We start from the raw sequence: 57671 nt of genomic DNA on the forward strand, positions 1-57671 counted from the left end.
CGAATGGTACCGCTCCCTGGAGGATGACGCGGCCAAGTGCCGAACTGTCGCCCTGCAGCTGCAGGAGAAGCTGCGAATGATGCAGAAGCGGATCGACCAGTTAACGGCCACGACGCCGGCGGAAAAGCTTCGCCTTTTCCAGCTATGGTTCCAAGACTACATCTCGCCGTTCTCGCTGACGGAAGTGCTGACCCAGGACGAGATCGGGCAATTCATCGGCCTGCGTCGGGAGACGGTTAACCGGCTGCTGCGGGCGCAAGCCTCGGAGACATGACCGGCCGCAACAAGGAAAACGACTGCGCCGCCCTGGATCCGTCCACTCCATCGCGCAGTAATCCAAGCACTGCAGGGGCCATGCCGTGAATTGGCCTTCCGATTTTCGCTGGTTTTCTCGCTATTTCCACACCCGCGCGCGTCCTTCCTTTATGCCGACACCCCCTCTACGAGTCGAAACCGCTCAGTGAACGGGAAAATCTCCCTTTCATGATGCAAATATACGCTTCCTGCCCGGAACGAACGGGAAATGCTCCGCTTATTCGGGCCAAGAACTGCGATTTTGCGAATCGGGGACCGATTATAGGGAGCTTTTCCCGTCCAATCCCGAAATGTACACCTTCATGAACCAATAAAAGGAGAAAATCCCGTTCGCCGGGCAATTGGAGGGGATGGAAGCGGTTGACGGTATAGGCGAGGAGTTCGCGAGAGTATCTTGAACACCATCCGACTGCAAATATGGTGCCCCCTGGACAATCAGACATCAATCCTAAAGTCAACACGTATCATACTTTGGTTGTCGTCAAGAATGACGACAACTGGCGGATACGACTTTTCCAGAATACACCTGCCCAGTTCCACAGACGACCCGATCTGAAGTTAAATCCGATTCCTTTTGGGGGAGCCCCCGATAAGAATCCCCCAAAAGTGAAGTAATGCTCTGAAGTTAAATCCGATTCCTTTTGGGGGAGCCCCCGGTTATTCACAGGAAATTTAATCGCATCGTTTCCTACACAACAAAAAACGGCCCCCGGGGATCGCCCGGAGACCGTTCTTTTCCGTTTTGAGGCTTGTTATCGCAACGCGGTAACAGGATCTACCGCAGCTTCCAAATCGCCGGCAGGTCCGAAAAATTCAAAGCGCCGATCGCCCGCCGGAACGCCCAGCTCCTTGAGCATCGCGTTGACGGCCTTCATGAACGGAACGGGGCCGCAGAAGTAATAAACGGCGTTCTGCGGATTCGGAAGCAGCTCTCGCAGCCAGGGCAGATCGACATAGCCCAGCTTGTGCGGCGCCCCCATCCCTTCGACCTCGTCGTCCTCCGCATGCTCGCTGTAGCACCAGTAAGCTTTGACGTTCGGATGCCGAGCGGCCAACTCCTCGACCTGTTTGCGGAAGGCATGATGTCTGCCGCTCCGGGCCGCGTGAACGAACGTAATCGGCCGGCTGCCGTCCTGCCCGGCCAGAGCGCCAAGCATGCTGATCATCGGCGTCAGCCCGACTCCGGCGCTGAGCAGCACGACCGGCCGTTCGTCCGCCGTATCCAGCACGAATTCTCCCGCGGGAGCCGACAGCATCAGGGCGTCGCCTTCGCGTACTTGTTCATGGAGGTAGTTCGATACCTTGCCGTCCGGCCGGCTGTCGCCCCCGTCTTCGCGCTTGACGGAGATTCGGTAATACGGCTTGCCGGGCGCGTCGGACAAGCTGTATTGGCGGATGTGAATATGCGGGTCGCCGGGAATGCCCGTCTTCACGCTGATGTACTGGCCGGGCCGGAAGTCCGCCAATTCTCCGCCGTCCTGCGGAACCAGGTAGAACGACGTGATGACCTCGCTCTCCCGAACTTTCCGGTCCACCCGGAACGGACGGAAGTCCGCCCAGCCGCCCGGCTGCTTTTCCGCTTGCTCGTACATGTCCTTCTCCACGCCGATGAACGCATCCGCTATGACGCCGTAAGCTTCCGCCCAAGCCTGAAGAATCTCGTCCGTCGCCGCGTCTCCGAGAACGTCCTTGATCGCGGCCAGCAGGTTCTCCCCTACGATCGGATACTGCTCCGGCTTCACGCCCAGACTCCGATGCTTCTGGGCGATCTGCTTCACGGCCGGCAGAATGGCCTCCAGCCGGTCGATATGAGCGGCGGCCGCATAGACGGCGTTCGCCAGCGCGGCCTGCTGCCTGCCCTGCTTCTGATTGGCGTGGTTGAACAGGTTGAGAAGTTCCGGATGCGACGTGAATAACCGTTCATAAAACCGCTTCGTGATGGCCGTTCCATGGACCTCCAAAACCGGCACCGTCGACTTGATGACCTCAATCGTTTTCTGGCTAAGCATCTCCGTCTCCCCGCTTCCTTTTTGTTTGACATGACTCCAGTATAGGCAACGAAGAGTCCGCGCTATGTGACTGCGCTCACATGAAATCGGAAGGATTTGTGACGGCCGGGCCGCTACTCGAAGGTGGAGAAGTCCCCTTCCAACGGTCGTACCTTAATGCTCCGCAGAACGCTTATCGGCCGGACCGGCGTTCAGTCCGGCGACGATCATCTTCGTCGCGGCCGCCTGCACGCCGATGCCGGCCAATTCCCGCAATCCGCGCTCATAGACGCCCGACACCGCATCCGCGGCCAGAACGACCCGGAAATCCCGTTCGCTCGCTTCATAGATCGACGTTCTCGGGCAATTGGGGAAGTTGCAGCCGCAGAACGTCAGCGTCGAGATTCCCCGTTCCCGTAAGAACAACTCCAGATCCGTCCGATAAAACGCGCCCCAACGCGGCTTGTACACGATCCATTCGTTGGGCCCGATCCTCTGAAAATGGCCGCTGAGCAGCTCGTCCGCATCGAGCCGGACGGACGGTTCCGGCTTGATGACGTCAACCAATTCCGCGCCGTCGGAGCCCGGCGCCACGATCCGGGCCCCCCGTTCGATCGCTTCCCGGCGGCAAAGGTCGACGTTGGACCCGTCCTCCTTATAGAGCCGGATGACGTGCACGATCGGAAGCCGCGCGGTCCGATAGGCTTCCAGAAGCCGCCGCAAGGCCGGCAGAATCTCGTGCGTGCCTTGAACTTCCGCCGGCGCTCCCGGCAGCGAGAAATCGTTCTGAACGTCGATCGTTACCAAGGCGGAATGCCGCCATTCGGGCGCCAAAAGACCGCCTGCGTTCGCGCTCTCCGCATTGTCTTCCGCACCTGCCATTCCCTTCTCTCCTTTCAGTCTCCGTATCGGGGGCGAAAGCCTTCGGCATTCGGCGGACTCGGCATTTCCTTACGGCTGTGCGCCTCCGGGACGTGCTGCTTCAATGAAGCATAGAGCTTCGTCAGCGCCAACCGGCTTTCGTCGTCGCAGGGGAACTTCCGCTGAATGAGAAGATGAACCCGGATCGCCGCCTGCTTCATGCCGCCGTTCTCGTACAACCGGCCCAAGCTCCGCGCCCGATCCAGCCAGAGCAGCCGCAGACGCTCGCGCTCCCGATCGGCCCAGAGATAGCCTTCCTCTTCGAAGTAATCCCCTTCGTATGATTCCAGAATATGCCCGATGGCCTCCGCATTGTCAAGGCCTGAATCGCCGAGCTCTCGCAGCCGGGACTCCCAAATCTCCGTATCGACCCGGGCATCTCCTATCGTTAATTTATAACCGGGCTCCGGCCCGTCGACGCTATGGATCGAGATCATGCCCAATCCGGCGCCGCGCAGCGTCTGGCGAGTCTGATCGATCGCCGCTTCCAGCCGCTTCGATGCCGGCCGGCCGAGACCCGGCCACAACAGTCCGACCAGCGCATCCAGACCGACGGTCCGATCCCGATGGTGCAGCAGATACGCGAACAGCTCGCAAGATGTATCCGACCGCCACGGGATGCTTCGGGGCATCCGGTCGGGAAACCGGACGCGGAGGGCCCGGAAGCAGCAGACAAGCGGAGATCCGGGCTCTCCTCGAGGGGCTTCGACCGCCGACCTTCTTTGGCGCAGCCGCCGGACGGCCCGCTCCAGCCGCTCCGCCTGGACCGGCTTCGTCAAATAATCCAGCGCCTGCAAGCCGAACGCGTCGATCGCGTATTGGGTATCGGCCGTCACGAAGATCAGCTCGATATCGGGTACTTCCTTCTTTAGCCGGCGGGCCAGGTCCAGGCCGTCGATCTCGGGCATGAGGACGTCCAGGAATACGGCGTCCGGGCGAAGCCTGGCGGCTTGCTCAACCAGCGACGACGGATCCGAATAGGTCCCGACGACCTGGATGTCGGGAGCTTCTTTTTTCAGCATATACATCAGGTATCTTAAAGACAGCCATTCATCGTCGACCAATATCACTTTCACCCTGCGATCCCTCCGCCAGACGTCTGCATCGTTCAAGATGGACTATATCAACCGCATCTGAACAATAAATGATCGGAACGACGCTGCCTCGAGCAACGGAAAAACGCCCCGCTCCGCGTGTGTGCGGAGCGAGGCGCTTAGCTTTGGAAATCTTATTGAATGGCGTCTTCCAGCTTCTGAACGAACGTCTCGCTGCCGTCGCCGTTGCGCGTCGCCTCATGCGAGACCGTCGCTTCCTGGACGTCTCCGAAGCTCCAGTTGTCTTCCGGAACGTCCGGGAATACCGGAGCCAGACCTTGCAGAGGACCGCGATACAGCATGCGGTTGATCAACGTCACCGCTTCGTCGCGGCGAATCTTCTGGTTGGGCTTGAACGTACCGTCCGTGTATCCGCTCAGGTAGTGGCCCAGATACAGCGCTTCGACCGCGTTCTCGGCCCAGTTGCCCTTCGTATCCGTGAAATGGTTCGTAACAGGCTTGCCGGTGCTCAGCCCGAGGAATCGAGCCATGACGGCGGCCAGTTCGCCTCTCGTGATCTGCTGGTCCGGACGGAACGTGCCGTCGGCGAAGCCGCTGAAGTATCCGTGCTTGACCGCGATCTTGATGTAATTCGTCGCCCAGTGGCCGCTGCGCACGTCGGAGAACGGCAGCGGGTCCGCAACCGTATCGTTCTCGGTCAGGCGGGCGACGATCGCCGCCAGCTCGGCGCGCGTGAGCGAGTGATCCCGCTTGAACGTGCCGTCCGGATAGCCGAGAATGTAGCGCTGGTGCTTCAGGTCGTCGAACCGGTTCGAGAACACGTTGATCTTGGCCGAGGCCTTGGCGGTTGCGGAAGCGGCGCTGCTGCCGTCCGCCGCGAATTGGCCGGCGATCTCGAATTCCTGCTCGGCCTTCGTCAGCTGCGGCCACTGAAGGATGATTTTGAAGCTGCCGCTTTGGCCGGCCGGAAGCGAGGCCGTCGTCCACGTAATCGTGTTGCCGGCAACCGTTCCTCCCGCAGCGTCGACGACTTTGACGCCTTCCGGCAGCGTGACGGTTACTTTTCCGGAGTTGATCGCAAGACTTCCGTCATTCTTGTAATTGACTGTAACGGTCGATTGTTCCCCTTCTTGCACGAGGTTCTTGTCGGCGGATACCGACACCGTTACCTTCGGATCCTGCACAACCGGAGCCGATCCCGATACGATGTACGGGCTGAGCGCCGCGTCGTACTTGATAATATCCGTCTTCACGTTAAGCGTCGTACTTGTCAGCGTCTGGTACCCGTTCTTCGAGACGATCAGATAGTAGTCCGTGTTCGGATAGACCATATAAGCATAGAAGCCGCTGGCATCCGTCAATTGTTCCGGGCTGTCGTTGTCGTTCGGCGCGAAGCCGGCGATGGCAGGCAGCGTCACCTTCGTGTTTGGCGTGATGCCATTATCTCGATTGTTCTTGGTATCCGCGTAATACAGCGTTACGGTCGCACCTTCGATAACGTTGCCTGTTACCGCGTCCGTGATCGTTCCGTACGGGTCGATCAGCTGCGTGGTAATGTTCAGCTCGCCGTCTTCTTGTACGCTGACCGGGCCGCTCGCGACCGTCAGCTCCTGGCCGGACTCGACCTCATAGCGGACTTCCATCGTGTATTCTCCGACGGCCAGCCCCGCCGCGTTGAAAATACCCTGCGCGTTGAGCGGGAACGCCTTCGGCACGCCGCCCTCGGTTACATAGTTGCCGTCCTTGTCCTTCAGGTACACCTTCGATTTGCTTAGCAGCTCGGAGCCGAGCAAGCTCGTCTTGCCGTCCGGCTTCTGGAAGAGAACGAGTCCGGTCGCGGTCTTGACCGATTCGAACGATTCATCGCCGGTCCCGGTCACTTCGCCGACCGAAGCGTTCTGGCTGTACGTAATGGAAGTCGGAACGCCGCCGACATCGACCGTGCGCGTGACTTCAAGGGTATACTCCTCATTGCCTTTCGGCACCGCCAGCGAATAAGCCCCCGTCTCGTCGGTCGTCACCGTCTCGTCGAAATCGACCCCGGCTTCAATCTTGCCGTCGCCGTTCAAGTCCAGCGTCACCCGAACCGTCGCTCCCGGCACCGGCGTATTCGACTTGCCGTCCGTGATGACCCCGCGGATCCTGGCCGGGAGGAAGGTGATCTGGATCTCTTTTTGCGCATTCAGCCCTTTTTCCGGATTGTTGACCGTTGCCGTCACCGCGATGACCTTCGATTCCGTGCCTGTAATCGCAGCGGACTGATACGTCACCTTCGCTACGCCGTTCTCGTCCGTCGTCGCATGACTCGGGCCTACGAACGTTCCCTCCGGAGCCGTAAACACGACATCGACGCCCGAAATCGGCTGATTGTTCTCATCCGTCACCACGGCGGTCAACGTCGTCTGGGACTTGCCGTCCCCGACGATTTGGCTTGGGTTGGCGGTGAGTTGGATGGAGGACTCGCGTTGCGCGACCGGTCCTGCGCTTGCGCTCGTGGCCGGCGTCCCTTCCTTGACTCCGGATGTCGCTTTCGGCGTTACTTCGAAGAACAGGTATTTCTCTACATCGTCAGGCGTGATCTTGTACGTTTGTTCCGTAGCGTTTTCGATCGCTTGCTTGTCGCTGCCGTCTGCATTGCTTCCCCTATACCATTTATACGTCGAGCCTTCTTCTTCATCCTGATTCACATCGTTATACGTATACTTACCGGTTAAGGTTTGGCCGACTAGTACAGTTCCTTCGATGGCTACATCCGTTGCCGTCGGCGCAGTATTTTTCAATATAATGGTAATCTTGCCGACGTTTGAAACTTCTGTACCATCATTAGCCGTATACGAGAAACTGTCTACTCCCGTAATAAAATTCGAATTCGGTACGTATGTATACGTGCCATCCGAATTAAATGTAACTGTGCCCTTTAGGGGCTCTTCCTCCAACTGATACGTCAAGGAATCGCCGTCTGCATCCGTTACAGGAAACGCTTGGTTTTCAAGTTTACCGCCTTGCTCCACCTCTACTTCTTTATCACCTGCAACGGGTTTCGCATTTATTTTAATAGTAATCGTGTACGGTTGAGATGTATACGTGCCGTCGCTAACAGTGTAGGTGAACGTGTCTGACGCTCCAACAACTCCAACATTCGGTACATAGGTAAACAAGCCAGTATTGGGGTCAAAGGAATGAAGCGTTCCTTTTTCTGGATTCGCCACTATGTCAAAAGTAAAAGAATCGTTATCCGGGTCCTCATCCTGACCTGTTAATTGCCCAGTTACGGGTTGTCCTTCCGTCGTTGTAAAGGAGTCATCTTTCCCCGATGGGGTGTGATTGATCTGAGATTCGTCCACCGCCGGCTCGGATGGGCTTCCCTTTTCATTAACAACGCTTGCCGTAACAGTAAAGGGACCATCCGACAGCGATGACAGATCGACATCGAAGAGTTTATATTTTCCTTCGGAATCAACAGTCGCTTTAAATACCAGACTCTTGATTTGGCCGGATATTTCTTGGGTCACGGTGATCGTGACCGTTTGCCCTGCCTCAGTTATTTCCGTTGTACCTCGAATCTCCGCCTTAGACAGATCATCGTCCTGTCGCGACAAAAGGTGGTCTTCGCCATCCACCAAGTCTACTGTTATGTTCTGAGGCGAATCCGGATTATTCGTGGTGTTAGGATGGGGATATAGCGCACCTGCATCCGGCGCTGGGTTCGAGAAATCCTTCGCTCCAAAATTTAGCGAAAACAGTCTTCCGTTCCCATTCCCGCTAAAACCAATAATCACTTTGGCGGAGCTAACAGGCGCACGGAAGTTAGCAAAAAAAGACGCCGTATTTTCAAAATATACATCTTGCAAAGATTTTTGTATTCCCATAAATTGTGTCCAGCCGGTTGAAGGAGTAGCATCTGTAATTTGGAGCTTGTTTTGGCCATCAACGGTATAGCTCGAATAACCGGAGACTCCGATATATTCTTTACCACCTCCACCGTCTCCGTCTATATCCACAGCGGTCATATAAAAGTTTTGAAGAAGTACAGGCGTTTCCGATGAACCCGTCACAAAATCAAATTGAAATTGGATCGATCCGTCACCATTTGGTGTGCTAAGCTGCGGGTTGAATCTATTTTTAGGTGTGCTTGAGCTATCGTCGATATCAATCAGGTTGCTATTAAGTTTCGCCCCGTTCACAATTTCTTTAATTGTGACGATCGCATCGACTTGAACATTTGAACCATTTATGTTCTTTGAAAGAACATTTGTATATTTGTATCGCGAATCCACTGCACCTGCTGTTCCAAAGATCAGTACGGGATTTTGAAATCTCATGGAATCTGAATCGTTAAGAGGGACTAATAGAACATTTTCCGGTTCAGTAGCATGGGCGAGCCCCGTAAAGAATGGAAACTGAAAGAAAATTAGTGCAAGTAAAGTCAATTGAATAACAATTCGTTTTTGTAGTTTAAAAGACAATAACCTACTTCTGCTCATAGCCGCAATTCCTTTCTCAATTAGTATTACTTGCAAAAAAATACGGTCAAAGCAAAGACTTCCCTATTGATCCTCCTCCCCGCCGATTCGACACTCTTTGCCTATTTTCACAACTATCTTTTTATTCTACTTGCGTCCAATGAACATTCTCTGAACAAAGAAATATATTCTGTTCTTCTTATTTCAAAGATTCAAATGGATCGGCCAAAAAAGGATCCTCAAAATTAATGTCGAATTAAGAGGGGGAATTTAGTCTCATTTACGAATCGTTCGAGGTGGATGATGAGCAGGCGACGCGGTTGGGTCGCGGCCGGTTGGTTGGTCGTTGCGACAGTATGGTTTCTCGGTTTGACTCCGTCCGCACATGCCGGCAGCAATGCAGACGATCAAGTCATCAGGCATTGGCAAATTCAGTGGATCGAGTCGGATCGCGAGAGTACCTCCAGCCGACCTTCGGAAGATGGCGCCTGGCTGGAGGCGAACGCCGATCATCCGCTGACGGATCTTCCGAAAGGGGCAAATGGCGCCTGGGTCCGCCTCACCGTTCCTCCTACCGATGGATGGAGCCGCCCGGGGTTGCTCGTTCAACGCCTGTATGGGCGCGATCTCGCCGTGTACGAAAATGGCGAGTTGGTCTACAAGGCCAAACGGGATTTCGCGTTCGATTTGAACAAAATGCTCGTTCCGTTGTCCCCGGCTTCGCGGGCGACGGAGTATGATATTCGCATTCTGACGACGGGCCATCGGGCGGGAATGATCTCGCCGATACGCATCGGCGATTTCGCCGGCCTGTCGGAACGGTATGTGCGCAAGGATCTGCCGGACGTGCTGCTAGGGACTTGCATCTCTTTTCTCGCGTTGATCATGCTGGTCTGCTCCGGTTATTTGAACCGCAAACAGAGAAAGTCCTGGATCTCTCTCTGCCTGATCGCCCTGTCCACCGGTACGCTGATCATCGGCTATTCTCCTCTTCCCTATCTGATTTTCAAGGAATACGGGTCTTGGCTTCTGGTGCTGTTCGACCTGGCTCTGTTCACTTTATTCCCGGCGTTAAGCTACTATATCGACTGGGTTTTTGAAGGAAAAGTGCGGCTGTTCGCCAGATATCGAAAATTTCAGATCGCCTACTCGATCTTCTGCACATTGGTCATGATCGTCTACCACATCGTGGGCGAGCGGTTTTATCCCGTCTACCATCTGTTCACCCTCGTCGTTCTGGGCGTCGTCATTCTGGTCCAGCTCAACCTGATCATCGCGTTTTCGCTGCGCAACGCCATGTCGGGGAACAGAGACTCGCTGATCCTGTCGGCAGGCATTTTCCAGCTCGGGCTGCTCGGCATCATCGATCTGATTCTCTATTACGCGAGCGGTACGCAGTACATTCTATTCCTTTGGAAAATCGGCGTCGTCCTTCTGATCTTGTCGTTGGTCATTATTCTGGCCCGGCGGATCGCGGCCGATTATGCGACGCTGCTGACGTATTCGAAAGAGCTGGAGCTCTTCAATCGCGAGCTTCAGCGAACGGAGAAGCTGAAGGTCATCAGCGACCTGGCCGCTTCCGTCGCCCATGAGGTGCGCAATCCTTTGCAAGTCACACGAGGTTTCATGCAGCTGTTGACGGAACGGTCCGACCAGAAGCACCAGCCTTTGTTCACGACCGCCATCAATGAGCTGGATCGGGCCTCGGGCATCATTACGGACTTCCTGACCTTCGCGAAGCCGGAGATCGATCAGCTTGAGTCGCTGGATGTGAGGGAGGAACTGACGAGAATCGAGAGCATGATGACCCCGCTGACGACGCTGCACGGCGGCGTTCTGACGCTGAACGCATCGGAAGGGCTGGCGATCAAAGGCAATTCTTCGAAGTTCAAGCAAGCTTTCATCAACCTTGTCAAAAATAGTATAGAAGCCATCAAACAGGATGGCCGGATCGAGATTCATGCGTATTCGGAAGGGAAATTCGTCTGCATTCGAGTCGCGGACGACGGGGATGGGATGAATCCGGATGAGGTCGCCAAGCTTGGCGTCCCTTATTTCTCAACTAAGACGAAAGGCACAGGACTGGGTCTTACCGTCACGTTCCGCATTATCGAAGCGATGCAGGGGACGCTCGAATTCCGCAGCGAAAAAGGAAAAGGAACCGAAGCGACCGTCCGGTTCCCTCTGCTGTCCTAATCGTCGGCGAGGCGATTACCACACTTCTTTGAGGTTGTCCTCGCTGTCGGTTACGTCTTCCGGGTTGGCGGGAATCGTCAAATAGTACAACGACGGCGTCTCTTCTACGACCTTGAGCTCGATTCCTTCCGGAACGGCGAGGCCGAAGCTTTCCTGGAGCGCCTTCTTCGGATCCGAAAGCAGGCTCTTCTTGAATTCAGGATCGGTCCAGGCTTTCTTGATAACTCGAATTTTCAACGATTCCAGCGACAAAATGAACACGACCTTTCCAATTTTCGGATCAAATACCACCTCCATCATACCATGGACCTCGTCCAATAGTCTCTATTTTTCAGGAAAAATTCGACAAAAAGTAGGACCATCCGCCCCCAATCGCCAAACGATCCACCGTCTCCGCCGCCCGCCGGGCATCCTCTCGAATTCCCTCGGCGATGCCTACGGTGAAAGAGACTAGCAAATTGGGGGCGGTATCGTTATTTCGGAGTCGCGTCACGTATCCGTCCACTATCTCTCCAAGAGCGTCAAGAGCCCCATGGTGAAAAATCGCCTGTTTGACCGCTCTCTCCGTTAAGGCCTGACCGTCGGGGAGGTGGAGCTTCTCCCGGACGAGCACGAGGAAGGCGTTGCTGGACTCCTCTGCGAGATCGTCCTTCCAGTCGGCCCAATCGTCGGCCAACTGTAAGACCGCCAGCGCCAGGTCCATCGCCTCTTCCAGCTCCAGAAGCTCCTTTTCTTGCCCGGTGGCAAGCAGGATGGCTGCTGCACTGACTTTGAGGGGGGCTGACTTGGCTGCGAGCTTGGCCGGTTCGCGGGGATCGGCCCGCAGGCGTGACCCTTCTTGCGATACGTAAGAGGCCCAATCCGCGACATAGGCTCGGTATCTTTCCCACAGTGGGGAACGGTCCGGGAAATGTCGGCCATACCGCTCCCGGAATGCCTCCTGGCACAACTGTCCAAGCGCCAGCGAGAGCCGTGTGCCCGGTCCGTTGTCCGGCCCCCGGTCCATCGCGTCATCCACGAGCGAGAAATGCAGCGTCGCGCAGACGTTCCCGACCGCCAGATCGCGGCATAGGTCCAGCGATCCACCCCAGCGTTCCCGCAGCCAAAATGGAAGCAGGCCGAACAGCATGTTGGAGCGACCGGCTTCGCTTTGCGGGTTGATTCGGCGGAGCAGTTGGTGGCCGTATAACGCGAGAGGTGCTGGGAAAGAGGCGACGATAGACTCCGCTTCTTTGAATACTTGTACCAGTTCGTTGTCGTAGACTCTCATTTGTTCCATTCGCGGCGCTCCGTCTCTCATTTTGGAATAATCATAGCAAAATAAGGGAGGGGAGCGATATGGTGGGGAAAAGAAAACCGGTCCGGTTCGGGAAACTTCGAGGATCTAGGGTGATTACACGGCGCTTCTGGAAGACGACAACCGGTACGGAGCTGGAGGCGATTTCGGCAAAAGTGGAAATGAAATGATGCCTGTGTGGGTGAAGTGGGCAAAGGAAGAAGCTGAAGCCTGGAAGGAAGGCTGGAGAATCGGTTGGGTGAAGGGTTGAAATAAGACCGACAGGAGGAGCGACAAGACATCATACAATAGTCCCTCAATAAAACTGCTTATTGGAAAAAGTAGCCGATTTGTTTGACATTTCTGTCGATCAAGCAAGGCAATTGCGGACAAGAGGTGAAGACGCTGTTGATCGACTTGGTCTTTGCTATGCCAGTGACGCCTGTCAGGTAGTCAATCATCATCAACGCCAGCAACACCTGCAGCGCCTTGTTACAGCCGGGAGTCCTGGAACAAACCGATCGAGAAGCTTTTTAAAATACTGAACGACAAAGAACGTCAACAAAGAAGCGCCCCCCATTGCGGAGAGCGCCTGCCAGGTGAAGAGTTGTCCATCCATTTTCAAGACACCGCCTTGATTAAGAGTCCTACGGCAGCGATTGTCATACTCCCGAGGCTTATTGTCGTTCCGATCAATCATTTGACCGTCTGCTTATAAGCGTTCAATTCTTCCCGCAGCTCCTTGATTCGGTGGTGCGCTTCTTTCGCAAGCATCACACCTTCTTGGGCAATTTCTCGGGCGTTGTTCATCAAATCCAGTTTCGTCTCTACCCGCGTCAATCGCTGAAGGATTTCGTTCGTCTCATTTTCCGGCATCTGCGCCCCACCTTCCCCAACATAAAGAGGCCGAGCTTTTGCCCGACCTCAAATTACCAAGCGTTTGCGAAACTGTTAACTACACTTGCGCCATCATGACGGACGGGAGAATATTATTCGCCTGGCAATCCGCAATGATGATAAGCCGCATTTGTTCCTCGTACGTATTAGGCATCATACCAATCCTCTTACCATACATGCAAATTCCATTGTGTCTCCTGCATAGGTTATCGCCGGACCGCTAGTAGAATAAAAATGAAACGTTACCGTGATGGACGTTCCGTTGACAGTAGCAGACATAATTTCGAACCCGACACTTCCACCCTGATTATTGTTCATTGAATTATAATATCCCCTTAATGATGGCGGAGATATCGATTTAAATGCAGCAGGGAACCACCTTGCATTGTCTGTCATACTTGTTGTAACGGTTCCCGATGTCATTTTTATCGCCACATCATTTATCGTTGTGAATGTTACATTTGTAAGTGTAATAGTTCCCTGTACATTCGATGTGGTATTGGTAATAATATTTGCAATTAGGTCCATTTTTTCGACCGTGGTAGTTTGTTGCAATGTCCCCGCGCGATTGTAGTACGACCCTGCACAAAATGATTTACCTTCCGCCACGTCTGCGGGCGTAGCGTCTCCCGGAAGCCATAACTGAGACATTTTACACCTCCGTGATTGAAGCGGAAACTTTTACGGCCCCCGGAACATTGGACGTAAATACCACTTGAATAAATTGTGCAGTAGCATTGAAGTAGATAGGGAATAGGCTATAGCTTCCGACATCAAAGGGAGCAGATTGGACGAAATTTGATGTTTGGTATCCAGTCGCGTCTGCATACAGCACGCTACCAGAAAGGATTGTTGAACTAGTAACACGCAAATATACATATACAACGAAATTCCCCTGAGCCGCGGGCGTAAAGCCCACAACCTGTTGCTGGGTTGTCGTTATGCTTACTTCGCTTGCGGACGCAACCTTCCCCACAAAATCGCTCGCGTGCTTTCCGCCTACCATTTCGGCGTTAAGGTTTGGAACCATCGTTGAAGATGTTACGCCTATCGGGGCAGTGCCATTAGCGACCGTTGACTTAAATCCGTTTGCCTGAATAAATCCGTCGATTGCACGTCTAACCGCAATAGAGCCGTTAATGCTGCCTTCTGTCGTATGCAAGCCATCCACCATGTCGGCATCCAGCCCGCTGCCTGTCCCGTCAACTGTCTTGATCTTGGCAAGGACATCGGCGGCCGTGTAAGCGGAGGCGTTAAGCTTGTTATTTATTTCTGTACCGATCTGGTTCATGTCGGCAGGCTGAACTTTGTCGTCTCTGCTCCAGTCTGTCTTTGCCATCAGTTCGTCCCCTCCTTCACGTTGATCGTTTGCAAAATAAGCGTGTCTGACGAGATCGGCACGTTGACGGGGTTGCTGGTCAAAACAGTCCCCGAAGCATCTTGCAGGTCGATCTGAGTAATGAGTTGCACATCAGCTATCGGTACGATATAGTTCAGAGCTAAAGTGTTATCCGTAACTTCCTTCACCTCAAAATTCACAATCTCATAACTGCCGTTGAGCACAACTTTTGCCACACGGCCGTCAATGTATGTGGCGACATCATGCAAAAGATTCGGTTCGATCATATAACGGGCACCTCCACTCCAAGCGTCGAAAAAGCTTTCTCCCCGAGATTCCAAGAGCCGTCAAGCTTGTAATTCCAGTCGATGGTTTGCCTCGAAATGGATTCGTCCAATTCGAGCGTAATGTTTAAGGCCGTGTTCTGCTGGTAGACGATATTCGCAGGCTTGACCATCTCCACCGTCCGGATGATTTCTTTGAACACGTTCGCGTTCTCGATGTTGGTCGTGACGTAGAGAATAAAATTCTGCACGTCGACGGAAACGACCGTCATCCCCGGGCCTACCAATCGATCTAGTTGCTGCTGGAGATACCGAACCGTGAACGGAGGCTTGGTCTGGTAACGGTTAAGGATTCTTTTCCTGCGAAAGTCCAACGTTTCTTTAGACGGGTCCGCCTGAATACCCAGCATCGCCTCCCGACGAGCGATTGCCGCCGTGCTGGCCGTCAGGACGAATTGATCATCAAGCAGCCGCTGAACGTCCGTGTCGAGGCTGTCGAATTCGGAGTTCTCGGCAGCGGCCATAGCAGTAAAGTCCTCGATGTCCTGGTAATAGGACGGCAGATATTTCATGATGTGATCAGTCACTGACATGGATCGTCACCGTCCCGAGCATCGGAATTTCATCTTTCTCGAGCTTGAGATTGTCCGCAATGCCGTTCAGCGTCGTGCCGCCTACGTCGACCATGCCGGGCACCGTCAGAATCGCCGCCTCAATTAGCGCTATGCGCACGATAATCTGATCCTGCGCCGCCCAGGACTTGCGGAGGCCGAGCAGATAGTCGCCAATGGCGGCCTCAATGGGGGCCTGAACCTGACCGACGGTTACGCCGTCGACCAACGTGACCGTCGTCACGACGTTGACCGTAACGGCGCTTGCTCCGGCGACCGTCACCTTATGCCCGATCGGGGCTGTGCCGTTTCCTAGGCCGCTATTGATCGTGGGATCGACAGCGGCCTGTACATCCGCTACGAGCTGCGCGGAAGGAGCGGACCAGTCCGACGCAATGATCGTGCATTTGACGGTCCCGCCTCCCTGCCAGACCGGATAAACCTTGACGCCGCCGACGCCGTCCATCGCACCGATCGTTTTTTTGTAGTCGGCCACATTTCCGCCGAACGAAGGATTGTTGACCTCTTCGTAATAACGCTGGCGTAGCGCATCGTCGGTCTCCTCGTCCTCCCCGGGCACCAGAACCGGGCCCAACTCTGCTCGAACGAGTCCATTAATGAACTGAATCGGCAGCAGGGTGCCGAAAAGCTGGTTGCCGACAATACCGACCGTCTCGCACTCCAACGAGTAGACGCCGGTGCCGATCTTGGCGGAGGCCTCGTAATTTAGGTCCTGAATGCCGAATCGGCTGCCGATCGGAACGTCCAGGAGAACATCGCCAGTCCCATAAAAACGCCCCTCGCGGCGAGCGGCGGTGGCCGACTGCCGATTCACCCCGAACTCGGCCGTGCGTCGGGAGAGATCGTCCCCGGAGGCCGTGTCGGCGAAAGAGAGACTGTCGTTCAAGTCGAGCTCGATGTACATTTGCGCGAGCTCGATGGCCGCCGGCGCCAGCGCATCGTAAATCACCGAGCCTTGCCGCTTGTCGATGTCGTCCGGGACGCGATCGAGCATTCGCTGCAGGATGGCGTCGGCCGTTTGGGACTCATACACGGGTCGTCACCTCATTTCTAAAATCGCCGTAAGTCGAGATCACCGTAAAAGCGACAGTCGCGCTGTCCTCGCTAATTGAGACGTCGAAGTCGACGACGTCGCGGATCCGATCGTCCTGTGTCAGAGCCTCGCGTACCCGCCTGCGAAGCTCGGAATCGGCAAGGCCCGAGCTCTGACCGAACAATCCGGAGAGCTCGGAACCGTAATCGGCATTATAGATCAGGTAAAAAAAACGCTCCGTCCGGAGAATCTTATGGACCGCCTGCTTGACGGCCTCCAGCTCGTCGATCATTCCCGCCGCGCGACCGCGGTCCGAATCGAGCCGCCACGTCCTCGACGGCAGCGTCGCTTCCACGGTATCGGGCGTGATCTGGCCGCCTGCCGGTATCATGGGTTGACCACCACCTTGTCCAAAATTAAATACTGCTGCCCGCCCTGCCAGCGAAGGAGAATGACCTGGTCTCCGCCGTTCAGTCCTTCTCGTATGACGACTTTCTCGGCCAGCGCCGCTCCTGTCGTTCCTGAGGCACCGTCGTCCGTGTACGTGTGGGAATGAGACAGATCGAGTTCATAGCGCGTTAGCGATTCCGGAACAATTAAAAAATCCGCATCGAGCGTAAACCGTTGATCAACGTTTACCTCTAGCGGATCCGATTGGGTCACCGTCCCAAAAAGGAGGGACGTGGGACTGGATGCCGTGACCGCGTCGACGGCAGCCTTTTTAATGGCTTCAAGCATCATATCACCTTCAATGTAATGGACATGGTGTGCTCGGCGCCGTCGAAGCTGTGCTTGACTTCTTCGACCATCACTAGGTTAGCGATGCCGAGCGACTTGATGACGATCGGCAAGTACATGCCGGCGCGAACCCGGATGTCTCCGACCGCATCCAGCTTCAGCGCGCGCTGCTCGCGATTTTTGAGGGCGAGAAGCTGGGCAAGCATCTCGTTGATCTGCGCAGCGTTCAAATCATCGTCTATGCTCTGATAGAGCTGGAGTATGCCCCATCTGCCCATATTCGGATTTACGGGAGTCTGGTAAGGAGTGTGTTTGCCGGTTTGCTTGTCGTCCCGGTAGAGCTTGATTCGGTTGTACGTGTCGCTGTCGATATCCTCGCTGTAGTCGTAACCGGTCAACAGACTTCCGTCGCCAATGTAAAACTCGGCGTTAAAATCGCGAACGCGGCGAAGCGAGAGTGCACCGAAGTCGTCGAAAAAAACGAAAAACTGACCTGCCCTGCCAAGCGTCAGCGTATTCGCCTGTTCGATGATATCAAGCAACGTCTGAGCGTCTGCGTTCAATTTGGGAATTCGGTAGCCCGTGCTGTCGATGCGCCCCACCTTGAGTTGGAAGTCCGCCGCGATTCGTTTGATAATGTCTCCCGTCTCCATGTTTTTGAAAGAGTACGTGTCCTTGTTGAGCAAATACCGAACCTGGTCATAGGCGCTCACGCTGATCTCCTGATCCGCATTCTGGCCGAGCTTGAATACATAGCCGTAAAATACGTTGGTCCCGTCAAAACGGAACCGCACGATGTCGCCGTTGTTGATTGTGAATTGCTTGTCTTGGGTAATCCCGTCATTGACGATCTTGAATTCCAGCGATGCGGGCTTGCCGACGCGCGAAGTTGTCCAGGAGATGCTCTCGGCGATGGAGGAGAGGTCCCAGACGTTGCCGTTTTTATTGTCGATCAGCAGTTCAACCGCCACTGCCTGTCACCGCCGGCAGCTTCAGCGTCTGGCCGATTTTTAACGATTTGACCTGAGCGTCGCTGATCTTGTTCAACTTCTGAATCTCTTTCCATCGCGAACCGTCCCCCAATGTCATCTGGGCAATCTTCCACAACGAATCTCCGGAGACGACGGTGTAGGTCTTCGGCGGAACTCGGTCGTCCGGCCGCTTCGGCGCCGACTTGGTTACGGTTGCCGCTCCGCCTGACGATTTAACGGTCGGCTTCAGGGCGGAGTAGAAGCGATATTCCTTCAGCTTAAGAGAATACTCGATATCTCCCGCCGCCCCGGCCCGTTCCTTCCATTCGAACGACTCGATGCTGGCCGCCGTGTTGACTTCCATGGTGGAACCCCTGTATACGAATCGAATCGGCCATTTGGACTCCCACCAGCGCATAATGTAATCGACATAGGCTTTCGGGTGAAGCAAGACCGTCGCGGTCACGAACGGATAATTCTGCGCCGGAAAAAAGCTATCGATCGTGTACTCGGCAAGATTGCGGTCCTTGATGACGTTGATTTTACCGAGACCGTACACGTCGTGTCCGGCTCCGTCCCCGCCCATGCTGACTCCAATCTCCTCCGGCAGCACCGGGAGGTCGAAGCCCTCTTCTTGACTGTTCCAGCTCAGCCAAATGCCATACGCCATCAACCGTACACCCCCTGAGCCGACGATGCGATCTGTTCGTGCAGCCTGTCCGAAATGTTGGCGATGATCTCGTCCACCGAACGGCCGTCCTGCCGAACATGTGTATCTCCGAAGGAAAGAGAAGGCTGCAACGTGACGAAGTTCTGAATGTTCTTCATCTCCGCCAGCTCGCGCATCGTTTTCAAGTCCTCGGAGGAGACGTCGACCGAATCGTTGATCTTGCCGACCTCGTTCACCTTGTTGATATCGGACAAGGGGGTTCCCGGCAGTTTGATGTCCTCATAAGGGTTCTTGGGGAGAGCGGGAGGTTTCTGCTGGTCTGTCATTTTCCCCATCTTTCCCAACGAGTCGAGGCCTAGTTTCTTCTTGATATTATCGACATTGAAGTTTTCGGTAAAGTTGGCTGCCGCGTCAAACGTTCCGGTTATGCCCTTCTGCATCTCGGCTTTCAACTTGCTGCTATCCACCTTCTCAAGTTGGAGATCGACATCGACGGATAATCCCAGGAAGTTTCCCACAGCATGAATGACTTTGTTGATCCCCGACAGCAGCAGGTTAATCGCATCAATCGCTCCATTTACGAAGCCTGTAATGACGTCGATAATCCAACCGGCCGCTTGAGCAATGATTTCGCCTAACGACCTGAACGTGTTCGCGACATAGTCGCGAACAGGCTGCAAAGTGGCGATCAAGGCCAGAAGCGCCGTGATCAGACCGACAATCAATCCGATCATGAAAGGGATCGGATTCGCCCACATGGCCATGTTAAGGCCCAACTGAATCGCGGTTGCCATCGTCACTACCGCGCGATAGGCGGCGACGAGCCCCGTCCAGATGGCTTGAGCGGCGCTGACCGCAAGCAAAATCCCATAGTATGCGCCAAAGGCGGCTACGATTCCAATGACGAGCGGAGCGATAACCGGAAGCGCATATAAGAATGCGTCCCACATTCCTTGGGCGATGCCTTGGACAAAGGAGATTCCCTGTCCGATCATTTCAAATGCCCAGTTGAAAAAGTCAACGATCCCTTGAACAACCTGTTGAGCCGAGATACCGAGGCTGTCAAGGTAAGTTAGGATTAAAGTGATAACGCCCATAACGGCCAGCATCGGCAGTGCATTCGAGACCGCCTGAATGCCGCCGGTCAACCCGCTGAACAGGCCTTTCCCTTGATCCTTGTTCAACCCGGAGATGAGTTGCCCGATCGAATCGGTCACCTTCCGAATAGGCTCGCTCGCCTCATTGAACTGAGAGACCCACTCCGCTGTTTTGTCCTTCGCCTTTGTGATCGCTTGTTCAAAGCTTTTTGCAGCGTTCATGCCTTCGGTTAGCGCCTTCGGTAGAGACGGCGCCGTGGCTTGTGCCCCGTCTCCGCCCTGACTCCCGGAGTTAAGAGCATCCGTCATCTTCTGGCCGGGGCTTGCGCTGGCCGCCTCCGAAACGACGGGACTGTTGTCCTTCAACGCGCTTTGGCCGGAAGCGCCAAGCCGGGTCATCAACTGAGCCGTTGCCGCATAAGACTGGCGCGTCTGGTCTGCAACGGCCAACACCTTTTGCTGCAATTGCAATTGCGTCTTGGTGCTGTCGTTAGCCAGGTTGAGATGGAATGCGGCATTCGCAATCGAATCCGACCATGGAGCAAAGTCGACGGCCTTGCTGATAGATTGGATGGAATCGAGCCGGGATAAGAACGAATCGAACACTTTCAACCCCATGCTGACGGTCGCCATTTCACGATTCACCTCTTTTCCCCGAAAAATAGAGCGCCTCTCCTGGAGGAGAGGCGCCGTCCGTGCTCCCCGCGATGCGGGACTAACGAGCCTTCTTCCGGCTCTTTCTCTCTTGCTCGACGCGGATGTCGATCATGGCGAAGATCGCCGCCTTTTCGCGGCGACTCATCTTTACCAGCTCGTGAGGCAAAATGCGCAGCTCGTGGAGGGCGTAGTAGGCGTAGGTCGCTTCCCCGTCGCCCTCTTCGATCAGTTTTTTACCTCATCGACCAGCTCGTTCATATCTTTATCGTAGCCGTTGATCTCCTGAACCTTCTGGATCAGGTTCACGTATTCGCCGGCTCGCAGCATTTTGCGCAGCAGATTCTCGGCGCCCAGGACGCCGTAAGACTTCTGCAGCTCCGCATCTTTCAGGTTCGGGAAAACGACGCAGGCGACGGCCATCTTGGCCAGGTACTCCTCCGTGCTCGTCTCGGTCGTATACTGCCCGCCTTTTCCCTTCACCCGCCGGGTGGCCGCTTTCCGGCATTCTTCGTCCTCGGCCGCGGTAATGCTTCGCAGCTTCCACGGCACCGGATGGCCGTCCCGGTCCTGGAACCGTTCGGAGACGACGAGCGTCTCCGTCACGTCGCCCGCCGCATTCTCCGCGAAAAAAGCGCTCAAATCGCTCATGCCTGTGATTCCTCCTTCTTATTTTTAGCCGAGCACCGGCGCGTTGAAATCGTGGTCGACGCTCACGTCGTCGAAGGTGAAGTCGATGTCCTCGTCCAGCGCCGCGCTGTCCGTGTCCAGCTTGGCGACGATGACCTTGTTCAGGTTGACGTTCTTCAGCGTCACCGTCTGGTAGCCGACGGTGGAGCCGGGATCCTCGTTGACGACCTGGACGGTGAAATACGTGTCCTTGCCGCTCCGGATGTAGTCCACCATCAACTCGCGGAACCGCGACGTGACGTAATAGATCGTCATCGTGCCGCTGCCGGACCAGCCGGTCGCCTTATGCTGCGTGCCGCGCCGGCCGAGCGTCTTGATGTCGGCCTTCTCCTTTTCGACGGTCGCTTCGAGCTTCTTGATGTAGAACATCTCCTCGACCTGGCCGTTGATCGTCGCGTAAGCGCGGCCCTCCTGGCCGTTGATCGTGTCGCTCGCCTTGAGAAAAGACATGTTACTTCACCTTCACTTTCATGTAAATTTTCTCGATCGAATCGACCGGCTGAACGTGCAGCTCGACGTACACGCTGTCCGATTCGGTGCCGGCCGCCACGCTGACATCCGTCTTGGCATCGAAGTTCTGGATTGCGCCGGCGTTCTGCAGGCTTTCCAGGTAGCTCGCGATCTCCGTCTGCAGCAGGCTACGGCCGTCGGTGTCGTTGTTCACTTTGCCGAGATAATAGGATTCGAAAATGCGCTTGAAATCGTTGGCGATGCCGTCGAGCGTCCGGATGACGCGGTTTTTGCGGAACGGCTTGCCCTTGTCCGGGGTGAAGCTTGTCAGGCTGTTGATGTCCTGCTCGACGATCGCTTTCCCGTTGCTCGACGTGAACAGGAACTCGCCCGCTTCGAGAGCGGCCTCGATCTGGGAGTTCGTGTATCGGGGGGCGGCGTCCGTGGCATCGTCATAGGCTTTGTAAGTCAAAGACTCGGCGATCGTGGCCGCGGCGGTGGCGCCCGCTACCCAAGCGGTGGCCTGGGCTGCCGTCAGTACTGTGCCGTCCGTAAGCACGACGCCGTTTTTGACGGAGATGACCCCTTCGTGGTCGGCCGTCGGGTCGTTCTCCAGCACGACCTGGATCTTCTTCCCTTCGTCGTCCCGCAGGCGGCGGGCGAAGGCCGCGTACACCCCTTTGAGCGTACTGTCCGTGGAGGACAAAGCGACCGTCTGAAAATCCTCCAGCTCAAGCGCCGCCAGAAAATCGGTGTGATCGGCATTGGTCGCCGTTCCGTCGGCCCCTCCGGTCAGGGTAGCGCCGGCAGACTCCGTCAGGGCGCCCGTACCGGACCAGGTCACCCATGCGTTCGGCTTCAGATCCTCGGCGACGGAGACGCCGGGCTGCGTATCCTGCGCTTCCCCGTTCAGCAGGGTGACGACATCGAATTTGTTCTCGTCGTCGGCGCTCGCCTGAACGGCGATGGCGAGATCGTTGCCGCGAACGCCGCCGTATAGCGCCGTCGCCGTCAAACCGCCGATAGCGATCGTCGCTTTCGTTCCGGCGTTGAGCCGGTAGAGCAGCAGCGTCTGGGCGCGCTTCAGCGCCTCCCGAACGAGCAACAGCTGCGGAGAAGAAATATCATAGCCGAGCAGCCCGCTTACGTCGTCGCCCGACTGGATGCTCATCATCGTTTTGGCCGGTCCCCACGGAAGCGTCAGTCCGAGCGCCGCGACGCCGCGATCCCCGACCGTTCCGAGAGAAGCGCCCTCGCTCGCGAAATTGATATAAACGCCGGGACGTACTTTATTTTGCGCAACCCAAGTTCCACCCGCCATTTTATTTCACCGTCCTTTTTCCGAAGTCTTCGATCAGCCGTACGGCCGCATCGATCGTATACGTTTGATTTTCAGCCAGTACGGCCGACAAAATGTCCCTCTGCTGCGGAGTGAACCGCTTGGCCGCCAGCAACTGCTCCTTGCGGAACGTCGCCTCCGGCTTATTCTCCGGCCCGTTGGTCGGCTCTGCTTGCTTCCTGCTCATAAGATCGTTTCCTCCATGTCCGCCGAAGCCATAAGCGGCGACGGGGCGATTTGCTTGAACATCTCCACTTCGATCGTGAAAAAGAAATGCAGTATGCCCTCGATGATGACGTGCCGCATCCGGGCGCCGCGCATTTTTCCGGAGCCGATTGGAATGAGCTCCAGCGCTTCGTAAAGCTTATCCGCGACAGCGTGCGACTCTCCGTAGGGCTCCGCGGTGGACGGAAAGTACTGCACGTCGAACTTGTACGAACGAACGTACCTGCGGCCCGTCATCCGGGTTTGCCAGACTCGGTGCAGCTTCGCCAAGAAATACGGGCGAGTCGCTTCCACCTCTTCCCCGTACACCGGCACCGCCGGGTCGATCGCGGCCAGCGTCGCGCTGACCGCATGGCGAACGTCCGTAACCGTGACGTTCATTCTCTCGCCTCCTCTCATCTCTTGGTGGCTTTCGGACGACAACGGCCATGTGGATGGGCAAAAAAAAACACCCCCAACCCACGTATCGTGAGGTTGGAGGCTGAATTCCGTATTTTTCTCACTACCGTCATGAACGCCTTCGAGCGACCACCGCCAATCGACCGTTGGCTGTCGAGTACTCGCACGTGGACAGTACCATAAGCTTGTCGCCATACCGGGCTGTCACGCCCGTGTCGTAAAGAGCGAGCTTCTTGATGTTCTGAACATACGATTCGAACTCGGCCGGCGTTGTGGCCTTCTCAATCTGGTAGTATTTAAACACGTCGTCTGATTTGCGATAAACTTTTGACAGAATAACGGCAACGATCTCATACTCTTCCTTTTCGTAAAGCGTATCGAACTGGAACGCAGCATGCTCCTTATAGAAGCTTTCTTTCTTGTACTTCAACAAGTCTGCAAACATCCGGCCGCTTTTCATGTCATGTCCATGAATCAGCAAGATGTCCGAACCGTTTATCCTGCTGTGCTCGTCCAAAAAGGGAAGTCCGTCTTTGTCTTTCTTTTTATCGAAATCATGGTTGAGATAGAACTGTGCATCCTGCAGGTTCTGCATGATCGGGTAATTGATTCGGGTGCCGTCAATCTTCAGCCAACCGGCAATGTCCGGATTCCTCCGGTAAAGCTCTTGGAATTCGGGAAGCATGGCCGGCGCATCCGTCTTCGCGGTCGAAGAAGAGGGGATGGCCTCCCCTCCGCCTTTATTCGACTCTTCTTCCCAAACCTGTGCAATCTCTTTTATTTTCTTCCGTTCGGCAAAATCCTGCATGGAGGACCTTGCCATTGCGGCCAGGGAAAACACCAGCAGAAGCAGGGAAAAAGCGATAAGAATTTTTCTGGTTTTACTCATTTTCTTACCGCCTTTCCGGTTACTGAATGACTTTCTTCTTCTTGCCGCCGAGCAGACAAAGTCCGATCGTAATCAAGGACATCAGCGCCAGAGCCAGATAGAAGATTGGCGGCACGCTGTTATCCCCTGTTTTAGGAACGTTGTCCAACTCGTTATTGCCGTTGTTGCCTGACCCGGGTTTGCCAGGTTCGGGACTGGCGGTCCCGGGGTTCCCCGTTCCGGGATTAGCGGTTCCGGGGTTCGCCGGATCAGTCCCGGGGTTCCCCGTTCCGGGATTGGCGGTCCCGGGATTCGCCGGCTCAGTCCCCGGGTTTTCCGTTCCGGGATTGTCGGTTCCGGGGTTCGCCGGATCAGTCCCCGGGTTCGCCGTTCCGGGATTGCCGTTTCCGGGGCTCACCGGGTCAGACCCCGGGTTTTCCGTTCCGGGACCGACGGGACCGGGGCCGCCGCCACCGGAGCTTATCGGCTTCAACTGTACATCATAACGTACGATATCGCTTCCGACCGAGATGGTGGTGCTCGTATACGTCTCATACCCGGTTTTCGTTACAACCAGATAGTAATCCGTGTCCGGGAACACCATGTACGCATAGGCTCCGTTTGCGTCGCTGTTCTGACTCGGGCTGGCATTATCGTTCGGCGCAAAGCCCGGAATCGCCGGCAGCGTTACTTTCGTGCCCGGCTCAATGCCGTTCGCTTTATTCTTCGGCGTATCCGCATAGTACAGCGTCACTTCGGCGCCTTCGATCGCTAAGCCGGTCGTTGCGTCCGTAACGGTGCCATAGGGGTCGATGAGCTCCTGGGAGACATTCAGTTCACCGTTCGCCTTCACGTCCAGCTTCGCATCCCGAATAATCGTCAATTCCTTGCCCGGCGCAACTTCGTAACGAACTTCCATCTTGTAGGTCTCCGCGGATAAGCCATCCGCAGAGAATGCGCCGTTCGGCTGCAAGCTGAATGCTTTCGGCGCGCCGTTCTCATCCACAACATATTGGCCGTTCGCATCCTGCAAATAAATGCGCATCTTGCCGGCGAGCTCGTTGTTCAGCAGCAAAGACTGCCCTTCAGGCTGCTTCAGGAGCACGACGCCTACAGCCGTAATGTCCGCCGGAACCACTTCTCCGCCCTTAACATCATTGTCAACTTCCGCTTTTTGCGTGAAAGTGATCGGCTCGTCGACGCCATTCACTTTGATGTTTTTCGTAAAGCTGATCGTATAGTCGCCGCCATACGGCACAGGGAGAAAGTATGCGCCATCGATGTCGGTCGTGATCATGTACTTATCGCCATTCGTTTCGTCGGTGATGACTATGGGCGCATTCGGAATCACTTCGCCCGTTGTGTTGTCGCGCAGCACCCCGGTGATGGCCGCCGGTACGGCGGTTACCTTCGTGTCGGCGGTCAGATTCCCTTCCGTCAGACTGTCCACCTTAGCCGTGATATTGTGATCCTCCGGCGTTGTTGTGTCCAGCTTCGGCGGTGTATAAGGGATGATCGCTTTCCCTTCCGCATCGGTCGTGGCTGTGACTTCCGAATGATCCGGCAGAATAAAGACGACCTCTTGGTTCGCAACCGGCTTGCCTTCATAATCGGTCAACGTTGCCGTTAGCTGCGAAGGCGTCTTGCCGTCGCCGGGAACGACCTCAGGATCCGCCGTCAGCGTCAGCTTGCCGGGTAAATACCTTGCATTGACGAATCGGGCTTCGGCAATCTGCTTCTCTATGATCGTACCGCTATACGTCCGATTGGCCGGGGCGGCGGTGTAATCCTCGCCCGAATAATCGGCCTGGGTGACGATATAACTATCGCCGCTCGGAATTCCTTCAATGGCGACCGTTTCCCCATGCTTAAGGGTAATCGTCTCGCCGGATTCAATCGTTCCCACCGTGCCGTCCGACTTTGTGTAGGCGTACGCCTCGCCTGCAGCGGCGTCAGGGAATTGGACAGTAAACGCAAAATCCTTGTTCTTGTCCGCCCCGCTGCCTTCCACCGTCTGCCCGATCAGCAGGCCGCCGTATAACATCCGCGTGTTGACGACCTCTGCTCTATGGTCGCCTTCCTCGACGATGGTACCGGTCGTTTGCCAGTCCGGCCAAGTCGTCGTGTAGCCGTCTTCCGAGTAATCGGTTTCGGTGACGGTGTAGGTCGTACCCTTGGGAATTTCATCGATGACGGCAGATTCCCCATGTTTGAGAAAGATCCTGCCACCGGATTCGATGGTTCCCGTCGCACCGTCCGACGTCGTATAAGAATAAGTCTTGCCTGCACCCGCGCCTTCGAAAGTGACGAAGAATTCGAACGCCTTGTTCTTGTCCGCTCCGTTGCCCGCGACCGTCTCCGCGATCGTCAGCTTACCTGGAAGGTACTTAGCGTTGATGAACTTCGCTTCGACCGTTTCGTTCTCCACAATGCTGCCAGTACGTGTCAGACTCGCCGGATCGGTAACGTAACCCTCATCCGTGTAATCCATCTGGTCAATGGTGTAGGTGATGCCATCCGGAATATCCTTTATGGTAATCGTCTGGCCACCTTTCAGCTTAACGGTTCCGCCGCTGGCCACAGTGCCGCTTATGGAGCCGGAATAGGCATAAGACTTGCCGTTGCTGAAGGTAATCGTATATTCAAATTCCTTGTTCGGGTCCGCCCCTTTCCCCTCTATCGCCGTGTCCAGCTTCAAATCGCCGGGCACCCACACCGGGGTCGGCACAATCAGCGGATTGGATGAGGTCACGAGCTCACCGTCCGCAAAAGTGGGGCTGTCTTTCACGTTGGCAACGCGCACCGGGTAAACCGTTGTGGTGGGCAGATAAGTATTCTCATCAATATAGGTCTGCTTCAACTGATAGAGCCCCGGTGTAGGGATCAGCAGCATAAGCTTGCCGTTTGCGTCTGTGAACCCTTCGATGGCCTTGCCGTTTTGGTCTTTCGCCGGTGTTTTGCCATCGGCTTCATACAGCGTGAACTTAACGCCGGGCAGCGCCTTTTCTGCAGGATCAACCTTTTGGATATACAGCACACCGTTGGACCCCGCGCCGCCGCTTACGTCATTGACATCCAACGTGCTTTCGCTGCTTGCCTCAATAGGCGGCAGGCTGTCATCGCCTAACAGCTCGATTTTGTTTCCGACTTTTCCAGGAGACATCCCGCTCGACTCGGTCTGATAGACGAACTGGTAGAACTGGTTCGGGTCCTTCATCTTGAAGATCAGCTTGGTAGGATTGCCCTCAGATTTTTGCATCTCCACCGTGATCTCAGGGTCGGGACCGGTTAAATCGAGCGCCGCGCCATCCCTTACGAGGGCTCCGCTCGGGGTCATCGTGGCACGGTAGATCGCCATATCGGGAGATGTCAGCGATATCTTGCCGTTCTCATCCTCGCGCAGCTTCAACCCTGCCCCAAGGGTGTCCTGCAAATAGACTCTATCCGTCATCGTGTAAGACGGGGCGTAGTTCACCGTCCATTCCTGAATGCCGGGGGAGGGCTTGGACACCGACTTGGTCAGCGAACTGAGCGGAACGATCACCTTGCGGCTTTCAGTATACTTTGTTTCAACGTCGCCCCACTTGATCGTCAACTCAGCTTGATTAGATCCCTCATGCCTCGTCTTGCCTGCCGCGAGATCTTCACCTATCGTCTCCGCCGTAGGGCTTGCCTTCACCAAAATAACGTAAGGACCTTCCAGCTTGGTGAAGGTAAAAGTGCCTACGTTGCCGCTATGGGAGAAGCTGACCACATGGGCATCGGAGTCTGGCGGAATGACATTGTTAGCCTTAATTTGGGTACCGTATTGCGTATCTGAATTATTGCTCGAATAGCCTTGATAAAGCTCATAGAACTTCCCGCTCGCATCATAGGGGACAAATTCCCAGCCCTCGGGCAAGGTGTCCACCAGCTTAATGTCGCTGGCTACCCGATTGCCGCCGTACTTAGCCATCGCTACAGTGTCTAAGCCTTTATGATTGACTCCAAGACGGAAAGTTACCGTCTTGGTCACCCGATCGTAGCCCGCGATCGTCCATGCCTCGTTGCTGTCGTTCGCGATGTAGCTGTTGATATCGTTAGGCTTAACGTTCTCAGGTGTACCGTCAGCTTTCAAAGGCTTGGACGCGAAGAGCATGTCCTTTTCAAGCATATTCCCGTGACGATTCACATAATTTTGCGCACTTATATTTGTATATTTATCACCGTCAAACAAATAGGCGCGGTTATATCTGGGGGCTGCGTAGCCTGTTTTGGAATACTGCCCTGCGAATTGCTCCGGGTCGGTCATCAACGCACGGAAAGTGAAGCTCGCTTGCTGGTCAGAGTAACCACTGACCTTCAATAGATCTGCCACCTGCACGCCGTCCTGATACAAAGGAATCACTTCGCCTTGCAAACCATTGCCGGTGGTAAGGGAGCCCTCAAGATACTGCTGCCCAATCAAATCTGCATTACCCTTAACATCATTTGCAAGTGCCGTCAAAACCGCTGGAGCAACCTTGCCCTTCGAATCCAGCTTCTCGGGATCGATGAAGTTGGGGGTTCTGTTGTACACCAGCAGGTCATACACCACTGCACCGGGGTCATTATATTGCGGTGTCAGAGTCACTGTCCATGTACTGGCACCGATCTTGAGGTCGTCAGCGGTGAATGTGCCGCTCTTGGTCAAACCATGCGCGCCAACGGTGACCATTGCGGAAGCACTCACGGTTTTGGGGTTATTCCCCTCAGTCGCATCGTTGTCCTGCAGGCCGTTTGGGGGATTTTCCAGCGCCCAGTTGGCACGAGCCCAATTCGTGAAGCTGCTGCCGCTGTCCACCTTGGACACAATGACCAGCCTGACAGCGCTGTTTTCCCCTCCAGGAATAGAATAAGTAGTGCCAGTCGGGGTAATTGGCGTTGTCGTGACAGACCAGTTATTCGTGTTGGTATCCCACAGCTGATAAGCAGCCGATACGAACTCCAGCCCGATCGGCAGAGCATCAGTAATGGTGAAGTTCTTTAGTCCCTGCTTGGTGTAATTTTTGTTCGCATCGATGGTCCACGTCACAAGGGTGTCATTCCCCTGCTTGCTCACCACACCGGATTGCTGAATCCAGTCGGGATAGATGTTGACGCGATAAGAGAGTGCCTTGACCAACACATTCCCGTTCTCCATCAACTGAGCGGTGGTCTCCATCTTCTGACCACCATCATTTCCAGGGACAGGCTGATACTCATAGTAGTACAGTCCCTTGGGAATCCACGTCTTGAAAGTAAGGGTCGCCTTATCGCGAGAACCCGCCGGGAAGGTGTAGGATAGCGCACCGTCTTCATAGACAGGCGTTGCCGACTGCCCATCGACCGTGAACGAACCTTCCACATAGACACCGGCAGCGTTGAGGGTAGTGCCCTTGCTAAGGTCGTCATAAAATGTCTTTCCGTCCAGCGGCAGCGGAATCGTGTTATCATCCTGGTCAAAAGCTGCGACATCCACTTTCCACGTGATTGTTCCCTCTACAAACGAATTCTTACCTAGATTAACATAGCTATATTGACTAGGCTTATTACTGTCCAGAGGGGTTATGGCGATGCTATACGCGGGCGTCAGCGGCGGGTTATCGATGATGTAGTTCTTGCCGAATATTTCTGTTTTTCCGCTCGTCCCGTAGTCTATGTCCGTCAAATCCGCTTTTGCAGTGAACGTAAGACTGATTAGGACGTCTCTTTTGATACCGTTAAAAAACGCCTCATCGCCATCAAAGGTAATGGTGACGGAAGTCGCGCTAAAAGTAGCGGTTGCGATTTTCTGGCCACCCACCATGATGTCCTTGCTGCCCGTTCCCGTCAGGTTCACCATGGGGAAGTGATTGGCTTTGTCAAAAATCACCGTGTCGCCCTGCTGGATAATCGAATCAGGCTCAGCGCTTTGATTGTCGCCAAGCACCGGCACCTTGAGGTTGGTCAGACTCAGGGTGAATGGCTGTCTACCGTTAATGATACCAGTACCATCGTCCTGTATAGTTTTCCCGTCCTGTGTGACTTCCAGCGGAAAGGGTGAATTCGCTCCCTTGAGCACCGCCGTTTTGTCCGATGGGACCGCCGCCATCGCTGCGGATTTGGCCGGCGCATCGTACACCGCCTCAGGCACCGTGGATGGTTTGTCCGGCGCACCATATACCGCCTCAGGAACCGATAACGGTTCGTTCGCGCTCGGCGAGCCGGCTCCGCTCGCCTCTGCCATCCCGGAACTATCTGACGAGCTCTCCGCATATGCGGCAGGAGAGAGCGTTACCGCCTGCAAGGCAAGCAATACCGCCAAACAGAAAGATAGCACAGATGTTCTTGCACGACGTCTTCGTTTCATTGTCTAAGCTCTCCTTACGCTTTTTACTTGTCTCAGCGCAACTGGCATTGATGAAATATTATGCCGTTTCAGATGACCGAATAAGGGCCCCGGTTGTACGGGCGTTGATCAACACTTAGTCACTTCCCTTCAATCGAGCACTCTTGTAATATTCGCGATGTAGCGACAAATTTCCCCAATCTTCATTTTAAAAAAAGAAACTGTACAAAATCTCTACAAGAACCATCCCATTCTCCTATCGACAATACCGCCCCCATGTCTATGATCCCAACTATGATGCTATGTAAAACACCCCCAAACCCCACGCGCTCGTGAAGTTGGAGGTGCTTGACGTTACTTTGCCCTATTATTACTGAACGATCGTTTCGCCGCCTTCCGGACGGCTGGTGTAGCTGTGGACTTGGGACGCTTCTTCAATCTGATAGAAGGCCCAATGGCTCATCGGTACGTCGGACCAAGTGGACTTCGTCTCGCCGTACAAAGGCCCTCTTCCCAGCGCCCGGTTGAACACGGTCACGCCTTCGGCGCGGGTCAGTACCTTGTTCGGCTGGAAGCTGCCGTTCGGCATTCCTTCCATATAACCGGCTTGCTGAACCTCGCCGATTACTCCAGCTGCCCAATGTCCTTTGACGTCAGCGAAGGTGCTGGTTCCGCCCTCAAGCTTCTTCCAGCGCGCGATAATCGCCGCCAATTCCGCTCTCGAGATCTTTTGATCCGGTTTGAACGTACCGTCCGGCATACCGACCATAAGACCCGACGCAGCAACCTTGCTAATCGCTGCAGATGCCCAGTGCTTTGCCTTTACATCCGGGAAGCTTGGCGCCGTACCCGTTGTCTGCAAGTCAGCCACACGGGACAGGATCGCAGCCACTTGCGCTCTCGTGAAGGCGACATTCGGACCGAAAGTTCCGTCCGGCAGACCGACGATGTAAGCTTGATGGCTTCCTTCGGCCCCATTTCCGGAGTTTCCGTTCGTTCCGTCGTCTACGTTAAGAATCGTGAAGGTGCTGAACTTGCCGATCGAGATAGTCAGACCCAGTTTGCCATCCGCATAATCCCCGATGGTCGGCTTCAACAATTCCTTTGTGCCGTCGCTATGCTCGACGAATACGGCCAGGCTCGCCAGGTAAGCTTCTTTGGCCTTCGCATCCGTCGGTACATGGCTGGCGCTCAGCGGCAAGGTGATCTTCACGGCACGGCTGCTCATGTTCGTCTCGATCGTCATCGGACGGTCCACGACATACGCGTTGCCGCCTTTCATCATGTCCTTTACAAGCTGCTCCGTCCGTGCCCGATCTTCGACTTGCTTGCGCTCGTCTTCCTTCTTGATCGGTACCAGACGGAAATAGAGATTCGGATCCAGGTTGCCAAGCGACGCATTCGGGATGGTGATCATCCCGTTATCGGTGTAGATCTCCAGATCCAGTCCCGCGTCTTTTACGGCTTTGGTCGCCGCATCCGGCAGATCCACGCGAACGTCCTTGACTTCGTCTTTGGCGTCCGGAATGACGATGCGCACCGCTGGAGCCTTAGCCGCAAGCGTCTTCTGTACCGCTTCGAGCGCCTTTGACGTCTCGAAGGTTACTTTGTCGCTCTTCGTGCCGTCGGTATTGGTCGTACGTTCGATCTCCGTTTGCGCAACGACGCCATGTCCGCTTGCTTCCACATTGACCGTGATCTTCTCGACGTTAGGCGTCGACGGAGCCGAGACAACCGGCGGATAGCCGCGGTTAATCGTTACCGTGTATTCGCCCAGCAGCACATTCGGGTTATTTTTGTCATAAATGCCGACCTTGATCGTATTGACGCCTACCTGCAACGGGAGCTTGCTCCAATCGCCGACTGCCACCTCTTCGCCATTGAGGTTTACCTTGACGATCGTCCCGTCCTTGTTCAGCGCTTCGGGAGACAGGCCGATGCTCGCTACCTCGTTCGGTACATTGCCCACGTAACCGGACGGTACGTTCGGATCGAAGGCCGGCTCCAGGGCGATATCTTGAGCGCCGTTAACAAGGCCGAAGCCGTCATTTGTCAATTTCCCGTCCGGGTTGTTGAGCGGGTAAGGAAGATCGGTCTCTGCAATATCGCCCAACTTATTGTTCTCATTGCCGGCTTGGTGTACGTTGCTGGGCTCGGCATCTTCATAGGCCAGCTTATCGCCCGACTTGTAACCGGTCGGCAGGTTGACCACAACTTCGTTGCCGTCGAATTCAAACGGCCCCGTGACTGGCTTGCCAGCTACCGTCAAGCCAGTCAAATCGATGCTGTCGGGGTCGACATCCTGGTTGAATACGAGCCGCATCTTGTTGTTCGGCTCTACTTTTGCGGTCACCAGTTGCAGCGGAACGATTCCGTTGTCGACCACTGGCTGATTGTCTGCGGTAATCTTGCCGAGTACATTCTCCGGATGCTCTTTATCCGCAATTTTGCCTCCGCTCGGATCATACTCAACCGCAATATAATTATTGCCGGGTGGCAGCGGTTCGGACAATGTCACTTTGACATTCTCCCCATCGATCTCGACAGCCGTTACGGTTTGTCCGTTGATTTTCATTCCATTGAAATCTTCGGCCGTTAAATTGACATCGATCGGATGGTTGAACGTCAACGTCGCCTTATTCGGCTCCTCGTTCGACACCGTTACCTTTACGAGCTTTAACGGTTCAAGGGCGACAATGTTTTTGGTCGCGGTGATTTGAATGCTATTGACATCGTCCGGCATACCGCCATATTCAATGACGTAGCCCGTAACATCCGGATTTGAAGGATTAAAATCGTTCCATTTTCCTAGCTGATCGGGATTTCGAGGATCTAGACCAAAGATATGTGCAACGTACTCTCCGCCCGAGTTGTTAGGCTCATACCCACTATTACCAACATTCCAATTGCTATATTGGTCATCAACACTTCCTGTTTCCGGAGGAATGTTATAACCTTGCCAGAACTTCAAGCCCTTGTCGTTGTCCTCTAATCCTTCAGGGCCTGTGACCCAGCGCCAGTCTCCGGCAGAGCTGACATCAGCATTGGGATCGTTTAAACGGACAATATCCGCAGCGCCAATCCACCCGAGTCCCTGCGCTTTTTCCGCTATGAATTTATTTTCCTCTGAGCTAGTTATCGTAGCAAGATACCCCTGCCGTCCGAAATACTTCTTGTCGTTCGACTCTGCCTCCGTCCTAGCCGCAGACCAAGTAATGCTGTTTTCCTCACCCTTATCGACAAATTCGTAATAATGATCTTCTCCGTTCACTTTAAAAGGCAATGCGCTGCCAAGCCCGAACTTGACCTCTCTCGCCACATCAGCAGTATTTGTCGAGAACGCAACGCTGCGTAATAAAGTTTGATAGTCCTCTGCGCTTCCATCACCGCTGAAAATTAAGATACCATCCTCATTTCTTGCAACTGAAACGCCAGACGGCAAAGTTGAAGGAGGAGTCAACGTATCGCCATTTTGATAGGTATCAATGACGACTGTCGCACCATTCAATGGGATTGTGCTGTCAAGATCAATCGTTAATCCGGGATCAATGGCCACAGGTGATGCACCGAATGCCGTAACTCCATCGGAAGTCTTAATGCCCGTTCCCTCTCCCGCGGCAAAAGCCGCCGGAGCCGGGATCGCCGCGGCCAGGCTGCCGGCCACGATGACTGCGCTCATCAGCGCGGAGAGCTTCTGCTTCCACGGTAACGCCGTCCTCTTCTTTACGCTTGCCATCTACTTTCCTCCTCGTAGCGTTCGCTATGCAGCGACAATTTTCTCCAACCTGAATTATATGAATAGAAACTATACAAAAACTATACAGCTCACTCTTATATCTCCCGACCCCAGTTCGTATACCACTCGGTAATAGAAGAACCGGGCTTCTCGTTCAACTCCCAAAGCGCTTCCGACAACAAGCGGTATTGACGAATGACCGACGAGCGGTCGTTCGCGGCGGCATACAGCTTCATCAAGGCAAAATGAGCCTCTTCCTCCTGCGGATGGCGATTGCAGATTTCGAGATATTTCGCGATCGCCTTCTCGGGCCGGCCGCCGGCCAAGTAGCATTCCGCCATTTCCATGCCTGTTCGGATCCATAACTTGAGCAGACGCTGGCGCTCGCTTTCCGCCCATTCGTATTCGAATCCTCTCAAGTAATCGCCCGCGTGCAACGACATCAGCTTCTCATATTGATCGATCGTTTCGGCGGTCATCGGCGGTCCGTTCCTAATGCCGCGCTCCCACTCTTCCACATCCAACCGCACATCCTTCAGATGAAGGATGTAGCCTTCCGCCGCGCTTGCGATTTGAAAATGAGAACCAAACGGCTCCAATGTTTTTCGGATGTGATAAACCGCGGTATACAATTGCGAATACGCCTTGCGCGGTTCATATTCCGGCCAGATCAAGTCGGCCAGCGCCGGCTTGCGTACAAGCTGTCCCCGATGCTGCAGCAAATACAGGAACAGTTCCTGCACCCTGGCCGTTCGCCAACGAATCGGAGCAACCGCCGAATCCCCGGCCTCGATGGCTACTTGATGAAACAGTCGGACTTGGACGGGCTTTGCGGCTGCGGCTGCCGGCTCGCGCGACACAGGGACCCCCGCACGCTTCCGAAGACGCTGCACGGTTTTGAGCAGCCGATCCGATGGAACCGGCTTTAACAGGTAATCCACCGCATTCAATTCGAAAGCTTGAACCGCATATCCGGCGTAGGCGGTCACGAACACGACAAGAAGCCGCGGTTTGATCCGCAAAATCTGCTTCGTCCACTCCATTCCGTTCATTCCGGGCAGACGAATGTCCAAAAAAACGGCATCAATATCGTGATGAAGGACATACTCCTTAGCCTTCAGCGGATCCACGAACTTTCCCGCAACGGTGATGCCGGGTATTTGAACAAGATGGTGTTCCAGCGCGGTTAATGCCAAATATTCGTCGTCCAGCAAAATGACCTTCATCGCTCCCTGCGTCATGTCCCTCCTTCGCCCTGTAATTGAATTTGGACCCTATTCATCGTAGCCGACCAACCTCTACAATTTCTGAACAACTTTTGCGCATACTACCCTTCGGCGCGTCGCTTTCGCGTACAAGGGTGAGGGAGGGGTTTACGATGAACCATCGTGGGCGCAACCGTCAGGAAGTCTCCAAGGCCGAAGTCCAGTCGACCAAGCTGAACCGTATGCCTTCGGAGGAACAGGACACGGAATTCTCCGCCGAACAAGCGGCGGAAGCGTTCGAACAGTGCAGCTCCTCTTCCTGCGGCTGCAGTACCGAGCAATCCCAGCGTTAAGCGCCGTTCCACGCGGAAGAAGCCGAGCCCCGATGCGGGCCCGGCTTCTTCTTTATTTTCCTTATATTAGAGCAAGCTCTGAAAAGCGTGCCGGATGACGTTGCCCCGGCTGATGATGCCGACCAGCACGCCGTTTCGCTCCACCGGCAGCTTCTTGATCCGTTTTTTTCCGAGAATTGCCGCGATCTCGTCGACTTCTTCCTCCCAATCCACCTTCATCACTTTTTTCTGGGCGATCTCCATGACGTTCAAGCCGAGCAGCTTCCGCGCCCGATCCTCGAACTCCTCGTTATCCCCTTTGATAATCGTCGAGAAGTAGAAGAAGTCGAGAACCTGGTCTTGATGCTTCCCGATATATCTCATAATATCCCCGTCGCTGATGTAGCCGACGATCTCGTTCCGGTCGTTGACGACCGGAAGACCGCTGATGCCGTGCTCGATGAACTTCTCGATGACGGAGCGGACGGTATCTTCCTCTTTAACTTTGTAAACGCGGCAGATCATGATGTCGCAAGCTTTCATCAAGGACTCCCCCTTAAACTAGCTGCATCATGAAACAATATTTTAATTGTATTATACAACCGGAGTGTGAGAAGTCAATAAGCAACTGCAGGAAATGACGGAAATCCGCCAAAAATGCACGAATGCGCCATGGATTCCTTTTTGAAAAAAAAGGGGTGTAGTGATACCATATGGGCAACAGCGCAACGAGGTGATGAACGCATGGAAGATCGTTCGCTCGAATTGATCGAACAAGAGATGACCTTGTTGGCGCGTCGCATAACCGCGATCGCGTCGGACAAAAGATTCGGCACCCTCGACCGTTCCGCCTACCTTCTGCTGAATCATATTTCCTTTCTTGGACCGTCCGGCGTGAAGGCGCTCGCCGAGGAGCTTCGCCTCGACATCTCCACCGTCAGCCGGCAGACGGCCGCGCTGGAGCAGAAAGGCTTCGTGATCCGCATACCCGACCCGAGGGACGGAAGGGCCTTTACCTTTCAGCTGTCGGAGACGGGAACGGCGGCGCTGAACGAGGACAGGCAGGCGAGACTCGCGCAGCTCCGGGCGCTGCTGGAAGAATGGAGCGAGGAAGAGCGGAGCAGCTTCGGCAAGCTGCTGAACAAGTTTAACCACACATTCAGCAAAGAGGAGGGATGACGGATCCGGCCAGGACCGACCCCGACCTAAGTCGGGCTGCCGACTTCCCCAGAGCAGGAGGCTAATCTTTCTCCTTTCGTGATAAAGTTAAGACAATGAGTCTTATAACGAAGGAGTGAACAAGATGAGTGTCAACCGGAACGCCCTAACCGGCGTCCTCCTGATCGCGCTTGCCGGCTTGATTGCCCTCAAGCTGCACGGGTCGTGGTCGGCCGGCTCGATCTTCGAGTATTTCTGGCCCACGATTTTCGTGATCCCGGTCGGCGTCTTTTTCCACTGGCTGTATTTCTTCCTGAACCAGCGCGGCGTCGGACTGCTCGTGCCGGGCGGCGTTATCCTGACCGTCGGCCTCGTATGCCAGGTCGCCACCCTGTTCGACAGCTGGGACATCATGTGGCCGGGCTTCATTTTCGCGCCCGCGGCCGGCTTGCTGGAGCTGTATCTGTTCGGAAACCGCAATCGCTGGCTGCTCATTCCGATCAACATCCTGACGGTGCTGTCGGTTCTGTTCTTCGCCGTCTTCGCGGTCGGAGCCCTGCTTGGCCACTTGTCCGGCCTGAAGCCGCTTCTCGTGCTCGGCATGGTCGTGATCGGCTTCTGCATGCTGTTCATGAGAAAGAAGGACAACGCCTTCTCGTCTCAAAGGGAGCCTTGGGAGTAAGCCGTACAGGCCGCCCTCGCTTCGCGCCGAAGCCCGCCTTCCCTTACGGAAGACGGGCTTCTTCATGTTCACAGTGCTTGCGCCGCGGAATAAATCCCGGCCGCATCCTTCATAATAACGGGGATCAACTTCGAAGAAGGAGCGATGCGGCTTATGCCAGATAACTTGGAAAGTTCGTACGACTGCTCCAATGCGGGAGAAGACTTGCACCAACTGAAGCAAGAGCTGGCTTCGCTACGCGGACGGGGCTCGGAAAGCCCGGAAGACCAAGAGGCGATCAACCGGCTTGAGAACCAGATCTCGTTCATTCTGAACAAGTGCGACATTAACCGCTAAGATAACCCCGCAAAGCGGGGCTTTTCTTCGAAGCGGACTCAGGTACTTTGCGGGGCAGAGACCCCGTTAGCCGATTTTTTCGGCTATCGGCATCCGTTCGGCCTGCCCCGACGTCCCGCTAGCCGATTTTTTCGGCTGTCGGCATCCGTTCGGCCCGCCATGGGACTGCAATAGCCACTTGGGGAGCTTTTATACTTTTTTTATTTTTTAAATAACCGGACGGCCTCCGCAAGCTGCCGTTCCATGGCTTCCCGGGCGGATGCGAACTGCCGGTAACGGTGCCCGTTCGCTCCCGAAGGGTGCGGGAATCCCCACAGGCACAGGCGTCCGTCCAAGGTTCCCTCCCGTTCGAGCAGGCGAAGGACCTTCTCCACGGTTTTGCCGAGCGGAACGATCAGGGACCGCTGCAAAAGGCCAAACTCCTGCTTCATATCGGTCACGGCCCGGTCCAGCAAAAACGGCGTCGTCAGCAAGCTCGGGCTCGATCCGGTATAATTCTGCCGTTTCCGGAACGCCGGATAACGCAGAACCGAGGTCGAGTGCAGCAGTGGCCGATGCTCCCCGAACAGCTCCCGGCTGGACCGGATCCCCAGCAGTCCGGGAAGTCCCAGCTCGTCCAGCATGGCCGTCAGATCGGACCGCATGCTGCCCGCGAAGCTCGCCTCCTCTTTCGCTCGCCGGCACGCCTCCTCGTCCGTTGATCCCTCGAGCAGCGCCAAGCGCGCCTCCCGAATCGAGATCCTCATCTGCGCCAAGCCCGGCGTGATGCCGACGATCGCGATCTGCGCTTCCGGGTTGAGATATTCGTTATGGGGAGCGTAATACGTCTCCAGTTCCCCTTGCCGCGCCATCCGGAATTCATCCGTCAGCAGCTCCTCGCGTGTCCAGGAACGGCCCCCGGGAAGGGTAAGAATCGCCTCTCTATACGTTTGCAGATGACGGGATATCAGCATGCATCGTTCCCTCCCGAAGCCTCTTCTCGTCTCATTCTGTCATAAGGTCTCCCGTTTTGCCAATTCGCTTGCCAGGCAAGGAGGTCTCCTTTATGCTGGCCTTAGATCCTGTCCGTATGCTGTCCGCGAAAAGCACGGAAGATCAGGACAGCCCGATCCTGAGGAGATAGGATGGAAACCGAGGAGGAGTTGCGCTTGGAATGGCTGAACCGGATGAAGAACGCGCTTGACCTGATCGAGGAGCGAATGGAAGAACGGTTGGATCTGGACGAGATCGCGAAAGCGGCCTACTCGTCTCCGTTCCACTTCCAGCGGATGTTCCATATGCTGACCGGAATGACCGTCGCCGATTACGTGCGCAAGCGCAAGCTGACGCTGGCGGCCCAAGAATTGGCCGCGTCATCGGCCAAAGTGTTGGACGTCGCGCTGAAATACGGTTACGACTCGCCGGAAGCGTTCGCCAAGGCGTTCCGCAGAATTCACGGCATCTCCCCGTCCGAAGCGCGGAATCCGGGCGTCGGCCTCAAAGCGTTCCCGAGACTCATCTTCCACCTATCGCTGAAGGGAGACCAGGAAATGAATTATCGGATTGAGGAAAAAGAAGCTTTTGCGATTGTCGGAAAAGCCCTGCGGACGACTTGCGAGAACGGAGAACAAATGCGGCGCATCCCTCTGTTCTGGGAGGAATGCCATCGCGACGGCACGACGGATCGTCTGGCCTCCGTCACGACCGACGGCCTCTTGCTCGGAGCCGTCCTTGACATGCAGGCGGGGCAAGACGAAATGACCTACATGGTCGCGGCCCGGAGCGACCTCCCGGAGCCCGGGGAAGGGTACAGCCGGCGCACGATTCCCGCCCTCACTTGGGCGATCTTCCCCTCGTCGGGACCGCTTCCCGGATCGATCCAGGGCGTCTTTCAACGGATCTACCAGGAATGGTTCCCCTCCTCCGGCTACGAGCATGCAGGAGGCCCCGAGATCGAGGCTTACCCGCGCGGCGATACGACGGCGGAAGACTACCGCTGCGAAGTGTGGGTTCCAATCGTGAAAAAATAATCGAAAAGCCGGCAGCCGGAGCGCATAAAGGCGCGTGGGCTGCCGGCTTTGGGCCTGTAGAGCAGCTATAGAACCAGCGACAGAGGATCGCCCGATGCCAGGTGGACGATCCGGACGCCCGGCAGCAGCGGCTGCAGCCATTCGACCAGGTAGCGCATGCCGTCGTCCTCGCTCGCGAAATGGCCGAGCACGACAAGCCCCCGCGGCCTCCCGGCCGCCGAGGCGTCGCGGGCGTATTCGCACGTCTGCCATTCGGCCGTCTCTCCGCAGACGACGACATCGACGTCGTCGCGCCGCAGCGCCTGAACCTGCCTCTCCCCGCCGGGAGCGCCGAGCAGCATGGCGACCTCCCGGCAGGTCATGTCCGGGTTGCCTGCGATGCGCACGTACGGCAGCGACAGCTTGCTTTTGAGCTCTTGGGCCAGGCTCCGCAGCGTAGTCGGCGGAACGACGGCCATTCCTTCGCGGGACGGATCCAGGTAGCTCTCCCAGCCGAGCTTCCGCGCGACGCCGGTCCGAATGCCGTCCGGCCGGTGCGCATGCCAGTAGTCATGGAATCTCCATACCGTAAGGCCGAGCTCCTCCAGCCTCCGGAGCTTCGCTTCCCGAACCGGGTCTCCGCCCCAATCCTCCATGCGGTCGTAATGGTCGTAGAACGTCGGCTCGTGCGTGACGATGAGGTTCGCGCCCGATTCCTTCGCCTTCTCCATCACGTCGAACGTGACCGTAAAAGCCGTAGCGATTCCCGTCAGCGGAAGGGCCGGATTTCCGACTTTGACGGTGTCGACGGAATCCGCCCGGGGAGCCCCCGGAATACGGGCGACGATCGCGTCGATCGCCTCCTGGATGGTAACGCTCATCGTGCTTCTCCTCCTATTTTCATCATGAGATGCGTTTTCCCGTACTCGCCTGCTTTACCGGACCATTCCGCTGCGCAGAGCCGCCACCACGGCCTGCGTGCGATCCTCGCATCCGAACTTCTGAAGGATCCGATGGACGTGCGACTTGACCGTTCCTTCCGTAATGACCAGCTTCCGGGCAATCTCGTCGTTGCGCAGCCCATAGGACATCTCCTGCAAAATCTCTTTCTCCCGTTCCGTCAGCGGCTCGAGCAGAATCCCGGAACCGTCCGGGCCTGCTTCCCTGCGGGAATTCCCGAAGGTTTGGGCCACGCGGGACAAAGCCTGGGCCGCCCGTCCGGTCTTGAAGACGGCCTCGCCGCGGGAGGCGGCCCGGATCGCCGCCAGCATCGATTCCGCCTCTTCGTCCTTCAGCAGATAGCCGACCGCGCCGGAGCGGATTCCCTGGTAAATGTACTCCTGATCGTCGAAAGTGGTCAAGATGACGATCTTCGTCTCGGGGAGGCGGCGCACGATCTCGGCCGTCGCCTCGATCCCGGACATCCGCGGCATCCGAACGTCCATCAGAATGACGTCCGGCTTCACCTTCCCGGCGATCTCCACCGCCTCCTGCCCGTCCGACGCCTCCCCCGCGAGCCGCATATCGTTCTGAAGCCCGATAATGTAGCCGAACCCCTGCCGAATCATCTTCTGATCGTCCGCCAGCAGCACCTGAATGATTTTTTCGGCCGGCATGCTTATTCCTCCTCCCGCGCTTCAGGCTCCGGCAATTCCGCGACAATCATAAGCCCGTGGGGAGACTGCGCCGTTACATGCAGACTGCCGCCCGTCTCCTCCAGCCTTCTGCGCATCATGCGCAGACCGAATCCTTCCTCGAACGGCTGTCCCGGTTCCGCGATCCCGTTGTCTCGAATGCTCAGCCGCAGCCCCCCTCGCTTCTCCGACAGCCGCACCTCCACCCGCGTGGCGCGAGAGTGGCGAATGACGTTCGTCACCGCTTCCTGAAGCACCCGGTACAGCGTCTCGAAAGCCGCTGTGTCCAGATCCTCGTCCGTCAGATCCGTCTCGAACGAGCATTCGATGGAGGCGGATGCATCGGCCCGGGCGAGCAGCGCCCGCAGCGCGGCGATGCCGGGAAGCGACGGGTCTCCGGCCATGGCGTGAACGGAGTTGCGAATGTCCTGAAGCCCCTGCCGGGCGACGGTCAGCATCTCGTCCAGCGCCTGAACCGAGCCTTCCGGATCCTGCTTGACCCGGTAGCGCAGCGCCTGCATCTGCACGATCAGCGAAGTCAGGCTGTGTCCGACGGAGTCATGGATCTCTCCGGCGATCCGCGTCCGCTCTTCCAGCACCGCGTTGCGCATGACTTGAGCCGACGCGTCCTGAAGCCGGACATAAGCGTCCTGGAGCTCGGCCAGATGGCGCTGGTCGGCCTCGAAGATCTTGTTGCGCTGAATGCGGCTTTGCACGAAAAAATAGAAAAGCACCGACATCAGAACAAAAGACAAGATATTGATGACGTCGTCCTTGCCGTATCGGATATACAGGATCGCCGCGAGAAACAATACCGAGATCAGCGGAATCGGAGATCGCGTGATCGAGAGCCTGACCGACAGGGACACCATCCAGACGGCGAACAGATAAATCATGGCCGGCTCTTGAAAGAGAATCAAGTCGGCCGCCGTCTCTGCGGCCAGAATGCCGGTACCGGCGAGCAGCCGCGGCAGCGTCCACCACCCCTTAGGCAAGAGCGGCAAGAAAGCATAAGACAGTCCGATAGCGAGATGGAGCCAAACCTGCCCCGGAGGTCCTTCGAACATTTTGCTGACATTCATAAGGAGCAGAATCACGACCGCGCTGATCAGCGATCTCCGGTGAACCTGGAACATTGCCCGCTGCACGGCGATCGCCCCCTCTAATAGGATCAGGAAATTCCCGGTTCCTCTCCTGCCGTCGGCCTTATCATAAGGGAATTTCGGCAGCGCGCCAAGCGGAAACGGCATGTTTCTATCTGCAGATAGAGCCGGGCGATGCCAAACTTCTACCTGCAGTCGGTCGTGCCTCCCGCTCATTTCGCGTAGGATAATAGCAGATCGAAACACCGGAAGGAGTTATCAACCATGCATTTCAGCGTTCAACTTGTTCTCATTGTTTGTCTCGTCGCGTTCGCCGTTTACCGCCGGGTGAGGCGCACCGTCGGCTGGCAGACGCTTCGTCCGAAGAGCATGACCGTCCGCTCCGTCATCCTCTGCGTCCTCGGCGTGCTGTTCCTGGTGCTCGGCGGGCTGCATCCGGTCAGCCTCGTTTCCGACATTATCGGCATCGTGCTTGGTATCGTACTCGCTTACGTCGGCGCAAGCTTGACCCGGTTCGAGCAGCGCGGAGGCAAGCTGCAGTATCTGCCGAATCCTTGGCTGGGGACGATCGTAACCGTTCTGTTTCTCGGCCGGCTGGCCTACCGGATGTATTGGATGTTCTCGCGGAGCGGACAAGACGCGATGCAGAACGTCTCGGGCGCCGGAGCGAACCCTTTCACCGGCATGGGCGGCAGCTCCTGGGCAGCCGGGCTCATGATGATCATGTTCGCCTATTATGTTGCCTATGCGGTCCTGTTGTTACGCGGGAGCAGCAACCATCGGTCTTCGATTCGCATCGGGTGAGGATCGGGAAGTACGGACTCTCCGCAAGACGAGAAGAAGCGCTAGGGCCGCAAGCGGCCCTAGCGCTTCTTCTTAATGCGAATGGTCCTGCCGATCAATGGCCGGACGGGGCGGAAAGCCCCGATTGGTCGATCAGCCGCTGGCTGTCGTGGTTCAGCCCGGCCACGATCACTTGCTTGCCGAGCTGCTCGTACTTCGCCTTCGCTTTCGCGATCGCCGTCACGGCCGAATGATCCCAGACGTGGGAGGCGCTGAAGTCGATCGTCACGGTGTCGGGATCGTTCCGGTAATCGAACAGCTCGACGAAGTGGGACATCGTGCCGAAGAACAGCTGCCCGGTAATCCGGTAAATCTTCATCCCGCCGCTCGTTTCCGCGTGAGCCTGAATGCGGGCCGAACGCCAGGCGAATACCAGCGCGCTGAGAATGACGCCGGAGACGACGCCGATCGCCAGGTCCGAGGTCGCCACGACGATCGCTACCGTGACAATCATGACGAGTGCATCGCTGCGCGGAATTTTGGCCAGCGTCCGCAGCGAGCTCCAATCGAACGTCCCGATCGATACCATGAACATGACGCCGACCAGTGCCGCCATCGGAATCTGCTTCACGACGCCCCCGAGCACGAGGATCAGGAACATCAGGAACACGCCGGCTATGAACGTCGACAGCCGCGAGCGGCCTCCCGACTTCATGTTCACCATCGTCTGTCCGATCATCGCGCAGCCGGCCATGCCGCCGAAGAAGCCGGCCACGACGTTGGCGATGCCCTGCCCTTTCACTTCCCGGTTCTTGTCGCTCTTCGTCTCGGTGATCTCGTCGACGAGCGTGGCGGTCATGAGCGATTCGGTCATGCCGACCACGGCAAGCGCGAGCGAGTACGGCAGCACGATCCAGAGCGTATGCAGCGACCAATCGATGTCCGGAAGATGGAACGAAGGCATGTCCTGCGTCAGCTTGCCCATATCGCCGACCGTCCGCAGATCCAGGTTCAGGGAGATCGCGAGAACCGTCATGACGATAATGGCCACGAGCGCGGAGGGAACCGCCTTGGTTAGCCGCGGGAACAGGTAAATGATCGCCAGCGTTCCGGCCACCATCGCGTACATCTGCCAGTTGGCGCCTTTGAAATTCGTTAATTGCGCCATAAAAATAATAATGGCCAAAGCGTTGACGAAGCCGGTGATGACGGAATGCGGAATAAACGTAATGAATCGTCCGAACTTGAGCAGGCCGAGCAGGTATTGGATGATGCCCGTCAGGATGGACACGGCGAACAAGTACTCGATGCCGTACTTCGTGATGATCGGCCCCATCAGCGAAGCCATCGCGCCTGTCGCCGCCGAGATCATGCCCATTCTTCCGCCGACGATCGAGATGGTGACGGCGATGCAGAACGACGCGTACAAGCCGACCATCGGGTCGACGCCCGCCAGAATCGAGAACGCGATCGCCTCCGGAATCAAGGCGAAAGCGACCGTCATCCCCGACAGGATATCGGCTCGCAAGTTGAACAGCCAACTGTTTTTCAATTTTTGGTACAGCAAAAAAAGCTCCACTCCTTTAATTGTATTTTCCGCTCGCAATGCAGGTTGTTGGTACGGGATGTTGCGAATGACTCTCCACTCTCAGGAAAGCCGGGGCCGATGTTCAATGGAATTTATTATAGCGCAACCGGTTCGGCTTCTCTACTCCTATTTCTTCCAGTCGGGGACGTTCCGGAGGGAATGGCAGTGGGAGAGAGATTAATGTTTTGAGAAAACGGAAAAGGTGATGGGCGGAAAAAAGCGGAACGTAAAAATTTTTGAGGCGCAGCTCCAGTGGAGTCGGCTAAAGTGAACAATGGGGTTGTGTTCTTTGGACGCACCGCCAGCTTAGTCGGATTAAGTGAGTAACGTGGTTACTCTCTTTGGGAAAGCGCCGACGTCAAGGTGCTAAAAAGAGGTTCCGCGCTTGGCGGAACCTCTCGTTAATCCACTGCGTTGATGAACTCCTCCAGGTCGCGGTCCGCCTTGGACTGGTTGCACTCGTTGCAGGCGCAGACGCAGTTATCCGGCGTCGTGTGGCCGCCTTTGGCCCGGGGAAGCACATGGTCGATCGTATCTCCGTAACCCCCGCAGAAGCGGCACGTATACTGATCCCGCGTCAAAATCAGCTTGCGGAACTCCTTATTGCTGTAGAGGCGCCGGATCGTATGCCGGTTCACGACGACGGCTGCGTGCTCGCGGACCAGCGTCGTCGCCAAGTCGAGGTCGATCTCCTGGTACCAGCGGCGGCCGTTGTCGGTTTTGCCGCGCATGCGGATAAAGCCCTGACGCGTCGGACGCAGGCTCGAAGCGTCCGGCGGGCCGATCTTGTGCGGCTTGATCGGCGCCGGCTCCGCCGCGGCCAGCGGCGAGGGCAGCTTCGCTCCCTGGCCGCCGCGCCGCTTGCGCCTGCGGCGCTTTTTGCGGCCCGGCGCGTCCGGCGCCGCCGCTTGCGAGACGGGCGCTGCCGCCTGCGTCGCGGGCGGCTCGCCCGCAGGCGCCTTCGGCTCGAGCGCCGCCGGCTCGGCCGCCTGCGCCGGCGCCGGTTCCGCCGCGCGAGCCGCCGCCTGTTGCCGGCAGTTGCGGCACGTGCCGCGGCGCTTGCGGCTGCCCGCCCTCAGTCCGCTTCGGCGCCGAAATTCCGACAGCGGCTTCCGTTCTCCGCACTGCGCGCATATTTTCGTATCCGCTTGCTCGCGCGTCTCCGTATCTTGTTCATTCCGTTGCGTATGAGAATTCATCATCTTCCGATTCAGGACGAGCAGCCCCGTTCCTCCCGTCACCCCGTTCAATTATGCCTTTAAAACGAGTATACCATAACCGGAGCGCCAGGCGGATGACGGACCGCTTCCGAGCGAGTAAAATCAGGTTGGGCCCGTATTCATTCCGAGGCCGGGAAAAGGAGGCCTTGCAATGATGACCATCGGGGATTTCTCCCGATTAAGCGGCTTATCCGTCAAAACGCTTCGCTACTACGATGAACGGGGTTTGTTCAAACCCGCTTCCATAGACGAACAAAGCGGATATCGATACTATGCGGCGGAACAGCTTCTCAGCGTGAAAAGAATCGCCGCGTTGAAAGATCAAGGATTCACTCTGGAGCAGATTAAGGCCCTGCTTGCCGAGAGCGCTCGCCCCGAACAAGTAAAGATCAGCCTGTCCGGCAAACGCTCGGAGCTGCTTCGAACCATCCGGGAGGCGCGCAAGCAGCTTCAAGGAATCGAATCCCGCTTGTCCCGATTGGAGGACGATGAAGCGGAGACGGGAGACGCCTGGGCGGAGCCGGTCGTTCGCTCCGTACCGCCGCGGCTTGCCGCCGTCATTCGCGCCAGGCTCCCTCGCTCGCAGAGATGCCTGCTGCTGGACGAAGTACTGCAATACGCCGCTTCGCACGGCGAGAGCGACGGGCGTTCGCTCTCCCTTCTGTGGCGCGACGACGGCCGTTCCGAGACGGAACCGGCCGAGCTTGCCGTGGCGCTGCCGCTGACGAGGGAGATTCCCGGAAGCGACCGGGTCCGGATCGAGACGCTTCCCGGACTTGAAGCCGCCGTCTCGCTGACGCACTTTTGCGATCCTTACGCCCACTCCTGCCAAGCTTTCCCCGATCTGCGGGCTTGGATCCGGGCACGCGGCTGGACGCCGTCCGAGCGGGAGCCTTTTCGCGAGACCTACCTGACTCCGGACCAAGAGATGTACGGAATGCGGCGGCGGGCCGAACTCGTCGTTCCGCTCGAATAACCGCTTGACTCTCCCCTTTACTGGAGGGTGTAGCTTCAAGCTATACCGACGGAAAGGGTGAGTACGATGGGAAAATTAGAGGGAAAAATCGCGCTGGTGACCGGAGCCAGCCGGGGAATCGGGAGAGGAATTGCGCTGCGGCTGGCGGAAGACGGTGCTATGGTGATCGTTCATTACGGCAGCCGGCCCGACGCTGCGGCCGAAGTCGTTCGTGCCATCGGGCAACGCGGCGGAAGAGCGGTCGCTGTCGGCGCTTCGCTCGGCAACATGGCGGGAGTGGAGCGCCTCTCGCAATCGGCGGAAGAGGCACTCGGTTCCCTCTCTGCGGACCGGAAGCTGGACATTCTGGTGAACAACGCGGGAATCGGCACGTCCAGCACGTTCGAAGAGACGACCGAGGAGCAGCTCGACGAGCTGCTGGCGGTGAACGTCAAGGCGCCGTTTTTCCTCGTTCAAAAAATGCTGCCGCTGCTTCGAGACGGAGGGCGCCTCGTCAACATCTCCTCCGGCGTCACCCGGATCGCTTATCCGCACATCATGGCGTATAACGTGACCAAGGGAGCGCTCAACACGTTCACGCTGCATCTCGCACAGCTGCTCGGACCGCGCGGCATCACCGTCAACGCCGTCCTCCCCGGCATCGTCGACACGGACGTCAACGCCTCCTGGCTGCACACGCCGGAAGGCCGGGAGCACGCGGAGAGCATGTCCGCGCTCGGCCGAGTCGGCGAGCCCGCCGACATCGCGGACGTCGTCGCCTTCCTCGCCTCGCCGGACGGCCGCTGGGTCACCGGACAGATGATCGACGCGACCGGCGGTTCTCATTTGTAAGAAAAGCTGGAACTTTTTCGCTCCGTCCGCGTCTATATGGCAGCTTAACCTAACGATCGCTGCGAAGGGCGTGGCAAAGATGAAGAAGCGGGTGGCGGTCGGCGTAATGACCGGCATGCTGGCGATGGGTTCGATCGGATTGGCGGGAGCCCATGCGCAGGGTTCCCTGCAGCTTACCGTGCTGGGGACGCCGGTTCAAGGCGATTCCGCGCCGATCGTGGTGTCGGGTCGGGTGCTCGTTCCGATCCGCGTCGTGACCGAGAAGCTCGGAGGAACGGTGAACTGGGATGCGGCGAAGGGAACCGTGACGGCGAGCAAGTGGTCGGACAGCGTAAAACTGACGGTCGGGCAGAAAAAGGCGGTGCTCGTTCGCAACGGCCAAAAGCCGGCAACGGTCTCGCTGGACGCTCCGGCCAGGCTGGTGCGCGACCGAGTCTATATCCCGCTGCGATTCGTCTCGGAGACGTTCGGCTACGGGGTCGACTGGGACGGCGCGACCGCCAGCGTCCGCTCCCCGTTCAGCGTCAACGTACAGAACGTTCTCGCTTCCGGTTCTTTGGACAAAGCGCGGCAGCTGATGCTGAATCTGGGCCAGCTTCGTTATAAACACGAACCGTTGGCCGTCCGCCACGACAGCGAGTATTGGGGCGAGACTTTTCTGTTCCCGGAGGGAGAGGCGCTGCGCTATTATTCGATCACCGGAGATACCGCGACGCGAATCGAGATCACGGACGGTATGGCGGTAGCGGTGTGGCAGGCCCATGTCAAGGAGGACGACGCCGTGGCGCAGTTTCTCAAAGGCCAATGGACGGACGCAAGAGGCGATAACCCGCCAATCTCAAAAGTCTACTATTCCTATGCAGCCGGCGGTTGGGGAGACAGCCATGAAGAAACGGTCAGCCGCATCGATCTTCAGGGCAATTCGACGGTGCTCGGCTATAAGCGCGAAGTCGGAGGCGACATCACGAATCAGGAAGGAACGATCGCGTACGCCCTTCCCGACGAGACGCGAAAGGAAGTCGTCTCCTTCACGCCAGCGCCAGCAGCAGCAACCGCATCGGCGGCTGTCCAGCCCGGCGTGTCGATCGATTTCCCTTCGGGCGAAGACGCGGACGAGCAGGCGGCCCCCGACCTGGCCACCCCTTCCCCAAAGTGACGCGATGCTCCGAAGCCAAGTCCGGTTGCTTTTGGGGGAGCCCCCGATGAAAAGCGCGCAAGCGATCGCCTCCAAGGGCAAGGCGGCCCTGCTCGCGACTCTGTTGAACGGGATGGACGCGTTCGATTTTCTCGTCGGTCATTAGGTGTGGAGCACCCGGCACCCGAAGGTGACGCTTGTCTGCCAGAACAAGCTGAGCGGCGGCGGCGATACGAAAGCCTGCAAATCTGCATCTTTTGAGGCTAGGCGCATGACGGCTGCATAGAATTCCTGCAAATCTGCATCTTTTTTGCCTTTGCAGCAAAGGAACGGGCCGCTTGCAGGGGAAATTCCTGCACTTTTGCAGGAATTTCCTCTCGAAACGGCTATCCAGCGAAAAAACCTGCAGATTTGCAGGTTTTTGTGCGTGTATGGGTGCGATTCTGCCCGAGGACGTCCGTATCGGATTCCGAGCTGGACGGGGTCCCACGCCTCATGCCTCCTGGCGGACGATCGCCAGCATCGCCTCGGCAATCGTTCGGAAATCTTCGCGGTCGATCTCGAAGTGGCCGGTGCGGAACAGGTAACCCCAATTGCGCTTGCCTCGTGTCAAATTCAGACGGTCGAGCAGGTCCGCGATTCGGGCTTGCTTGCAGGGAATATACGAGATGTTCCGGCGAAGCGGAACGAACGTCTCGGACATGGCGTACTCGTACACTTGATCGTCCGCCACGCGCCCGATGGCGGTGAAAGCCTGCAGCGGCTCGCCGCTTCCCATCTCGGTGCGCGGGGAGTAATACACGAGCCAATCGCCCGCCCGCATCCTTCGCAGCGGCGCGGCCTTGCCGTGGCACAGCTGAGCGAAGCCGCCCCGCACGCCGCGCTGCACGTGCGAGGCGGAGACGACGCCGATCCAAAAGCGCGCCCCTCCTCTCTCCTGAGCGAACGGGATTTCGATATCCGGTGCCCCATTAGCTCCAATACCCGCTTCAACGCCCATTGGAGCCTCGTCCATTCCTCGGTTATCCGTGTCGCTCGGAAGAGAGAGTTCCTGCCGGTCCTTCCCCTGAGCGAGCGGGATTTCGAAGCTGTGCGCCCTGGAAGCCCCGCCGCTCCCATGAGCCTCGCCGGTTTCCTGAACCCCCCGGAATTTCTCAGGAGCTCCACCGGTTCCCCGAATCTTCCCGCCTCTCCCGGATGTCCGACCGCCTCCCCGAATCTCCCCGCTTCTCCCGGTTTCCCGACCGTTTCCTCGGACCTCCCCGCCGCTCCGGGGAGGCGTCTGTTCCCGCCGTATATCAGACATGAGCGGCTCTCCAGGCGTCCTCCAGACGCTTCTTCTGGAGCAGATGATGGCGGTAGTGCATCTCGATGAGCCGGAACCACTGCAACGCGTTCAATCCGCCCAGGCGAGGGTGCGCGACCGTGTTGAGGAGAACGGAGGAATCGGGTGCCGATCCTACCTCAGCCCCCTTAGCCGCATCGGCCACATCCGCCAAAGCCGCGGCCACACGGCCCTCGAATTCCCGCATTTGGCGAAGGGTCTCTTGCAGCGCCTGAACGATCTGCTCCTTGCCGCTCGGCTGCGGAGGCGTATACTGCGGAGAAGGCGGGACGCGAACGCGTGTCGGAGGAAAGCTTCCCTCCGCGAACATCGCTTTCCCTTCCTCCGTCATCTCCCCTGCCGATACGGCCGGGTTTCCGTCCGGCGCGAGGCAGAGCCGCGCGTTGCGCAGCTGCATGAACTGTGCGGCAAGGGCCAAGTGCATGTACATCTGGCCGAGCGACCATTCGCCCTCCTCCGGCACCCATGTCAGCTGCTCCATGCCGTAACGATCCAATTCCCGGATGTAAGCAGCCACCGTCTCCTCGAATTGACGCAAAATTTCCTTCGTATTCATTCTTCCGATCAGCTCCTTAAAGATGGTCCGGCGGGATGCCCGGCAAGGGACGAGGCATGAAGCCTTGTTCTTGCGCCCTGCATGGCGAACCGCCGATCCTGCAATCTGATCTCAGCATACAAAAACGCTACTGACACCTATCTGTCAGTAGCGTTCCAACATTTTTCCGATTTCTTCGCGAATTCGAGTCCTGAGCGATTCCGGCTCCAGGATTCGAACGCCCGCCCCCCAGCCGAGCGCCCATTGGAGCAGCTCCTCGATCCGCCGTACGCGGAATGTCGCCAGCCAGGCTCCGTCCTCGCGCGGTTCGAGGGACTCCAGATAATAATTGTTCTCTTCCCCGACCCGATCCGCGATGTCCGAACTTACCAGCGCCAGAACCTGCACGTTCCGGTCGTCGGCCGGCCGATGGTCCGCCAGACGGAAGCCGGGCAGGAATTCGAACGTCTCCTCGAGCACCGCCAGCTCGCTCATGCGCGAGAGCCGGAAATGGCGAATGTCCTGCCGGAGTCCGCAGAACGCGACCAGCGACCACGTCCCGCCTGCGAAAACGAGCCCGTAAGGGTCCGCCGTTCGCTCGCTGAGCCGGGTTCCGTCCTCGCCCGGTATCTTTTTCGCGTAGCGGAACCGCACCCGCCGCTTCTCCAGAATCGCCCTCCGCAGCCGGTCGAGCACCGCTTTTTCCCGTCCGTACATGCCCGCCGTTCCTTCGTTCAGCAGCCGGGTTGCCGACCGCACCCGAACCGTCTCGTCCCGCACGCTCTCCGGCAGGATCGCTTCGATCTTCTCGCGGGCGCTTCGCGCCCTGGCGCCGTATTCGGCGTCGAAGCGGAACTCGACGAAATCCGCCCCGATGAGCAGCGCCGCCGCTTCCTCCACCGTGAAGCTGACAGGCGGCAGGAAGTAGCCTTCCATCAGGGAATAACCGGTTCCCGGAGCGCCCGCCACCGGGACGCCGGCTTCGCTGAGCGCCTGCATGTCCCGATAGATCGTGCGCACGCTCGTCTCGAACCGGGCGGCCAAATCCTCGGCGCGCAGAACGCCCTTGCGCTGGAGTTCGACGACGATGGCCAGCATCCGATCCGTTTTGTTCATGCAGCCAACCCCCGTTTACCGTTCGAACAGCCCCTGCTTCTGGTCTTCTACCGCCATGGAGCGTACCATGAAGTGCCGCTTTTTCCCCGTCGCCGTATAAGGAAGCTCGTCGATAAACCGATAGAAGCGCGGCTTCTTGTACGTCGCCAGCATCGGATGCTCGCTGCAGTACTTGTTCAGCTCCTTGGCCGTCAGCTCGGGATCCGCCTTGATCACGTAGGCGACGACCGATTCGCCGCGCAGCTCGTCCGGCACGCCGACGACGACCGATTCCTTGACCCTCGGATGCTGGTTCAGAATCTCTTCGATCTGCACGGGGTGGATGTTCTCGCCGGACGAGACGATCATGTCGTTCTTGCGCCCCACGACCGTGACGAATTCGTTCTCGTCCCACGTGCCCATATCGCCGATGTAAATCCAGCCTTTGTAGAAAACTTTCTCGCTTTCCTTCTCGTTGTTGAGATAGGTATACGTCGTTTTGGCCGGCGCTTTGACGATGATCTCGCCGACTTCGGAGCCGTCCTTGGCCACGTGATCGTCCGGCTCCGCCCGGCGATCCGGATACACCTTGACGACCGCCACCTCGTCGTCCGTACAGGAGCGGCCCGCCGAGCCCGACATCTCCGGCAGATCGTACGGGCGCAGGAACGTGTTCCAGAACGCTTCCGACGTGCCGTAGCCGTTGAAAATGTTCGGGGTCAGCGTCTGCTGGAACTTGATGCAATCTTCCCGCGACAGAGGCGCGCCCATCGTGACGATTCCTTTGAGCTTCGACAGGTCCGCGGGCGTCTTCTTCTGCGAGTCGTGCAGCATCTTCAGCATCGGCGGCGCCCCGATCAGGAACGTCAGCCCGTACTTCTCCGCATATTCCAGGGTCGTCTTCGGATTGAAGTAGCGCATGACGACGATCTCGCCCCCGACGTACAGCGTCGGCGTCGGGCCGCCGGAATGCAGGCCGCCGCGATGGAACCAGGGGCTCATGTTCATCGTCCGGTCCATCGGCGACAGCGGAAAATGCATTGCCACGTCATGAGCCGACATGACGTCGTTGATATTGTTCATGGGCACGCCTTTGGGCCGGCCGGTCGTCCCCGACGTGTAAAGCCGCGTCGTCTCGTCATAGATGTGATGAGGCCGGGCGACGGGAGGGTTGTTCTCCGAACGGCCGCGAACGTAGTCGTCGTATCGAATATGGCCTTCCGGCACCTCGGCGTCGCCGTTCAGGTCCGCCGCCACGATCCGGCGCGGCCGGTGCTTCGCCATGGCGAGCGCCTTCTCGGCCGTCTCCTTGTTCTCCGCGTCGTAGACGTAGACGGTCGGCTTGCTGTCGTCGAGAATGAACGCGGTCTCGCCCGGGGACAGCCGGAAGTTGATCGGGCAGTTGATCGCCCCGATCTTCTGCGGCGCCAGGTAGCTGAACACGAACTCGGCCGAGTTGAGCAGCTGGTACAAGACCACGTCGTTATGGCCCACGTCGTCCTGCATCAGCGCGTCCGCGAATCGGTTGACTTCCCGGTTCAATTCCGCGTACGTCCACGTCCTGTTGCGAATGGGGCAGGTCAGAGCCGGGCGGTTCGCGAACCGATGCACGTTTCTCAGAAAACCGTTCAAGTAGGTGAATTCATATTCAAACGTGTCTTTGAACATGCGAATGTCGTAGGTGTAATCTCTCTCTTCCATGGTGCTTCACCCTTCCGATAGGGAATTGTTGACCGGCCGGCATGCCGGCCGTTTACGCCTCTTCCTCGTATCTGCCCACGATCAAGGAAGCGTTCTGCCCGCCGAAGCCGAACGAGTTGGACATCGCCACCCGCACGTCCGCCTTGCGGGCTTCGTTCGGCACATAATCCAAGTCGCACTCCGGATCCGGCTGCTCGTAGTTCAGCGTCGGCGGCACCGCGCCTTCGCGGATGGCCTGCACGCACGCGATCAGCTCGGTGACGCCGCCGGCTCCCATCAGGTGGCCGGTCGCTCCCTTGGTCGAGCTGATCGGAATCCGGCGCGCATGCTCGCCGAACACCGCCTTGAGCGCTCGCGTCTCCAGCCGGTCGCCGAGCGGCGTCGACGTTCCGTGGGCGTTGACGTAGTCCACGGAATCGGGCGACAGCCCCGCTTGCGCGAGCGCCTGGCGCATGCAATAAATCTCGCCGCGCCCTTCCGGCTCCGGCGAGGTGACGTGGTACCCGTCCGTACAGTTGGCGTGGCCGAGCAGCTCGGCCTTGATGCCGGCTCCGCGGGCCCTGGCGCCGTCCAGCGTCTCGAGCACGACCGCGCCCGCTCCTTCGCCCATGACGAAGCCGTCCCGGTCCCGCTCGAACGGACGGCTGGCCCGCGCCGGCTCGTCGTTCCGGGCCGAGAGAGCGCGCGCCGCGGCGAGCCCCGCGTCCATCAGGCCGCACAGAATCGATTCCGCGCCGACCGCGACGACTGCGTCGGCTTGTCCGGACCGGAGCAGCATGGCAGCGAGTCCGACCGCATCCGCCCCGGACGAGCAGGCGGTGTTCACCGTGTAGCTCGGGCCTTGCAGGCCGTGAACGATGCCGATATGGGCGGCCGCGATGTTCCCGAGCACTTTGGGCACCAAATGCGGAGAAACCCGAAAGCTTCCGCTCCGGGTGATCTGATCTTGGGTGTCCGCCGCGGTGGAGATGCCGCCCAGCGCCGTTCCGAGCACGATGCCGACCCGTTCGGGGCTTGCCGCCGGCCTGCTGTCCGTTAGCGCTTCGGCCGCCGCCGCCAGCGCGAACTGCATGAAGATGTCCGTCTGCCCCGCCAGCTTCCGCGGCATGTAAGCCGCCGGGTCGAAGCCCTTCACCTCGGCGGCGATCCGGACCGGCCATTCCTCCGCGTCATATCGGGTAATCCGGCCGATGCCCCCTTGACCGGAGAGCAGCTGCCGCCAATATTCGGCGACGCCGATGCCGACCGGCGTGACCGCGCCCATTCCGGTGATGACGACGCGCTCTTTAGCCATTTCCTCCGCTCCCGTCCGCCGTCCGTCGGCCCCACTTGTCTTGCATTTGCCGCCACAGCTCCGGATATCGCTTCTCGAAGTTGAACGGAAGCCCGTCACTGTCTACGAACGTATGGGATGTCTGGCCTTCCGCCGCCTTCCCGCCGTCTTTTTTGAAGATCTCGTAAGCGAACGCCATCCGGGTGCGCGTAAAAGAAGCCAGCGACGTGCGCACCGTAATTCTCTCTTCCGGCCGCAGCATCCGCTTGTACCGACAGTCCGCCGTCAGGCACACAAGGGCGATTCCGAGCACATGGAACGTCTCCATGTAAGGAAGCTCGTACGCATCCATAAACCTCATGCGCCCGTTGGTGAACCAATCGAAATTTTTGGCGTAATAGGAGATTCCCGCCGCATCGCAGTCGCCCCAGGTCACGATCATCTCCATGTCGTGGCTCGGGCGCCGTTCTCTTTCGTCCACTGCCGCCCCTCCTTGTCCGTTCTTTATCCCGGATACATTATACTCTCAAAATCAAGATTTGAAAAAGTAATTTGCTACCTTTTGTATAGCAAAACGCCGCCGGCCTCAACGGGCTTCCGGCGGCGTTGCAGCGGACCTGGCGAATCCGCGGATGATCAGCTTGGCAAGCGTTGTGGAGGCGTTATAGAACAAGAAGGAGTAAACGAGCATCCACCCGCTCAATTTGTAGTAGCCGATCCAGATGAAGATCGGTTCGGCTATGAAAGCAAGGAAAGCGGCGGCAATCAGGTTGGCGATCCAATGGGATTTCCAGGTAACGGAGAAATACTGGTACACCATCATAAGAAAGATCGGCACCAGAACGGAATCGGCCGTGATCAGAGGAGGGAGGATCGGCAGCAGCTTGATCGGGTAGCTCCACCACAACAAATTCGTTCCGAAATTATCCAGAAGCAAGGCCATGAGATCGATCATGCTGCCGTAAAACGCGATTTCATAGGCCCGTTTCTTATCGACGGCGAGCCACCAAAGGATCAGGGGAATGACGGTAAGGGCCGCGAGGAGCCACCATTGCCAGGTAAACACCTCATCTTGCTTCCACCTGAGGATCTCGAGCCGGTGCATCTCGGCCCTCAGCTTCTGCACTTCCTGGAGGGTTTCCGAGTCCGATAGGTTCAAGTTCAACAACATGTATCCCCCTTAGGCCAGTCTGGCCACGCCAAGCGCCATATGCCGCCAGAGAATCTTCTCCACCAGCTCGATTTGATGCTCCTCGCAGTTCACGAGGACAAAAACCTCCGTGCCTTTCTTTCGACTCTCCCGATTCGTTTTTTTTCTTCCGATACTCAGGTCGACGGCCAAGCCGATTCCGAACCCGACGAACGCTCCGATAATTCCCCAAATGACCGGCCCCCATTCAAGAAGGAATCCGACGGATGAGCCGACAACGGCCAATGCGGTAGCGCAGGCTACCCCGAAGTCGATCAGACTGACTCCGTCCGAGCGGTGCAGCGAATCCAGCATTCGGGGCGAAGTTTCCCTGCGATCCAGCGGCACCGCCAGAATCTCCTCCTTCCGGACGCCGATCTCCTCCAATCGGGTAAGCGCCATTTCCAGATAGGTCGAATGATCGAAGGATGAAACGATCCGCATAGAATCCTCCTTCTTCCTCTGATAATTCGATTGGAGGAACCGCTTCTGCTCTTGGTCGAACAATTTGTTGTTCTCTACCGTATTCGTATAAGCGTCGTAAAGCCCGAAACCGAACATGGACGGCAGAAAAAGCAGCCATCCCTTATCGACGACTTGAGTCGCCCGGTGAAAATCTCCCAGCAAGGAGTAATGCAGTCCTTCCAGGAAATGGGACATGTAAACGGCGCCGATCCATCCCGTCAGCAAATAAAACGCGGTCACGATTCGATGAATGTAAAGCTGTCCCATCCCGGGCATCAGGCAAGACCATGCCAACGCCAGCCAAGGATTGCGCTTATCCAGATAATTGATCTCCATGGTGCCGATTTTGAAAACTTGAAAGTACGATTTCTCCCGGTTCGCCAGCGTATAGACATGATTGAGGTCGATGGTCGTCCGGTAGCTGTCGTAGATTGCGAACAGGTATACCGGGGCGTACAGGGACATCCATCTGACGTCAAGCGTTTCCTTGGCCAGCGCGAAACGTCCCATGAAGGAATAGACCATGGCGGTGT

General features: G+C 57.1%; 52 protein-coding genes and 2 pseudogenes (2 of these 54 running past the window's edge). 12 read left to right on the plus strand and 42 right to left on the minus strand.

Annotation, left to right across the window (positions count from 1 at the left end):
- Nucleotides 1-274: the 3' portion of a Crp/Fnr family transcriptional regulator gene (locus H7C18_RS19795; protein WP_185130816.1), read on the plus strand. The gene continues 233 nt to the left of window position 1, outside the view; only the last 274 of its 507 coding nucleotides appear in the window; its start codon lies off the left edge, out of view; it ends in the stop codon at nucleotides 272-274.
- A 452-nt stretch (nucleotides 275-726) separates the two neighbouring features.
- Nucleotides 727-930: pseudogene (locus H7C18_RS35235) on the plus strand (hypothetical protein); the annotation flags it as partial.
- 137 nt (nucleotides 931-1067) lie between these two features.
- On the opposite strand, the gene hmpA reads toward H7C18_RS35235, so the two are convergent.
- From hmpA to H7C18_RS36080, 5 genes and pseudogenes are all read right to left on the minus strand, one after another.
- On the minus strand, nucleotides 1068-2324 hold the full coding sequence (hmpA, locus tag H7C18_RS19800; RefSeq protein ID WP_185130817.1) for an NO-inducible flavohemoprotein: 1257 nt from the start codon (nucleotides 2322-2324) through the stop codon (nucleotides 1068-1070).
- 153 nt (nucleotides 2325-2477) lie between these two features.
- Nucleotides 2478-3185, minus strand: coding sequence for a cysteine hydrolase family protein (locus tag H7C18_RS19805; protein ID WP_185130818.1), 708 nt, complete (start codon nucleotides 3183-3185; stop codon nucleotides 2478-2480).
- Between the two features lie 14 nt (nucleotides 3186-3199).
- A complete protein-coding gene (locus H7C18_RS19810) occupies nucleotides 3200-4300 on the minus strand; it encodes a response regulator (RefSeq protein WP_185130819.1) in 1101 nt (366 codons plus the stop codon).
- A gap of 152 nt (nucleotides 4301-4452) precedes the next feature.
- Nucleotides 4453-7059, minus strand: coding sequence for an S-layer homology domain-containing protein (locus H7C18_RS19815; protein ID WP_238357816.1), 2607 nt, complete (start codon nucleotides 7057-7059; stop codon nucleotides 4453-4455).
- A 15-nt stretch (nucleotides 7060-7074) separates the two neighbouring features.
- Nucleotides 7075-8763: pseudogene (locus H7C18_RS36080) on the minus strand (Ig-like domain-containing protein); the annotation flags it as partial.
- Between the two features lie 282 nt (nucleotides 8764-9045).
- Between H7C18_RS36080 and H7C18_RS19820 the strand changes: the two are divergent.
- Entirely contained in the window at nucleotides 9046-10938 is a 1893-nt protein-coding gene (locus H7C18_RS19820; protein WP_185130821.1) for a sensor histidine kinase, read from the plus strand.
- 15 nt (nucleotides 10939-10953) lie between these two features.
- Here H7C18_RS19820 and H7C18_RS19825 read toward each other — a convergent pair whose 3' ends face one another.
- The 22 genes from H7C18_RS19825 to H7C18_RS19935 all read right to left on the minus strand — a co-directional run bounded on the left by H7C18_RS19825 (nucleotide 10954) and on the right by H7C18_RS19935 (nucleotide 35805).
- Nucleotides 10954-11238 carry an NHLP leader peptide family RiPP precursor gene (locus tag H7C18_RS19825; RefSeq protein ID WP_238357817.1) on the minus strand — a complete coding sequence of 95 codons (285 nt, stop codon included), beginning with the start codon at nucleotides 11236-11238 and terminating at the stop codon, nucleotides 10954-10956.
- Between the two features lie 31 nt (nucleotides 11239-11269).
- A complete protein-coding gene (locus H7C18_RS19830; RefSeq protein WP_185130822.1) occupies nucleotides 11270-12217 on the minus strand; it encodes a hypothetical protein in 948 nt (315 codons plus the stop codon).
- 693 nt (nucleotides 12218-12910) lie between these two features.
- Nucleotides 12911-13090 (minus strand): hemolysin XhlA, encoded by a 180-nt coding sequence (locus tag H7C18_RS19840; RefSeq protein ID WP_185130823.1) that lies wholly within the window; start codon nucleotides 13088-13090, stop codon nucleotides 12911-12913.
- A 174-nt stretch (nucleotides 13091-13264) separates the two neighbouring features.
- Nucleotides 13265-13762: a hypothetical protein gene (locus tag H7C18_RS19845; RefSeq protein ID WP_185130824.1), complete on the minus strand. Its 498-nt coding sequence runs from the start codon at nucleotides 13760-13762 to the stop codon at nucleotides 13265-13267.
- 1 nt (nucleotide 13763) lies between these two features.
- The gene (locus H7C18_RS19850) at nucleotides 13764-14450 is read right to left on the minus strand and encodes a hypothetical protein (protein ID WP_185130825.1); all 687 of its coding nucleotides are present in this window, start codon (nucleotides 14448-14450) and stop codon (nucleotides 13764-13766) included.
- Nucleotides 14450-14737 (minus strand): ketopantoate hydroxymethyltransferase, encoded by a 288-nt coding sequence (locus H7C18_RS19855; RefSeq protein WP_185130826.1) that lies wholly within the window; start codon nucleotides 14735-14737, stop codon nucleotides 14450-14452. Before H7C18_RS19855 ends, H7C18_RS19850 begins: the two co-directional genes overlap by 1 nt.
- On the minus strand, nucleotides 14734-15327 hold the full coding sequence (locus H7C18_RS19860) for a putative phage tail protein (RefSeq protein WP_202887175.1): 594 nt from the start codon (nucleotides 15325-15327) through the stop codon (nucleotides 14734-14736). Before H7C18_RS19860 ends, H7C18_RS19855 begins: the two co-directional genes overlap by 4 nt.
- Nucleotides 15314-16399, minus strand: a complete 1086-nt coding sequence (locus H7C18_RS19865; RefSeq protein ID WP_185130827.1) for a baseplate J/gp47 family protein — start codon at nucleotides 16397-16399, stop codon at nucleotides 15314-15316. Before H7C18_RS19865 ends, H7C18_RS19860 begins: the two co-directional genes overlap by 14 nt.
- Nucleotides 16392-16790 carry a DUF2634 domain-containing protein gene (locus H7C18_RS19870; protein ID WP_185130828.1) on the minus strand — a complete coding sequence of 133 codons (399 nt, stop codon included), beginning with the start codon at nucleotides 16788-16790 and terminating at the stop codon, nucleotides 16392-16394. The genes H7C18_RS19865 and H7C18_RS19870 overlap by 8 nt, the downstream gene beginning before the upstream one ends.
- Nucleotides 16787-17137 carry a DUF2577 domain-containing protein gene (locus tag H7C18_RS19875; protein WP_185130829.1) on the minus strand — a complete coding sequence of 117 codons (351 nt, stop codon included), beginning with the start codon at nucleotides 17135-17137 and terminating at the stop codon, nucleotides 16787-16789. The genes H7C18_RS19870 and H7C18_RS19875 overlap by 4 nt, the downstream gene beginning before the upstream one ends.
- Complete coding sequence (locus tag H7C18_RS19880; protein WP_185130830.1) at nucleotides 17137-18108, minus strand: XkdQ/YqbQ family protein; 972 nt, start codon at nucleotides 18106-18108, stop codon at nucleotides 17137-17139. Before H7C18_RS19880 ends, H7C18_RS19875 begins: the two co-directional genes overlap by 1 nt.
- Entirely contained in the window at nucleotides 18098-18778 is a 681-nt protein-coding gene (locus H7C18_RS19885) for a LysM peptidoglycan-binding domain-containing protein (RefSeq protein ID WP_185130831.1), read from the minus strand. The genes H7C18_RS19880 and H7C18_RS19885 overlap by 11 nt, the downstream gene beginning before the upstream one ends.
- The gene (locus tag H7C18_RS19890; RefSeq protein ID WP_185130832.1) at nucleotides 18778-20508 is read right to left on the minus strand and encodes a phage tail tape measure protein; all 1731 of its coding nucleotides are present in this window, start codon (nucleotides 20506-20508) and stop codon (nucleotides 18778-18780) included. The genes H7C18_RS19885 and H7C18_RS19890 overlap by 1 nt, the downstream gene beginning before the upstream one ends.
- A 249-nt stretch (nucleotides 20509-20757) precedes the next feature.
- Nucleotides 20758-21180: a phage tail assembly chaperone gene (locus H7C18_RS19895; RefSeq protein WP_185130833.1), complete on the minus strand. Its 423-nt coding sequence runs from the start codon at nucleotides 21178-21180 to the stop codon at nucleotides 20758-20760.
- Between the two features lie 24 nt (nucleotides 21181-21204).
- Nucleotides 21205-21669: a phage tail tube protein gene (locus H7C18_RS19900; RefSeq protein WP_185130834.1), complete on the minus strand. Its 465-nt coding sequence runs from the start codon at nucleotides 21667-21669 to the stop codon at nucleotides 21205-21207.
- A gap of 1 nt (nucleotide 21670) precedes the next feature.
- Nucleotides 21671-22990, minus strand: a complete 1320-nt coding sequence (locus tag H7C18_RS19905; protein ID WP_185130835.1) for a phage tail sheath family protein — start codon at nucleotides 22988-22990, stop codon at nucleotides 21671-21673.
- Between the two features lies 1 nt (nucleotide 22991).
- Nucleotides 22992-23195, minus strand: coding sequence for a hypothetical protein (locus H7C18_RS19910; RefSeq protein ID WP_185130836.1), 204 nt, complete (start codon nucleotides 23193-23195; stop codon nucleotides 22992-22994).
- On the minus strand, nucleotides 23192-23614 hold the full coding sequence (locus tag H7C18_RS19915; protein ID WP_185130837.1) for a phage tail terminator family protein: 423 nt from the start codon (nucleotides 23612-23614) through the stop codon (nucleotides 23192-23194). The genes H7C18_RS19910 and H7C18_RS19915 overlap by 4 nt, the downstream gene beginning before the upstream one ends.
- Before the next feature lie 127 nt (nucleotides 23615-23741).
- Nucleotides 23742-24521: a class B sortase gene (locus H7C18_RS19920; protein ID WP_185130838.1), complete on the minus strand. Its 780-nt coding sequence runs from the start codon at nucleotides 24519-24521 to the stop codon at nucleotides 23742-23744.
- A gap of 19 nt (nucleotides 24522-24540) precedes the next feature.
- Nucleotides 24541-30849, minus strand: coding sequence for a DUF7601 domain-containing protein (locus H7C18_RS19925; protein WP_185130839.1), 6309 nt, complete (start codon nucleotides 30847-30849; stop codon nucleotides 24541-24543).
- A gap of 349 nt (nucleotides 30850-31198) precedes the next feature.
- Nucleotides 31199-34564, minus strand: a complete 3366-nt coding sequence (locus H7C18_RS19930; protein ID WP_185130840.1) for an S-layer homology domain-containing protein — start codon at nucleotides 34562-34564, stop codon at nucleotides 31199-31201.
- A 95-nt stretch (nucleotides 34565-34659) separates the two neighbouring features.
- The gene (locus H7C18_RS19935; RefSeq protein WP_238357818.1) at nucleotides 34660-35805 is read right to left on the minus strand and encodes a response regulator; all 1146 of its coding nucleotides are present in this window, start codon (nucleotides 35803-35805) and stop codon (nucleotides 34660-34662) included.
- 137 nt (nucleotides 35806-35942) lie between these two features.
- On the opposite strand from H7C18_RS19935, the gene H7C18_RS19940 reads away from it, so the two are divergent.
- Complete coding sequence (locus H7C18_RS19940; protein ID WP_185130841.1) at nucleotides 35943-36122, plus strand: hypothetical protein; 180 nt, start codon at nucleotides 35943-35945, stop codon at nucleotides 36120-36122.
- Between the two features lie 66 nt (nucleotides 36123-36188).
- Here the strand turns inward: H7C18_RS19940 and H7C18_RS19945 are convergent, their stop codons facing one another.
- Nucleotides 36189-36644 carry a CBS domain-containing protein gene (locus H7C18_RS19945; protein WP_185130842.1) on the minus strand — a complete coding sequence of 152 codons (456 nt, stop codon included), beginning with the start codon at nucleotides 36642-36644 and terminating at the stop codon, nucleotides 36189-36191.
- 201 nt (nucleotides 36645-36845) lie between these two features.
- Between H7C18_RS19945 and H7C18_RS19950 the strand changes: the two genes are divergently transcribed.
- The 3 genes from H7C18_RS19950 to H7C18_RS19960 all read left to right on the plus strand — a co-directional run bounded on the left by H7C18_RS19950 (nucleotide 36846) and on the right by H7C18_RS19960 (nucleotide 38277).
- Entirely contained in the window at nucleotides 36846-37280 is a 435-nt protein-coding gene (locus tag H7C18_RS19950; protein ID WP_185130843.1) for a MarR family winged helix-turn-helix transcriptional regulator, read from the plus strand.
- 124 nt (nucleotides 37281-37404) lie between these two features.
- Nucleotides 37405-37941 (plus strand): hypothetical protein, encoded by a 537-nt coding sequence (locus tag H7C18_RS19955; RefSeq protein ID WP_185130844.1) that lies wholly within the window; start codon nucleotides 37405-37407, stop codon nucleotides 37939-37941.
- A gap of 153 nt (nucleotides 37942-38094) precedes the next feature.
- On the plus strand, nucleotides 38095-38277 hold the full coding sequence (locus H7C18_RS19960; RefSeq protein ID WP_185130845.1) for a DUF2524 domain-containing protein: 183 nt from the start codon (nucleotides 38095-38097) through the stop codon (nucleotides 38275-38277).
- A 200-nt stretch (nucleotides 38278-38477) separates the two neighbouring features.
- Here H7C18_RS19960 and H7C18_RS19965 read toward each other — a convergent pair whose 3' ends face one another.
- On the minus strand, nucleotides 38478-39230 hold the full coding sequence (locus H7C18_RS19965; protein ID WP_185130846.1) for a hypothetical protein: 753 nt from the start codon (nucleotides 39228-39230) through the stop codon (nucleotides 38478-38480).
- A 195-nt stretch (nucleotides 39231-39425) separates the two neighbouring features.
- Here H7C18_RS19965 and H7C18_RS19970 point away from each other — a divergent pair, with 195 nt between their 5' ends.
- On the plus strand, nucleotides 39426-40286 hold the full coding sequence (locus tag H7C18_RS19970; RefSeq protein ID WP_185130847.1) for an AraC family transcriptional regulator: 861 nt from the start codon (nucleotides 39426-39428) through the stop codon (nucleotides 40284-40286).
- Between the two features lie 65 nt (nucleotides 40287-40351).
- Here H7C18_RS19970 and H7C18_RS19975 read toward each other — a convergent pair whose 3' ends face one another.
- The 3 genes from H7C18_RS19975 to H7C18_RS35800 are packed head-to-tail and all read right to left on the minus strand — an operon-like array spanning nucleotide 40352 to nucleotide 43047.
- The gene (locus H7C18_RS19975) at nucleotides 40352-41146 is read right to left on the minus strand and encodes a Nif3-like dinuclear metal center hexameric protein (RefSeq protein WP_185130848.1); all 795 of its coding nucleotides are present in this window, start codon (nucleotides 41144-41146) and stop codon (nucleotides 40352-40354) included.
- Between the two features lie 54 nt (nucleotides 41147-41200).
- A complete protein-coding gene (locus tag H7C18_RS19980; RefSeq protein WP_185130849.1) occupies nucleotides 41201-41881 on the minus strand; it encodes a response regulator in 681 nt (226 codons plus the stop codon).
- 2 nt (nucleotides 41882-41883) lie between these two features.
- The gene (locus tag H7C18_RS35800) at nucleotides 41884-43047 is read right to left on the minus strand and encodes a histidine kinase (RefSeq protein ID WP_185130850.1); all 1164 of its coding nucleotides are present in this window, start codon (nucleotides 43045-43047) and stop codon (nucleotides 41884-41886) included.
- Between the two features lie 219 nt (nucleotides 43048-43266).
- Between H7C18_RS35800 and H7C18_RS19990 the strand changes: the two genes are divergently transcribed.
- Nucleotides 43267-43806: a CcdC protein domain-containing protein gene (locus tag H7C18_RS19990; protein WP_185130851.1), complete on the plus strand. Its 540-nt coding sequence runs from the start codon at nucleotides 43267-43269 to the stop codon at nucleotides 43804-43806.
- 94 nt (nucleotides 43807-43900) lie between these two features.
- Here the strand turns inward: H7C18_RS19990 and H7C18_RS19995 are convergent, their stop codons facing one another.
- Together H7C18_RS19995 and H7C18_RS35245 are read right to left on the minus strand one after the other, a co-directional pair.
- On the minus strand, nucleotides 43901-45349 hold the full coding sequence (locus tag H7C18_RS19995) for a SulP family inorganic anion transporter (protein WP_185130898.1): 1449 nt from the start codon (nucleotides 45347-45349) through the stop codon (nucleotides 43901-43903).
- Between the two features lie 425 nt (nucleotides 45350-45774).
- Complete coding sequence (locus H7C18_RS35245; protein ID WP_238357819.1) at nucleotides 45775-46623, minus strand: HNH endonuclease; 849 nt, start codon at nucleotides 46621-46623, stop codon at nucleotides 45775-45777.
- Between the two features lie 121 nt (nucleotides 46624-46744).
- Here H7C18_RS35245 and H7C18_RS20005 point away from each other — a divergent pair, with 121 nt between their 5' ends.
- The 3 genes from H7C18_RS20005 (at nucleotide 46745) to H7C18_RS20015 (ending at nucleotide 49556) form a co-directional block, all read left to right on the plus strand.
- Nucleotides 46745-47569: a MerR family transcriptional regulator gene (locus H7C18_RS20005; protein WP_185130852.1), complete on the plus strand. Its 825-nt coding sequence runs from the start codon at nucleotides 46745-46747 to the stop codon at nucleotides 47567-47569.
- Between the two features lie 66 nt (nucleotides 47570-47635).
- A complete protein-coding gene (locus H7C18_RS20010) occupies nucleotides 47636-48400 on the plus strand; it encodes an SDR family oxidoreductase (protein ID WP_185130853.1) in 765 nt (254 codons plus the stop codon).
- Between the two features lie 79 nt (nucleotides 48401-48479).
- On the plus strand, nucleotides 48480-49556 hold the full coding sequence (locus H7C18_RS20015) for a copper amine oxidase N-terminal domain-containing protein (RefSeq protein WP_185130854.1): 1077 nt from the start codon (nucleotides 48480-48482) through the stop codon (nucleotides 49554-49556).
- Between the two features lie 472 nt (nucleotides 49557-50028).
- Here the strand turns inward: H7C18_RS20015 and H7C18_RS20020 are convergent, their stop codons facing one another.
- The 8 genes from H7C18_RS20020 to H7C18_RS35805 form a co-directional block, all read right to left on the minus strand.
- Complete coding sequence (locus H7C18_RS20020) at nucleotides 50029-50550, minus strand: EVE domain-containing protein (RefSeq protein WP_238357820.1); 522 nt, start codon at nucleotides 50548-50550, stop codon at nucleotides 50029-50031.
- A gap of 283 nt (nucleotides 50551-50833) precedes the next feature.
- Nucleotides 50834-51436, minus strand: a complete 603-nt coding sequence (locus H7C18_RS20025; protein WP_185130855.1) for a DinB family protein — start codon at nucleotides 51434-51436, stop codon at nucleotides 50834-50836.
- 144 nt (nucleotides 51437-51580) lie between these two features.
- Entirely contained in the window at nucleotides 51581-52531 is a 951-nt protein-coding gene (locus H7C18_RS20030; protein WP_185130856.1) for a helix-turn-helix transcriptional regulator, read from the minus strand.
- Between the two features lie 15 nt (nucleotides 52532-52546).
- Nucleotides 52547-54211, minus strand: a complete 1665-nt coding sequence (locus H7C18_RS20035) for a class I adenylate-forming enzyme family protein (RefSeq protein ID WP_185130857.1) — start codon at nucleotides 54209-54211, stop codon at nucleotides 52547-52549.
- A 52-nt stretch (nucleotides 54212-54263) separates the two neighbouring features.
- Nucleotides 54264-55505: a beta-ketoacyl-ACP synthase II gene (gene fabF, locus H7C18_RS20040; RefSeq protein WP_185130858.1), complete on the minus strand. Its 1242-nt coding sequence runs from the start codon at nucleotides 55503-55505 to the stop codon at nucleotides 54264-54266.
- Nucleotides 55498-55965: a thioesterase family protein gene (locus H7C18_RS20045; protein WP_185130859.1), complete on the minus strand. Its 468-nt coding sequence runs from the start codon at nucleotides 55963-55965 to the stop codon at nucleotides 55498-55500. The genes fabF and H7C18_RS20045 overlap by 8 nt, the downstream gene beginning before the upstream one ends.
- A 105-nt stretch (nucleotides 55966-56070) precedes the next feature.
- On the minus strand, nucleotides 56071-56652 hold the full coding sequence (locus tag H7C18_RS20050) for a CBO0543 family protein (RefSeq protein WP_238357821.1): 582 nt from the start codon (nucleotides 56650-56652) through the stop codon (nucleotides 56071-56073).
- Between the two features lie 12 nt (nucleotides 56653-56664).
- A protein-coding gene (locus tag H7C18_RS35805; protein WP_337913791.1) for a hypothetical protein crosses the window boundary here: on the minus strand, nucleotides 56665-57671 show its 3' portion. 211 nt of this gene lie beyond the right edge of the window; the window shows 1007 of its 1218 coding nt (coding positions 212-1218); the start codon falls outside the window, past its right edge — the gene reads right to left on this strand; its stop codon occupies nucleotides 56665-56667.

Source organism: Cohnella zeiphila, assembly GCF_014212055.1.
Lineage (GTDB): Bacteria > Bacillota > Bacilli > Paenibacillales > Paenibacillaceae > Cohnella > Cohnella zeiphila.

Bases quoted from the DNA above. Each gene is read 5' to 3' on its own strand.
- H7C18_RS19990 (WP_185130851.1), top strand. From the start codon at position 43,267: ATGCATTTCAGCGTTCAACTTGTTCTCATTGTTTGTCTCGTCGCGTTC.
- H7C18_RS20020 (WP_238357820.1), bottom strand. From the start codon at position 50,550: ATGGACGAGGCTCCAATGGGCGTTGAAGCGGGTATTGGAGCTAATGGG.
- H7C18_RS19900 (WP_185130834.1), bottom strand. From the start codon at position 21,669: ATGTCTTTTCTCAAGGCGAGCGACACGATCAACGGCCAGGAGGGCCGC.
- H7C18_RS20005 (WP_185130852.1), top strand. From the start codon at position 46,745: ATGATGACCATCGGGGATTTCTCCCGATTAAGCGGCTTATCCGTCAAA.
- H7C18_RS19875 (WP_185130829.1), bottom strand. From the start codon at position 17,137: ATGCTTGAAGCCATTAAAAAGGCTGCCGTCGACGCGGTCACGGCATCC.
- H7C18_RS19840 (WP_185130823.1), bottom strand. From the start codon at position 13,090: ATGCCGGAAAATGAGACGAACGAAATCCTTCAGCGATTGACGCGGGTA.
- H7C18_RS19905 (WP_185130835.1), bottom strand. From the start codon at position 22,990: ATGGCGGGTGGAACTTGGGTTGCGCAAAATAAAGTACGTCCCGGCGTT.
- H7C18_RS19895 (WP_185130833.1), bottom strand. From the start codon at position 21,180: ATGAGCGATTTGAGCGCTTTTTTCGCGGAGAATGCGGCGGGCGACGTG.
- H7C18_RS19940 (WP_185130841.1), top strand. From the start codon at position 35,943: ATGAACCATCGTGGGCGCAACCGTCAGGAAGTCTCCAAGGCCGAAGTC.
- H7C18_RS19825 (WP_238357817.1), bottom strand. From the start codon at position 11,238: ATGATGGAGGTGGTATTTGATCCGAAAATTGGAAAGGTCGTGTTCATT.
- H7C18_RS19950 (WP_185130843.1), top strand. From the start codon at position 36,846: ATGGAAGATCGTTCGCTCGAATTGATCGAACAAGAGATGACCTTGTTG.
- hmpA (WP_185130817.1), bottom strand. From the start codon at position 2,324: ATGCTTAGCCAGAAAACGATTGAGGTCATCAAGTCGACGGTGCCGGTT.
- fabF (WP_185130858.1), bottom strand. From the start codon at position 55,505: ATGGCTAAAGAGCGCGTCGTCATCACCGGAATGGGCGCGGTCACGCCG.
- H7C18_RS19925 (WP_185130839.1), bottom strand. From the start codon at position 30,849: ATGAAACGAAGACGTCGTGCAAGAACATCTGTGCTATCTTTCTGTTTG.
- H7C18_RS19915 (WP_185130837.1), bottom strand. From the start codon at position 23,614: ATGAACGTCACGGTTACGGACGTTCGCCATGCGGTCAGCGCGACGCTG.
- H7C18_RS20030 (WP_185130856.1), bottom strand. From the start codon at position 52,531: ATGAACAAAACGGATCGGATGCTGGCCATCGTCGTCGAACTCCAGCGC.
- H7C18_RS19830 (WP_185130822.1), bottom strand. From the start codon at position 12,217: ATGGAACAAATGAGAGTCTACGACAACGAACTGGTACAAGTATTCAAA.
- H7C18_RS19945 (WP_185130842.1), bottom strand. From the start codon at position 36,644: ATGAAAGCTTGCGACATCATGATCTGCCGCGTTTACAAAGTTAAAGAG.
- H7C18_RS19855 (WP_185130826.1), bottom strand. From the start codon at position 14,737: ATGATCGAACCGAATCTTTTGCATGATGTCGCCACATACATTGACGGC.
- H7C18_RS19845 (WP_185130824.1), bottom strand. From the start codon at position 13,762: ATGTCTCAGTTATGGCTTCCGGGAGACGCTACGCCCGCAGACGTGGCG.
- H7C18_RS19885 (WP_185130831.1), bottom strand. From the start codon at position 18,778: ATGGCGTATGGCATTTGGCTGAGCTGGAACAGTCAAGAAGAGGGCTTC.
- H7C18_RS19960 (WP_185130845.1), top strand. From the start codon at position 38,095: ATGCCAGATAACTTGGAAAGTTCGTACGACTGCTCCAATGCGGGAGAA.
- H7C18_RS19850 (WP_185130825.1), bottom strand. From the start codon at position 14,450: ATGGCAAAGACAGACTGGAGCAGAGACGACAAAGTTCAGCCTGCCGAC.
- H7C18_RS19975 (WP_185130848.1), bottom strand. From the start codon at position 41,146: ATGAGCGTTACCATCCAGGAGGCGATCGACGCGATCGTCGCCCGTATT.
- H7C18_RS19965 (WP_185130846.1), bottom strand. From the start codon at position 39,230: ATGCTGATATCCCGTCATCTGCAAACGTATAGAGAGGCGATTCTTACC.
- H7C18_RS19955 (WP_185130844.1), top strand. From the start codon at position 37,405: ATGAGTGTCAACCGGAACGCCCTAACCGGCGTCCTCCTGATCGCGCTT.
- H7C18_RS19935 (WP_238357818.1), bottom strand. From the start codon at position 35,805: ATGACGCAGGGAGCGATGAAGGTCATTTTGCTGGACGACGAATATTTG.
- H7C18_RS19860 (WP_202887175.1), bottom strand. From the start codon at position 15,327: ATGTCAGTGACTGATCACATCATGAAATATCTGCCGTCCTATTACCAG.
- H7C18_RS19930 (WP_185130840.1), bottom strand. From the start codon at position 34,564: ATGGCAAGCGTAAAGAAGAGGACGGCGTTACCGTGGAAGCAGAAGCTC.
- H7C18_RS20010 (WP_185130853.1), top strand. From the start codon at position 47,636: ATGGGAAAATTAGAGGGAAAAATCGCGCTGGTGACCGGAGCCAGCCGG.
- H7C18_RS19920 (WP_185130838.1), bottom strand. From the start codon at position 24,521: ATGAGTAAAACCAGAAAAATTCTTATCGCTTTTTCCCTGCTTCTGCTG.
- H7C18_RS20015 (WP_185130854.1), top strand. From the start codon at position 48,480: ATGAAGAAGCGGGTGGCGGTCGGCGTAATGACCGGCATGCTGGCGATG.
- H7C18_RS19910 (WP_185130836.1), bottom strand. From the start codon at position 23,195: ATGAGCAGGAAGCAAGCAGAGCCGACCAACGGGCCGGAGAATAAGCCG.
- H7C18_RS19980 (WP_185130849.1), bottom strand. From the start codon at position 41,881: ATGCCGGCCGAAAAAATCATTCAGGTGCTGCTGGCGGACGATCAGAAG.
- H7C18_RS20035 (WP_185130857.1), bottom strand. From the start codon at position 54,211: ATGGAAGAGAGAGATTACACCTACGACATTCGCATGTTCAAAGACACG.
- H7C18_RS19890 (WP_185130832.1), bottom strand. From the start codon at position 20,508: ATGGCGACCGTCAGCATGGGGTTGAAAGTGTTCGATTCGTTCTTATCC.
- H7C18_RS19870 (WP_185130828.1), bottom strand. From the start codon at position 16,790: ATGATACCGGCAGGCGGCCAGATCACGCCCGATACCGTGGAAGCGACG.
- H7C18_RS19805 (WP_185130818.1), bottom strand. From the start codon at position 3,185: ATGGCAGGTGCGGAAGACAATGCGGAGAGCGCGAACGCAGGCGGTCTT.
- H7C18_RS20025 (WP_185130855.1), bottom strand. From the start codon at position 51,436: ATGAATACGAAGGAAATTTTGCGTCAATTCGAGGAGACGGTGGCTGCT.
- H7C18_RS19820 (WP_185130821.1), top strand. From the start codon at position 9,046: ATGAGCAGGCGACGCGGTTGGGTCGCGGCCGGTTGGTTGGTCGTTGCG.